70 protein-coding genes (1 of these 70 cut by a window edge) are annotated in these 53,470 nt (G+C 58.7%); 20 read left to right on the top strand and 50 right to left on the bottom strand.

Annotated features, from left to right (window positions below):
- Positions 1-259 carry the start of a TVP38/TMEM64 family protein gene (locus NNA36_RS18785; protein WP_255109966.1) on the bottom strand. 476 nt of this gene lie to the left of the window's left edge, so 259 of the gene's 735 nt are visible here — the first part of the coding sequence; its start codon is at positions 257-259; its stop codon lies beyond the left edge, outside the window.
- 277 nt (positions 260-536) lie between these two features.
- Between NNA36_RS18785 and rpmH the strand changes: the two genes are divergently transcribed.
- The 4 genes from rpmH to yidD all read left to right on the top strand — a co-directional run bounded on the left by rpmH (position 537) and on the right by yidD (position 2,019).
- On the top strand, positions 537-671 hold the full coding sequence (rpmH, locus tag NNA36_RS18780) for a 50S ribosomal protein L34 (RefSeq protein WP_035260992.1): 135 nt from the start codon (positions 537-539) through the stop codon (positions 669-671).
- Between the two features lie 23 nt (positions 672-694).
- Positions 695-1,117, top strand: a complete 423-nt coding sequence (gene rnpA, locus NNA36_RS18775) for a ribonuclease P protein component (protein WP_255109964.1) — start codon at positions 695-697, stop codon at positions 1,115-1,117.
- 95 nt (positions 1,118-1,212) lie between these two features.
- The gene (locus NNA36_RS18770) at positions 1,213-1,620 is read left to right on the top strand and encodes a GFA family protein (RefSeq protein ID WP_255109962.1); all 408 of its coding nucleotides are present in this window, start codon (positions 1,213-1,215) and stop codon (positions 1,618-1,620) included.
- A gap of 162 nt (positions 1,621-1,782) precedes the next feature.
- Entirely contained in the window at positions 1,783-2,019 is a 237-nt protein-coding gene (gene yidD / locus NNA36_RS18765) for a membrane protein insertion efficiency factor YidD (RefSeq protein ID WP_255109960.1), read from the top strand.
- Here the strand turns inward: yidD and NNA36_RS18760 are convergent.
- Complete coding sequence (locus NNA36_RS18760; protein ID WP_255109958.1) at positions 2,016-2,546, bottom strand: DUF3833 domain-containing protein; 531 nt, start codon at positions 2,544-2,546, stop codon at positions 2,016-2,018. The two genes, yidD and NNA36_RS18760, sit on opposite strands and share 4 nt — an antisense overlap.
- A gap of 114 nt (positions 2,547-2,660) precedes the next feature.
- Between NNA36_RS18760 and ttcA the strand changes: the two genes are divergently transcribed.
- From ttcA to NNA36_RS18725, 7 genes are all read left to right on the top strand, one after another.
- Positions 2,661-3,530: a tRNA 2-thiocytidine(32) synthetase TtcA gene (gene ttcA / locus NNA36_RS18755; RefSeq protein ID WP_255109957.1), complete on the top strand. Its 870-nt coding sequence runs from the start codon at positions 2,661-2,663 to the stop codon at positions 3,528-3,530.
- Between the two features lie 55 nt (positions 3,531-3,585).
- Complete coding sequence (locus NNA36_RS18750; protein WP_255109955.1) at positions 3,586-5,094, top strand: bifunctional diguanylate cyclase/phosphodiesterase; 1,509 nt, start codon at positions 3,586-3,588, stop codon at positions 5,092-5,094.
- A 120-nt stretch (positions 5,095-5,214) separates the two neighbouring features.
- The gene (yidC, locus tag NNA36_RS18745) at positions 5,215-7,020 is read left to right on the top strand and encodes a membrane protein insertase YidC (protein WP_255109953.1); all 1,806 of its coding nucleotides are present in this window, start codon (positions 5,215-5,217) and stop codon (positions 7,018-7,020) included.
- Positions 7,020-7,763, top strand: coding sequence for an MOSC domain-containing protein (locus NNA36_RS18740; protein ID WP_255109951.1), 744 nt, complete (start codon positions 7,020-7,022; stop codon positions 7,761-7,763). Before yidC ends, NNA36_RS18740 begins: the two co-directional genes overlap by 1 nt.
- The gene (gene yihA, locus NNA36_RS18735) at positions 7,763-8,416 is read left to right on the top strand and encodes a ribosome biogenesis GTP-binding protein YihA/YsxC (RefSeq protein ID WP_255109949.1); all 654 of its coding nucleotides are present in this window, start codon (positions 7,763-7,765) and stop codon (positions 8,414-8,416) included. Before NNA36_RS18740 ends, yihA begins: the two co-directional genes overlap by 1 nt.
- A 4-nt stretch (positions 8,417-8,420) precedes the next feature.
- Positions 8,421-8,789 carry a DUF2946 family protein gene (locus NNA36_RS18730; RefSeq protein WP_255109947.1) on the top strand — a complete coding sequence of 123 codons (369 nt, stop codon included), beginning with the start codon at positions 8,421-8,423 and terminating at the stop codon, positions 8,787-8,789.
- A 68-nt stretch (positions 8,790-8,857) separates the two neighbouring features.
- Entirely contained in the window at positions 8,858-10,246 is a 1,389-nt protein-coding gene (locus tag NNA36_RS18725; RefSeq protein WP_255109945.1) for a PepSY domain-containing protein, read from the top strand.
- A gap of 191 nt (positions 10,247-10,437) precedes the next feature.
- Here NNA36_RS18725 and NNA36_RS18720 read toward each other — a convergent pair whose 3' ends face one another.
- Positions 10,438-11,169, bottom strand: coding sequence for an SDR family NAD(P)-dependent oxidoreductase (locus NNA36_RS18720; protein WP_255109943.1), 732 nt, complete (start codon positions 11,167-11,169; stop codon positions 10,438-10,440).
- A 115-nt stretch (positions 11,170-11,284) separates the two neighbouring features.
- Here NNA36_RS18720 and argB point away from each other — a divergent pair, with 115 nt between their 5' ends.
- The 3 genes from argB (at position 11,285) to NNA36_RS18705 (ending at position 14,148) form a co-directional block, all read left to right on the top strand.
- Positions 11,285-12,148, top strand: coding sequence for an acetylglutamate kinase (gene argB / locus NNA36_RS18715; RefSeq protein WP_255109942.1), 864 nt, complete (start codon positions 11,285-11,287; stop codon positions 12,146-12,148).
- A gap of 68 nt (positions 12,149-12,216) precedes the next feature.
- Positions 12,217-13,011, top strand: a complete 795-nt coding sequence (locus NNA36_RS18710; protein ID WP_255109940.1) for a sterol desaturase family protein — start codon at positions 12,217-12,219, stop codon at positions 13,009-13,011.
- 645 nt (positions 13,012-13,656) lie between these two features.
- Positions 13,657-14,148 carry a histidine phosphatase family protein gene (locus NNA36_RS18705; protein WP_255109937.1) on the top strand — a complete coding sequence of 164 codons (492 nt, stop codon included), beginning with the start codon at positions 13,657-13,659 and terminating at the stop codon, positions 14,146-14,148.
- 66 nt (positions 14,149-14,214) lie between these two features.
- On the opposite strand, the gene NNA36_RS18700 is transcribed toward NNA36_RS18705, so the two are convergent.
- The 10 genes from NNA36_RS18700 to NNA36_RS18655 all read right to left on the bottom strand — a co-directional run bounded on the left by NNA36_RS18700 (position 14,215) and on the right by NNA36_RS18655 (position 24,466).
- On the bottom strand, positions 14,215-15,006 hold the full coding sequence (locus NNA36_RS18700; RefSeq protein ID WP_303623808.1) for an amino acid ABC transporter ATP-binding protein: 792 nt from the start codon (positions 15,004-15,006) through the stop codon (positions 14,215-14,217).
- Between the two features lie 12 nt (positions 15,007-15,018).
- The gene (locus tag NNA36_RS18695; protein ID WP_255109935.1) at positions 15,019-16,317 is read right to left on the bottom strand and encodes an amino acid ABC transporter permease; all 1,299 of its coding nucleotides are present in this window, start codon (positions 16,315-16,317) and stop codon (positions 15,019-15,021) included.
- A 3-nt stretch (positions 16,318-16,320) separates the two neighbouring features.
- Entirely contained in the window at positions 16,321-17,553 is a 1,233-nt protein-coding gene (locus NNA36_RS18690; protein ID WP_255109933.1) for an amino acid ABC transporter permease, read from the bottom strand.
- Positions 17,554-17,675: 122 nt separating this feature from the next.
- The gene (locus tag NNA36_RS18685; protein WP_255109931.1) at positions 17,676-18,692 is read right to left on the bottom strand and encodes an amino acid ABC transporter substrate-binding protein; all 1,017 of its coding nucleotides are present in this window, start codon (positions 18,690-18,692) and stop codon (positions 17,676-17,678) included.
- Positions 18,693-18,898: 206 nt separating this feature from the next.
- Positions 18,899-19,606, bottom strand: coding sequence for an ATP12 family chaperone protein (locus NNA36_RS18680; protein ID WP_255109987.1), 708 nt, complete (start codon positions 19,604-19,606; stop codon positions 18,899-18,901).
- Positions 19,603-20,283, bottom strand: coding sequence for an HAD-IA family hydrolase (locus tag NNA36_RS18675; RefSeq protein ID WP_255109929.1), 681 nt, complete (start codon positions 20,281-20,283; stop codon positions 19,603-19,605). Before NNA36_RS18675 ends, NNA36_RS18680 begins: the two co-directional genes overlap by 4 nt.
- Complete coding sequence (locus NNA36_RS18670; protein ID WP_255109927.1) at positions 20,280-21,323, bottom strand: RluA family pseudouridine synthase; 1,044 nt, start codon at positions 21,321-21,323, stop codon at positions 20,280-20,282. Before NNA36_RS18670 ends, NNA36_RS18675 begins: the two co-directional genes overlap by 4 nt.
- Positions 21,320-21,697, bottom strand: a complete 378-nt coding sequence (gene crcB / locus NNA36_RS18665; RefSeq protein ID WP_255109924.1) for a fluoride efflux transporter CrcB — start codon at positions 21,695-21,697, stop codon at positions 21,320-21,322. Before crcB ends, NNA36_RS18670 begins: the two co-directional genes overlap by 4 nt.
- Before the next feature lie 78 nt (positions 21,698-21,775).
- Positions 21,776-23,086 carry a replication-associated recombination protein A gene (locus NNA36_RS18660; RefSeq protein WP_255109921.1) on the bottom strand — a complete coding sequence of 437 codons (1,311 nt, stop codon included), beginning with the start codon at positions 23,084-23,086 and terminating at the stop codon, positions 21,776-21,778.
- A gap of 3 nt (positions 23,087-23,089) precedes the next feature.
- The gene (locus tag NNA36_RS18655) at positions 23,090-24,466 is read right to left on the bottom strand and encodes a trypsin-like peptidase domain-containing protein (protein WP_255109919.1); all 1,377 of its coding nucleotides are present in this window, start codon (positions 24,464-24,466) and stop codon (positions 23,090-23,092) included.
- A 273-nt stretch (positions 24,467-24,739) separates the two neighbouring features.
- On the opposite strand from NNA36_RS18655, the gene NNA36_RS18650 reads away from it, so the two are divergent.
- A complete protein-coding gene (locus tag NNA36_RS18650; protein WP_255109917.1) occupies positions 24,740-25,696 on the top strand; it encodes a TAXI family TRAP transporter solute-binding subunit in 957 nt (318 codons plus the stop codon).
- 9 nt (positions 25,697-25,705) lie between these two features.
- Here NNA36_RS18650 and NNA36_RS18645 read toward each other — a convergent pair whose 3' ends face one another.
- The 10 genes from NNA36_RS18645 to rplO form a co-directional block, all read right to left on the bottom strand.
- Positions 25,706-26,761, bottom strand: coding sequence for a TauD/TfdA family dioxygenase (locus NNA36_RS18645; RefSeq protein ID WP_255109914.1), 1,056 nt, complete (start codon positions 26,759-26,761; stop codon positions 25,706-25,708).
- An 83-nt stretch (positions 26,762-26,844) separates the two neighbouring features.
- On the bottom strand, positions 26,845-28,164 hold the full coding sequence (locus NNA36_RS18640) for a ferric reductase-like transmembrane domain-containing protein (RefSeq protein WP_255109911.1): 1,320 nt from the start codon (positions 28,162-28,164) through the stop codon (positions 26,845-26,847).
- 175 nt (positions 28,165-28,339) lie between these two features.
- Positions 28,340-28,765 (bottom strand): 50S ribosomal protein L17, encoded by a 426-nt coding sequence (gene rplQ, locus NNA36_RS18635; protein WP_255109909.1) that lies wholly within the window; start codon positions 28,763-28,765, stop codon positions 28,340-28,342.
- A gap of 137 nt (positions 28,766-28,902) precedes the next feature.
- Positions 28,903-29,919: a DNA-directed RNA polymerase subunit alpha gene (locus tag NNA36_RS18630; RefSeq protein ID WP_255109906.1), complete on the bottom strand. Its 1,017-nt coding sequence runs from the start codon at positions 29,917-29,919 to the stop codon at positions 28,903-28,905.
- Positions 29,920-30,033: 114 nt separating this feature from the next.
- The gene (gene rpsK, locus NNA36_RS18625) at positions 30,034-30,423 is read right to left on the bottom strand and encodes a 30S ribosomal protein S11 (RefSeq protein WP_108857342.1); all 390 of its coding nucleotides are present in this window, start codon (positions 30,421-30,423) and stop codon (positions 30,034-30,036) included.
- A gap of 14 nt (positions 30,424-30,437) precedes the next feature.
- Positions 30,438-30,806, bottom strand: coding sequence for a 30S ribosomal protein S13 (gene rpsM, locus NNA36_RS18620; protein WP_255109904.1), 369 nt, complete (start codon positions 30,804-30,806; stop codon positions 30,438-30,440).
- A gap of 221 nt (positions 30,807-31,027) precedes the next feature.
- A complete protein-coding gene (locus NNA36_RS18615) occupies positions 31,028-31,411 on the bottom strand; it encodes a hypothetical protein (RefSeq protein ID WP_255109902.1) in 384 nt (127 codons plus the stop codon).
- 72 nt (positions 31,412-31,483) lie between these two features.
- Complete coding sequence (locus tag NNA36_RS18610; RefSeq protein ID WP_255109899.1) at positions 31,484-32,062, bottom strand: adenylate kinase; 579 nt, start codon at positions 32,060-32,062, stop codon at positions 31,484-31,486.
- The gene (gene secY, locus NNA36_RS18605) at positions 32,059-33,420 is read right to left on the bottom strand and encodes a preprotein translocase subunit SecY (RefSeq protein ID WP_255109897.1); all 1,362 of its coding nucleotides are present in this window, start codon (positions 33,418-33,420) and stop codon (positions 32,059-32,061) included. Before secY ends, NNA36_RS18610 begins: the two co-directional genes overlap by 4 nt.
- A 118-nt stretch (positions 33,421-33,538) precedes the next feature.
- Positions 33,539-34,000 (bottom strand): 50S ribosomal protein L15, encoded by a 462-nt coding sequence (gene rplO / locus NNA36_RS18600; RefSeq protein ID WP_255109895.1) that lies wholly within the window; start codon positions 33,998-34,000, stop codon positions 33,539-33,541.
- 185 nt (positions 34,001-34,185) lie between these two features.
- On the opposite strand from rplO, the gene NNA36_RS18595 reads away from it, so the two are divergent.
- Entirely contained in the window at positions 34,186-35,322 is a 1,137-nt protein-coding gene (locus NNA36_RS18595; RefSeq protein WP_255109892.1) for an adenylate/guanylate cyclase domain-containing protein, read from the top strand.
- Positions 35,323-35,393: 71 nt separating this feature from the next.
- Here NNA36_RS18595 and NNA36_RS18590 read toward each other — a convergent pair whose 3' ends face one another.
- From NNA36_RS18590 to rpmC, 14 genes are all read right to left on the bottom strand, one after another.
- Positions 35,394-35,594, bottom strand: a complete 201-nt coding sequence (locus NNA36_RS18590; protein WP_255109889.1) for a DUF1127 domain-containing protein — start codon at positions 35,592-35,594, stop codon at positions 35,394-35,396.
- A gap of 179 nt (positions 35,595-35,773) precedes the next feature.
- Positions 35,774-35,971 carry a hypothetical protein gene (locus tag NNA36_RS18585; protein WP_255109887.1) on the bottom strand — a complete coding sequence of 66 codons (198 nt, stop codon included), beginning with the start codon at positions 35,969-35,971 and terminating at the stop codon, positions 35,774-35,776.
- A 96-nt stretch (positions 35,972-36,067) separates the two neighbouring features.
- Entirely contained in the window at positions 36,068-36,277 is a 210-nt protein-coding gene (locus NNA36_RS18580) for a DUF1127 domain-containing protein (protein WP_255109885.1), read from the bottom strand.
- Positions 36,278-36,492: 215 nt separating this feature from the next.
- Positions 36,493-36,681 (bottom strand): 50S ribosomal protein L30, encoded by a 189-nt coding sequence (rpmD, locus tag NNA36_RS18575; protein ID WP_255109883.1) that lies wholly within the window; start codon positions 36,679-36,681, stop codon positions 36,493-36,495.
- 12 nt (positions 36,682-36,693) lie between these two features.
- Positions 36,694-37,260 carry a 30S ribosomal protein S5 gene (gene rpsE / locus NNA36_RS18570; protein WP_255109881.1) on the bottom strand — a complete coding sequence of 189 codons (567 nt, stop codon included), beginning with the start codon at positions 37,258-37,260 and terminating at the stop codon, positions 36,694-36,696.
- Between the two features lie 116 nt (positions 37,261-37,376).
- Positions 37,377-37,739, bottom strand: coding sequence for a 50S ribosomal protein L18 (gene rplR, locus NNA36_RS18565; protein ID WP_255109879.1), 363 nt, complete (start codon positions 37,737-37,739; stop codon positions 37,377-37,379).
- 11 nt (positions 37,740-37,750) lie between these two features.
- On the bottom strand, positions 37,751-38,284 hold the full coding sequence (gene rplF / locus NNA36_RS18560; protein ID WP_255109877.1) for a 50S ribosomal protein L6: 534 nt from the start codon (positions 38,282-38,284) through the stop codon (positions 37,751-37,753).
- Positions 38,285-38,296: 12 nt separating this feature from the next.
- Positions 38,297-38,686, bottom strand: coding sequence for a 30S ribosomal protein S8 (gene rpsH, locus NNA36_RS18555; RefSeq protein ID WP_255109875.1), 390 nt, complete (start codon positions 38,684-38,686; stop codon positions 38,297-38,299).
- Positions 38,687-38,698: 12 nt separating this feature from the next.
- Positions 38,699-39,004, bottom strand: coding sequence for a 30S ribosomal protein S14 (gene rpsN, locus NNA36_RS18550; protein ID WP_255109873.1), 306 nt, complete (start codon positions 39,002-39,004; stop codon positions 38,699-38,701).
- Positions 39,005-39,021: 17 nt separating this feature from the next.
- Complete coding sequence (gene rplE / locus NNA36_RS18545) at positions 39,022-39,582, bottom strand: 50S ribosomal protein L5 (RefSeq protein ID WP_255109871.1); 561 nt, start codon at positions 39,580-39,582, stop codon at positions 39,022-39,024.
- On the bottom strand, positions 39,575-39,886 hold the full coding sequence (rplX, locus tag NNA36_RS18540; protein ID WP_255109868.1) for a 50S ribosomal protein L24: 312 nt from the start codon (positions 39,884-39,886) through the stop codon (positions 39,575-39,577). Before rplX ends, rplE begins: the two co-directional genes overlap by 8 nt.
- A gap of 1 nt (position 39,887) precedes the next feature.
- Positions 39,888-40,256 (bottom strand): 50S ribosomal protein L14, encoded by a 369-nt coding sequence (rplN, locus tag NNA36_RS18535; RefSeq protein WP_005621870.1) that lies wholly within the window; start codon positions 40,254-40,256, stop codon positions 39,888-39,890.
- 100 nt (positions 40,257-40,356) lie between these two features.
- Positions 40,357-40,587, bottom strand: a complete 231-nt coding sequence (gene rpsQ / locus NNA36_RS18530; RefSeq protein ID WP_255109866.1) for a 30S ribosomal protein S17 — start codon at positions 40,585-40,587, stop codon at positions 40,357-40,359.
- Between the two features lie 14 nt (positions 40,588-40,601).
- A complete protein-coding gene (gene rpmC / locus NNA36_RS18525) occupies positions 40,602-40,799 on the bottom strand; it encodes a 50S ribosomal protein L29 (protein ID WP_255109864.1) in 198 nt (65 codons plus the stop codon).
- Positions 40,800-41,074: 275 nt separating this feature from the next.
- On the opposite strand from rpmC, the gene NNA36_RS18520 reads away from it, so the two are divergent.
- On the top strand, positions 41,075-41,968 hold the full coding sequence (locus NNA36_RS18520) for a calcium-binding protein (RefSeq protein ID WP_255109862.1): 894 nt from the start codon (positions 41,075-41,077) through the stop codon (positions 41,966-41,968).
- 115 nt (positions 41,969-42,083) lie between these two features.
- Here the strand turns inward: NNA36_RS18520 and NNA36_RS18515 are convergent, their stop codons facing one another.
- Both NNA36_RS18515 and NNA36_RS18510 read right to left on the bottom strand, forming a co-directional pair.
- The gene (locus tag NNA36_RS18515; protein WP_255109860.1) at positions 42,084-42,452 is read right to left on the bottom strand and encodes a hypothetical protein; all 369 of its coding nucleotides are present in this window, start codon (positions 42,450-42,452) and stop codon (positions 42,084-42,086) included.
- Between the two features lie 155 nt (positions 42,453-42,607).
- Complete coding sequence (locus NNA36_RS18510) at positions 42,608-43,228, bottom strand: TIGR02466 family protein (RefSeq protein WP_255109858.1); 621 nt, start codon at positions 43,226-43,228, stop codon at positions 42,608-42,610.
- A gap of 136 nt (positions 43,229-43,364) precedes the next feature.
- Between NNA36_RS18510 and NNA36_RS18505 the strand changes: the two genes are divergently transcribed.
- Both NNA36_RS18505 and NNA36_RS18500 read left to right on the top strand, forming a co-directional pair.
- Positions 43,365-44,510 carry a calcium-binding protein gene (locus NNA36_RS18505; RefSeq protein WP_255109855.1) on the top strand — a complete coding sequence of 382 codons (1,146 nt, stop codon included), beginning with the start codon at positions 43,365-43,367 and terminating at the stop codon, positions 44,508-44,510.
- 70 nt (positions 44,511-44,580) lie between these two features.
- Positions 44,581-45,048, top strand: coding sequence for a DM13 domain-containing protein (locus tag NNA36_RS18500; protein WP_255109853.1), 468 nt, complete (start codon positions 44,581-44,583; stop codon positions 45,046-45,048).
- A 121-nt stretch (positions 45,049-45,169) separates the two neighbouring features.
- Here the strand turns inward: NNA36_RS18500 and rplP are convergent, their stop codons facing one another.
- From rplP to rpsJ, 10 genes are all read right to left on the bottom strand, one after another.
- Complete coding sequence (rplP, locus tag NNA36_RS18495; RefSeq protein ID WP_255109851.1) at positions 45,170-45,583, bottom strand: 50S ribosomal protein L16; 414 nt, start codon at positions 45,581-45,583, stop codon at positions 45,170-45,172.
- A 14-nt stretch (positions 45,584-45,597) separates the two neighbouring features.
- Positions 45,598-46,305: a 30S ribosomal protein S3 gene (gene rpsC, locus NNA36_RS18490; protein ID WP_255109848.1), complete on the bottom strand. Its 708-nt coding sequence runs from the start codon at positions 46,303-46,305 to the stop codon at positions 45,598-45,600.
- Positions 46,305-46,685, bottom strand: a complete 381-nt coding sequence (rplV, locus tag NNA36_RS18485) for a 50S ribosomal protein L22 (protein ID WP_255109846.1) — start codon at positions 46,683-46,685, stop codon at positions 46,305-46,307. The genes rpsC and rplV overlap by 1 nt, the downstream gene beginning before the upstream one ends.
- Positions 46,686-46,688: 3 nt before the next feature.
- The gene (rpsS, locus tag NNA36_RS18480; RefSeq protein ID WP_255109844.1) at positions 46,689-46,967 is read right to left on the bottom strand and encodes a 30S ribosomal protein S19; all 279 of its coding nucleotides are present in this window, start codon (positions 46,965-46,967) and stop codon (positions 46,689-46,691) included.
- Between the two features lie 3 nt (positions 46,968-46,970).
- Positions 46,971-47,813 carry a 50S ribosomal protein L2 gene (gene rplB / locus NNA36_RS18475; protein WP_255109842.1) on the bottom strand — a complete coding sequence of 281 codons (843 nt, stop codon included), beginning with the start codon at positions 47,811-47,813 and terminating at the stop codon, positions 46,971-46,973.
- A gap of 300 nt (positions 47,814-48,113) precedes the next feature.
- Positions 48,114-48,644, bottom strand: a complete 531-nt coding sequence (locus tag NNA36_RS18470) for a hypothetical protein (RefSeq protein ID WP_255109840.1) — start codon at positions 48,642-48,644, stop codon at positions 48,114-48,116.
- Between the two features lie 389 nt (positions 48,645-49,033).
- A complete protein-coding gene (locus NNA36_RS18465) occupies positions 49,034-49,330 on the bottom strand; it encodes a 50S ribosomal protein L23 (RefSeq protein WP_255109838.1) in 297 nt (98 codons plus the stop codon).
- Positions 49,327-49,944, bottom strand: a complete 618-nt coding sequence (rplD, locus tag NNA36_RS18460) for a 50S ribosomal protein L4 (RefSeq protein WP_255109836.1) — start codon at positions 49,942-49,944, stop codon at positions 49,327-49,329. The genes NNA36_RS18465 and rplD overlap by 4 nt, the downstream gene beginning before the upstream one ends.
- Positions 49,941-50,666 carry a 50S ribosomal protein L3 gene (gene rplC, locus NNA36_RS18455; protein ID WP_255109834.1) on the bottom strand — a complete coding sequence of 242 codons (726 nt, stop codon included), beginning with the start codon at positions 50,664-50,666 and terminating at the stop codon, positions 49,941-49,943. The genes rplD and rplC overlap by 4 nt, the downstream gene beginning before the upstream one ends.
- Before the next feature lie 15 nt (positions 50,667-50,681).
- Positions 50,682-50,990 carry a 30S ribosomal protein S10 gene (gene rpsJ, locus NNA36_RS18450; RefSeq protein WP_044028221.1) on the bottom strand — a complete coding sequence of 103 codons (309 nt, stop codon included), beginning with the start codon at positions 50,988-50,990 and terminating at the stop codon, positions 50,682-50,684.
- Positions 50,991-51,307: 317 nt separating this feature from the next.
- Here rpsJ and NNA36_RS18445 point away from each other — a divergent pair, with 317 nt between their 5' ends.
- A complete protein-coding gene (locus NNA36_RS18445; protein ID WP_255109832.1) occupies positions 51,308-52,288 on the top strand; it encodes a hypothetical protein in 981 nt (326 codons plus the stop codon).
- A gap of 135 nt (positions 52,289-52,423) precedes the next feature.
- Here NNA36_RS18445 and NNA36_RS18440 read toward each other — a convergent pair whose 3' ends face one another.
- Positions 52,424-53,212, bottom strand: coding sequence for a lysophospholipid acyltransferase family protein (locus NNA36_RS18440; protein WP_255109830.1), 789 nt, complete (start codon positions 53,210-53,212; stop codon positions 52,424-52,426).
- Positions 53,213-53,470: the final 258 nt, after the last annotated feature.

Below are 53,470 nucleotides of genomic sequence, written 5' to 3'. Positions count from 1 at the left end.
CGCCCGTCAGCGATGCCACCGCCGCACCGGGCAATGAAAAGGCCACGATCACGATATAGATACCCATGAACGCCAGGACCGCCGGCACATAGTTGGCATCCCGAAATGCCAGCAGCACCTCACGATTGTCACGCAGCGCCTCAAAGCTGAGGTAATCGCCAAGGGTCACCGCACCGATACCTGCCACCGTCAGAATCACCGCGATTGGCAAAAGGCGGCCCAACCCGCGTTTCCGGCCTGTTTCTGTCATGTCACTCATTGGCTTCCCATGTGCTTGCTTGCTCTAAACATGCGGTACGGCGACAAAAAACAACAGGGACCTCACAGTCGCTTGATCTCCGAGGCGAATCTCGTGATAAGCGCGACCGGAAACCGGGGGTTTTGAAACATTGCGCTGCCTGCAGTGCAGATTTTGTTGCAAAACGCCAATCCGGTGTTTGACTTATTATTCCCGCCCGCCTATAGACCGGGCTTCGAATAGCACCTGGGCCCGCGATTCCGTCGCGAGGCGCCCTGACAGATACGGAGACGGAGCGATGAAACGCACCTACCAACCCTCGAACCTGGTTCGCAAACGCCGCCACGGCTTCCGTGCGCGCATGGCTACCAAAGCTGGCCGCAAGATCCTGAACGCACGCCGCCTGCGCGGCCGCAAGTCGCTGAGCGCATAAGCGTCTCGACCGTTCTGACGGACATGACACCGCCGGAGGCCCCCGAGGATGGCTTTGCCGCCCAAGGGGACATGCCCCCGGCGGTGTCCGTTTGTCTTGAGGTTCTGAAAAACCGCAGCGATTTCCTCGCCGCCGCCCGCGCCCGCAAACAGGGCACCAAGGCGATGATGGTGCAGGGTCGCAAACGTCGCGCCGATGAAGACGTTCCAGCCGATGCCATCCGCGTCGGCTTTACCTGTTCCAAGAAGGTCGGCAACGCCGTCGCCCGCAACCGCGCCAAACGCCGGATGCGCGAAGTCGCCCGCCTTGTCCTGCCGGCACATGGCAAACCCGGCTGGGACTACGTGCTAATCGGCCGCGCCAACGAAACCGCCGCCCGCAACTTCGATGTCCTGCAAAGCGATCTGCGCTACGCCCTACGCAAGCTGCACGCGGACAGGCGCTGACGCACATCTGCGTGAACACCCCGCACTCTCCTTGATGATTGCAACGATTGGCCTACGCTCGATCAGGTCGATGGACAGGAGACAAGGGGACCCCAATGACAAAACTCACAGGCCAATGCCTCTGCGGCGCAATCTCTTTCGAAGCCGATGGCGAGGTGCCCGTCATGGCAAATTGCCACTGCACCGATTGCCGCAAGGCCACCGGAAGCGCCTATGCCGCGCTGATGTTCATGAAGGAAAGTGACGTCAAAATCACCGGCACAACCAAGACCTTTCAGCACAATTCCGACGCCGGCTCGTTGATGACCAAGCATTTCTGCGAAAACTGCGGCTCTCCGATGTTTACCCAGAATTCAAACCGTCCAGGCATGATCGGCCTGCGCGCGGGCACGATCAACGAACAACAGGAATTCACGCCCAAGGCCAATGTCTACACATCAAGCGTAATGGCCGCGACGATCCTGGATGAAAACCTGCCGGCCTTCGCGAAAATGCCCGGATAACCTTCATCCGAAAATGGTGGTGGCTTCCTCTCGCTACGAAGCGAGGGCAGGCACCGCCGCAAAAATTCTCTGCGCCGCCGCCAGTCACAAAAATGCGCGTGGGGTGCGTCAAAACCCGCCACCCCACTTCCCTATGCCCCCTGCCGCGCCTATCTTCGCGCCATGTCACCGCTTGCCCATATCGTCGCCCTGCCGATCCGCGCCTACCGCCTGATCTTTTCGCCCTGGGTCGGCTTCAACTGTCGCTATCAGCCCACCTGCTCGGCCTACGCGCTCGAGGCATTGGAAAAGCATGGGCCCATTCGCGGCACCCTCCTGACCATCCGCCGCCTTGGCCGCTGCCATCCGCTGGGCGGCGACGGCTATGATCCGGTGCCGGAACCGAAAAAGAAGCCCTAAAGCTTCTCGAAGAAAATCGTGACCTCGCCAAGGCGCACCCCGGCCTTCGACATATAGGCACGGTTCAACAACCGCCCGTCCTCCATCAGCCACATCCAGTCATCAAACGTCACACGGATCGTGCTCTCGCCATCGGCGCGCGGCAGATCGATGGTATAGCGCCAGTTGAAGGCATCGCCGCGCTCTTCGCCCCGCGCCACGCCCTGAACGCCATTCGCCGTGCCTTCCCAACTGTCCTCGCCGGTCTTGCGCAGGGTCCAGACACGGCGCTCGGCACCCCCGTCATCATACTTGAACCGTTCATCCAGTGTCAGGGTCGTGCCATCCCATGTCCCGTCAATCGTGACCTTAAAGCGCCGCTGCACGTTCCCCAAGATATCCTGAAACTGCCCATAGGCCACGGTTGGCCCGTCAAAGTACCGTTCAAGATCAAGCTTGCGATCACTCAGGTTCGGATCATCAAGCGACGGCTTGCCACAACCAACCAAAGTGACAAGGGCAAGGCTAAAGACAATGAAAAGACGCATGGCAGGCTCCTGTGTTCCCTTCGGATACGCCCCGCGCCTTCCATCGGATGACTCTTGCCTGCCTCACGGCGGGAATCCTTGCCCACAAGGCCCGTTTCCCCTAAAGGGCAGCCCATGCTTGATGATCTCGACGATATCCACCCGCTGTTCCACGGCGCCCCCTCTTCGGCCAGTTTCAAGAAACTGCGCAAACGCATCGTGCGCCAGACGCGCGAGGCGATCGAGCAGTATGGCATGATCGAACGCGGCGCCCGCTGGCTGGTCTGCCTCTCCGGCGGCAAGGACAGCTACACGCTGCTGGCCGTGCTGCACGAGCTCAAGTGGCGCGGGCTTTTGCCGGTCGACCTTCTGGCCTGCAACCTTGATCAGGGCCAACCCAATTTCCCGGCTACCGTCCTGCCCGAATTCCTTGAGAAAATGGGCGTCGAACACCGCATCGAGTATCAGGACACCTATTCCGTCGTGAAGGACAAGGTCCCCGCAGGGCGCACCTATTGCGCCCTCTGCTCGCGCCTGCGTCGTGGCAACCTCTACCGCATCGCCCGCGAAGAGGGCTGCTCGGCGGTTGTTCTGGGCCACCACCGCGACGACATTCTCGAAACCTTCTTCATGAACCTCTTCCACGGTGGCCGGCTCGCGACCATGCCCCCCAAGCTGGTCAACGAAGAAGGCGATCTCTTCGTCTACCGTCCCCTGGCCCATGTTGCCGAGGAAGACTGCGAGAAATTCGCCAAATCCATGAACTACCCGATCATCCCCTGTGATCTCTGCGGTTCTCAAGACGGGTTGCAGCGTCAGCAGGTCAAGCAGATCCTCGACCAATGGGAAAAGAACAGCCCCGGTCGGCGGCAGGTCATGTTCCGCGCCCTGACCAACATCCGCCCCTCGCACATGCTTGATCCCAAACTGTTCGATTTCGCCGGCCTGATGCGCGGAACGGAACAATTTGAGGAAATTGGCAACGACATTCCCAAGCTACGTTAACCGCACGGGAAATCCCGCCCCCTAATCTGCCCCTGATCCAAACAAGGGGCAGACCATGCTGGGGCACTACGACATCCGGGCCGCATCGCGGTATTTTCAGATTCTCTCGCCGATCCTGATCCTGTCCGCCTATCTTCTTGTGGGCGAGGTCTGGGTCTTCGCCATTCTGGCTCTGCTGCCCGCTGCGGCCTATGTCTCGACACTGCCGTCACCCCCTCCCCCCGCGCGGGACAAGGGGCGCGATGGGCTTACCGGTCTTCTGAACTCCGAAGGGTTCCAGATCGCGACCGAAATGACCCTCACGCAGGCAAACAGGGACGATCAATCCACCGCCTGTTTCCATATCGAACTTGATGATTTCATCGACCTGCGGGCGCGCCACGGACAGGCAAGCACCGATACGGTTCTGCGCCAGTCCGCCCTGCGCATCAGCCAGGCCATGCGCGATATCGATCACGTCGCCCGCATTGGCGAGGCGCGCTTTGCCGCGACACTGGCCGCGGGGCCCTCGCTGGACCGTGACGCCTGCCTGCGTCTCTCGGCACGCCTTCAAACCGCCCTCGAAGAGCCCGTGACCCTCCCCAATGCAACGCTGCTGCCGACCTGCTCCATCGGCTTTGCGCTCGCCACACCGCAACAAGAGACCAACGCCTTCCTGGATTGCGCCGCACAGGCACTGGAAGAAGCGCGCCGCAAGGGCACCTCCTGCATCCGCGCCCATTCTCCAGAACTCGGACGGCGGGCGCTTCGACATCGCCAGATCGAAACCGACGCGGCCTTTGCCCTTGAACGCAACGAGATCAAGGCATGGTTTCAACCGCAGCTTTCCACCGACACAGGCCGCGTGTCCGGGTTCGAGGCCCTCGCGCGCTGGGATCACCCGAAATTCGGCGTGATTCCCCCCATCGAATTCCTGCCCCTCCTGCACCGCTATGGCCTGTCGGAAACCCTGACCGACAGGATGCTCGCCCACGCCTTCAAGGCCCTGCGTAAATGGGACAGGCTGGGGCTTGATATCCCGCAGGTTGGCGTCAACTTCGCCGACGAGGAACTGCACAATCCCAATCTGCCCGACAAGGTCGCCTGGGCGCTCGACCGTTTCGGCATCCTGCCCGAACGCCTGACCATCGAAATCCTCGAAAGCGTCGCTACCGGCCCCAAGGAAACCGTGGTGATCCGCAACATCACCCGGCTGGCTGATCTCGGGTGCGGCATTGACCTTGATGATTTCGGCACCGGTCAGACCTCGATCGGCGCCCTGCGCCAGTTGCCGGTGTCCCGCCTCAAGATCTCGCGCATGTTTGTGTCTCAGGTCGATCGCGACGGGGATCAGCAGCGGATGATCACCGCCATCCTCACCATGTGCGAACGCCTCGGCATCGAAACCCTTGCCGAAGGCGTGGAAACCGCCGGAGAACACACCATGCTCGCGCAGTTGGGCTGTGCCCACGTTCAGGGCTTTGGCATCGCCCATCCCATGCCCTTTGCAGAAACAATTGCGTGGACACGCGCACACCGCGCCCGCCTCGCTGCGCCCCCGCAAATCGGGCGCAGGACCGGCTAAGGGCCGCCAGATCCCCGTTTGGCGGGGTCAAAGCCGCTCATATCCCAATAACCGCTTGACCTTTGGGTCTCACCTCTGTTGAACCACCACAAAGTTTCAAGAGACAGGTGGCTTCCGGCAATGGACGATCAGAACAAGAACCTCATTCTCGCGACCGCACTCAGCTTCGTCGTGATTTTGGTCTGGTTTATCATGTTTCCCCCGCCCGATCCGGTGGAAGATCCCAACGCACCCGCGATCACCGCTGAGGCAACCCAGCCCGCGGCGGCAACCCCGAACGCCGCAGCTGATGCCGGCGCGGCCACAAACACGGCCGACGTCGTGGAAACCAAGGATGCCCCGCGCGTCGACATCGCCACGGCTCGCCTGAGCGGTTCGATCTCGCTTCTGGGCGGCCGTCTCGACGACCTGCACCTGAACGACTACCGCGAAACCCTAGACGAAAATTCGCCGACGGTGACCTTCCTTGCCAAACGTGGCGAGCCGAACGCCTTCTACGCCCTCTACGGCTGGGCCCCCGGCGCAGGCCTCTCGCTCGACCAGGTTCCCGGTGCCAACACCGAATGGTCGCTCGAAAGCGGTTCGACCCTGTCGACCACCTCGCCCATCACCCTCAAGTGGGACAACGGCAACGGCCTGACCTTCCGCCGCACCTTCAGCATCGACGAGAACTACATGTTCTCGGTGAATCAAAGCGTTCAGAACAGCGGTTCGGAAACCGTCTCTCTCGCCCCCTACGGCACCCTGACCCGCCATGGCGAGCCGCAGGACCTCAAGAACTTCTTCATCCTGCACGAAGGCGCAATGCGCCAACTCTCGGAAGAGCGTGAAGACATCGACTATTCCGACATGCAGGACTTTGGCGTTGATCCGGTCTGGGGACCGGGCGCAGACGTCGAACAGGTCTCCGGCAACGGCTGGACCGGCTTTACCGATCACTACTGGATGGCGATGCTGATCCCCAACAGCGATCAGCCCTTCACCTCGGTTCTGCGCTACTCGCCGCAGGTCGATACCTACGAGGCCATCGCCCGCTTCCCCACCATGACCCTTGCCGCAGGCGAAACCAAGAACATGGAATCGCGCCTGTTTGCCGGTGCCAAGGAATGGGAAGCCATCCGCAACTATCAGAACGACTCCGGCATCTACCGCTTCCTCGACACCATCGACTGGGGCTGGTTCTTCTTCCTGACCAAACCGATCTTCGCGGTTCTGCACTGGCTGAACGCCCTGATCGGCAACATGGGCTGGGCGATTATCGGCCTGACCGTCCTGATCAAGATCGTGGTCTTCCCGCTGGCATATAAATCCTATGCTTCGATGGCCAAGATGAAGGAACTCCAGCCGCAGATGGAAAAGCTGAAAGAGGCCGCTGGCGACGATCGCCAGAAGCTGCAGCAATCCATGATGGAGCTTTATAAGAAGGAAAAGGTGAACCCCGCCTCGGGCTGTCTGCCGATCCTGATCCAGATCCCGATCTTCTTCTCGCTCTACAAGGTGATCTTCGTAACCCTCGAACTGCGCCACGCCCCTTGGGTTGGCTGGATCACCGACATGTCGGCCCCCGATCCGTCGTCGATCATCAACCTCTTCGGCCTCCTGCCTTTCGCGGTTCCGGAACTGGGCTTCTTCGAAATCTTCAGCCTCGGCATCCTGCCGATCCTGTTGGGTATCTCGATGTGGCTGCAACAGAAGCTGAACCCGGCCCCCACCGACCCCACCCAGCAGATGATCTTTGCCTGGATGCCCTGGGTCTTCATGTTCATGCTGGGTAGTTTTGCAAGCGGCCTCGTGCTGTACTGGATCACCAACAACGTGATCACCTTTACGCAGCAATACCTCATCATGCGCAGCCACGGCTACAAACCCGACGTCTTCGGCAACATCAAGAGCAGCTTTGCCCGCAAGGCAAAGTCGGGCGACTGATGAGCATCCGCGTCGCTGCCCTCTGGCGTCACCCGATCAAATCCCACGGACGCGAGTCCGTGGACCGGGTGACTCTGACCAAAGGCGAAACCATGCCATGGGATCGCCGCTGGGCCGTGGCGCATGAGGTGTCCAAGGCGGACGGCTCCAAATGGGTGTCCTGCGTGAACTTCTCGCGCGGGGCCAAGGCCCCCGGCCTGATGGCCGTGACCGCCAAAAGCAACGAGGACGAAGGCACCGTCACCCTGACGCACCCGCGCCACGGCGAGATCACCTTCAACCCCGACACACAGTTGCGCGGCTTCCTGGACTGGGTGCGCCCGATCATGCCAGCCGACCGCGCGCAGTCGGCCCGCATCCTGCGTGTCGAGAATCGCGGCATGACCGATACCGATTTCCCGTCGATCAGTCTCCTCAACATCGCGTCGAACGACGACCTGTCCGAGCAGATGAAGATGCCCCTGTCCATGGAGCGCTGGCGCGGCAACATCCTGTTGTCCGGCCTCGAGCCATGGGAAGAAAAAACCTGGATCGGGAAAACTCTGCGCATCGGCGGGGCCACCCTGGAAGTGCGCGAAGAGATCACCCGCTGCCTCGCAACCACCGCCAACCCGGAAACCGGCGCGCGCGATGCGGATACGCTGGATGCCCTGAACAAGCGTGGCCACCAGGAATTTGGCGTCTATGCCGTTGTCACCGGCACAGGTGACGTCGCCGTGGGCGACACCGTAGAGGTTTCGTGATGCAACTGCCCTTCCCCGTCGTCGAAGAACCCGAAGAATTCGCACGCGAGCAAGGTCGCAAGCTCTTTGCCGGCAGCAACAGCGATTTCCTCAAGGGTGTCGTCGCCATGAACGGCCTGCCCCCGGCAGACCGGATCGAAGTCTGCTTTGCGGGCCGCTCGAATGTCGGCAAGTCCTCCCTGATCAACGCCCTGACCGGTCGCACCCGCCTTGCGCGTGCCTCCAACACGCCGGGCCGCACGCAGGAAATCAACTTCTTTACCCTCGCCGAGAGCCACTATCTCGTCGACCTTCCCGGCTACGGCTATGCAAACGCCCCCCTGCCGGTGGTCGAAAAGTGGCAAAAGCTTCTCAAGCAATACCTCTCGGGCCGTGTGAACCTGCGCCGCGCCTTTGTCCTGATCGACTCGCGCCATGGCGTTAAGGCCGTGGACGAGGAAATCATGTCCCTGCTGGACAGCTCTGCCGTCACCTTTCAGGTCGTCATGACCAAGACCGACAAGGTGAAAGAGAAAGACCGCGAGAAGATCCTCGATCAGGTCCGCGGAAAACTGTCGAAACACCCTGCCGCCTTCCCCGAGCTCGTTCTGACCAGTTCGGAAAAAGGCTTCGGCATCCCCACCCTGCGGGCCCTCATCGCCAGCCTCGACTAACCTCATGCTGCGCCGCCTGCCCCTGTCAGCACTGCTTTTGCTCGCTCTCGCAGTGACAAGCCTGATCCCCCAGGGCTGGATGCCTGTCATGGATGACAGCGGCAAGGTGGTTATGGTGATCTGTACCGCATACGGCGTTGAAGAACGCGTCGTCGATCTTGACGATGCCGCCCCACATGACGACAGCGATCCCCGCGCCAGTTCGACCTGCCCCTTCGCGGCGGTTCAAACCGCCGACCTGTCGCACTTTTCCCCCGTTGCCATGAATGTGGTCGCCCCGGTGATCAACCGCTGGCAACACCGCGACTTCACCCATCGCAGCGCCGGTTTCCACTGGCGCTATGATGCCCGTGGTCCGCCACGTCTCTCCTGACACTCACTAACAATCTGAAATCAACAGGGCGCCTCTGGCCTGCCCTTTCGTGTCTATTGGAGACCCTCATGACCACCGAAACCAACGGCGGCGCGAACGCGCTGTCGCAAAAATTCTACATGTCTGCCTGGCGCTGGCACTTCTATGCCGGGCTCTATGTCATCCCCTTCATGATCACGCTCGCCGTCACCGGCCTGATGATGATGTACATCAATCTCTTCGACGGCCGCGACGGCGAGAAGATCACCGTCACCCCAACTGGCGAAGCCATGGCCGCCAGCAAGCTGTCGGATGCGGTCCTCACGGCCCAGCCCGGAACAATTGCCGAATGGATCGGCCCCAAATCCCCCGATCTGGCTACCGTTTTCCGCGTCAAAACCGAAACCGGAAATCGCATGGTCGCCATTGACCAATACTCCGGCGAAATCATCGAGACCTGGGATCGCCGCGCCGGATGGTATGACTTTGCCGACAACATCCATTCTGACCTGTTGATCGGAACCACCGGCGACCGCCTGATCGAAATCGCGGCAGGTCTGGGTCTCGTTCTGGTCACGACCGGCCTTTACATGTGGTGGCCACGGGGCGGTGACACCAGCATTCTGATCCCCAACCTGAGGGCAAGGGGCCGCAGCCTCTGGAAATCACTGCATGGGTCGATCGGCTTCTGGATGTCCATCCTGATGGTTGTGTTTCTGCTTTCCGGCCTGTCCTGGGCCGGTGTCTGGGGCGGTAAATTCGTTCAACCCTGGAGCAGTTTCCCCGCCGCCAAATGGGACAACGTGCCCCTGTCCGACGCCACCCACGCCAGCATGAATCACGGCCACACCAACGATGTGCCCTGGGCGCTGGAACAAACGCCTATGCCCGCCTCCGGATCAGACGCCGGTCAGTTCGGCATCCCCGAAGGCACACCCGTCAACATCGACAGCCTGATTGCCCTTGGCCAAAGCCTCGGCCTTCCGGGGCGTTTCCGCGTCGCCTATCCGGGCGGCGAAACCGGTGTCTGGACCATCAACCGCGATTCGATGAGCAGCGACAGCACAGATCCCTTCAGCGATACGACGATCCATGTCGACCAATACACCGGCAAGATCCTCGCCGATGTGCGCTTTGCCGATTATTCGGCCATGGGCAAAACCATGGCAGTCAGCGTGCCCTTCCACATGGGCCTCATGGGGCTTTGGAACCTCGCGCTGAACACGCTGTTCTGCCTGAGCGTGATCTTCATCAGCCTGTCAGGTGTCGTCATTTGGGTCAAACGCCGCCCCGCGCGTGCCGCGCGCCTTGCAGCGCCACCACCCCCGGCCCAGATGCCGCATTGGAAGGGCGCCGTTCTGGTTGGTCTCTTCCTGTCTCTCGCGTTCCCGCTGGCAGGCCTCACCTTCCTCGGTGTCTTTGCGTTTGATCTTCTGATCCTGAACAACATCGCACCGCTGCGCCGCGCGTTGTCGTGATAAAATGGCACGTTCCGCTCTGGTTGGCGGGGCGTGCTTCTTAAGCTTTCAGTTACCCTTTGCCTCGGCGCTCGCTCGGTTAACCATGCGTTTTACGAAAGCAATACCGACGTAATACCGACGTTGCACCGACGCGATACCGCAGCCGGTTTTCCCGATTAACCAATAGAATTCAGGCTGATTCGATGGCGTCAGACGTGCTGCGCCCCGTTCACCTCGATCTCTGATCCAGAGATGTAGGAACTCTCCTGCGAGCACAGGAAATAGATCGCTGCGGCGACCTCGTCAGGCTGGCCAAGTCTTTGAAGTGGAAGCTTTTCTACGATCTTGTCGGTGCCCGGCGAAAGGATTGCCGTCTCCACCTCACCGGGAGCAATCGCGTTCACCCGCACCCCCAAAGGCCCGAAATCATGCGCCATCTCCCGCGTCAAAGCCGCCAGCGCCGCCTTCGACGTCGCATAAGCCGCCCCCGCAAACGGATGCACCCGGCTCCCCGCAATAGAAGTGATGTTCACAACCGACCCTTTCGCCGCCGCCAACTCTTCCTTCAAACCCCGCGCAAGTACCACTGAGGCAAAGAAATTTACGTGAAAGACCTGCCCCCAGGTCATGAGGTCGGTGTTCAGCGTATTGAGCCGCTCGCCCTCGGGGCCTTTCGGGGAAACACCGGCATTGTTAACCAATGCATCCAGACGCCCATCGAGCATTTCCTGCAGCTGACCTACGGCATTGATCGTATTCGCCGCGTCCGACAGGTCGAGCATCAGGTGGTTTTCCGGTTTCGCAAAGGGGCATTCCGGTGCGCAGGGCGTGCGCGACACCGTGACAACCCGCCAGCCTTCGCGGTGAAAACGTCGCACCGTGGCATGCCCAATGCCCCGGCTAGCGCCTGTAATCAAAAGGGTTTTCCGCGAATCCGCCATGACACACCTATCCTCTCGCTCAGGATAACACCTACCGCATTCCCACCAAGAGGCAATGCCCCTTGGCACCGAAGGCCCAAAGGTCTAACAACAACGGCCAAGAGGACTCCGATAGATGAAGAAGCAGAACATGAACCGCGACTGGATCGCCACCGCCCGGACCCTGTCCCAGGCTCTTCCCTACCTTCAGCGCTACACTGGCGCGATTGTCGTTATCAAGCTCGGCGGCCACGCCATGGGCAGCGACGAGGCGATGGATGACTTTGCCCGAGACGTGGTTCTGATGCGCCAGGTTGGGGTCAATCCGGTGATCGTTCACGGCGGCGGACCGATGATTAACGCTATGTTGAAGAAACTCGAGATACAGTCCGAGTTCGTCAACGGAAAACGCGTCACCGATGCTGCGACTGTCGAAGTTGTCGAAATGGTTCTGTCCGGTGTGGTCAACAAACGCATCGTTCAGGCAATCAACCGTCAGGGCGGCAAGGCTGTTGGCTTGTCGGGTAAGGATGCAAACCTCATGGTTTGTGATCAGACCAATCCGGATCTCGGTTTCGTCGGCACCCCCGCCGACATGAACCCCGCGCTCCTGCACGAGTTGTTTGCAAATGATACCATTCCGGTGATCGCGCCTCTTGGCGCGGGCCGCAACGGTGAGACATTCAACGTGAATGGCGACACCGCCGCCGGTGCCATCGCGGGCGCACTCAACGCGGACCGCCTGCTGCTTCTGACCGACGTCTCCGGCGTGAAGAACGCCGAGGGCGATGTCATGACCGAACTCAAGGCGCAACAGATCCGCGACCTTACGGCTGAGGGTGTGATCGCGGGCGGCATGATTCCCAAGACGGAAACAGCGCTGAACGCCATCGAAGACGGTGTCCGTGCCGTGGTCATTCTGGATGGCCGCGCTCCGAACGCCTGTCTGCTCGAACTGTTCACGGAACACGGCGCCGGATCACTTATTCGAGGGGACTAGGTGCTAGGGGTTTCAATATTCCACGAACGGAATACATATAGATCATCGAATTCCCCGAGGTGACCTGTATGGAAAACGAAGTCCTGATCCGCCTAAGCGTCTTTGCGGGCCTCTTCGCCCTCTTCGCCACCATCGAAGCCCTTGCGCCACGACGCGCCCGAACGCAACCACGCAGCAAGCGTTGGGTAACCAACTGGGCAATGACCATCACCAATACGCTCACCCTGCGTCTCATGGCCTTTGCCTTGCCTCTCCTTGCCGTTGGCGCGGCGGTGGACGCGGGTCAAAACGGTTGGGGACTGTTCAACCGCATTGATCTGGGCACCGTCCCCGAGACGATATTGGCCATTTTGATTTTCGACTTCGCGATCTGGCTGCAACATCTCATCACGCACAAAGTCCCTATCCTCTGGCGCCTGCACCGTGTCCACCATGCCGACCGCGACATCGACGTAACAACCGCCATCCGCTTTCACCCCGTCGAAATCGCGTTCTCGATGTTGCTCAAGATCGGCCTCGTCTACCTCCTTGGCCCGTCCGCCTTGGCCATTATCCTGTTCGAAGTCATCCTGAACGGCACCGCTATGTTCAATCACGCCAACATGCGTCTGCCAATCTGGCTGGACCGCATCGTTCGCCTGGTCCTCGTGACACCGGACATGCACAGGGTTCATCACTCGGTTCATCGCCACGAACACGACAGCAACTATGGCTTTGCCCTTTCAATCTGGGACAGACTCTTTGGGACCTATATTGCCCAACCCGAAAAGGGGCATGAGGGCATGACGATCGGCCTGCAATGGCAAGATGATCGTCCCTCTCGACTCGGCTGGAGCCTCGCTCTACCGTTTCGCAGGAAATGACCTACGACTCTGTTCTCAAAGCCGCACAGGCCCTGCACCTAGACATCCTCGGCGGGTTCCATCCGTCCGATGAGGATGGAGAGATTGCAGATGCCGGCACCCTCTTGATGCTGTCCCCAAAGGAACCGCGGTTCTGGGCGCATTTCATATCGCAAGCCGAGTATCTCGACGGCAAACCCGATCCTGTTGATCGGTGGTCAACTCGTGTAGTCACGGACCTCGCCAAGGAACTGGGCGCACGCGCCTTTTTTCCCTTCACTGGGCCACCCTACAATCCTTTCTACAGCTGGGCGCTTAAGACGGGGCGCTGCCACTCGTCTCCGATCAACCTTCTGGTTCATGATCGTGCTGGGCTTTTCGTGTCATTCCGCGGCGCAATCGCGCTGAGAGAAAAACTTGACCTCCCGCCTGCACCTACGTCCCCCTGCGAAAAATGCGTTGATAAACCGTGCCTTACGACCTGCCCGGTGAATGCTTTTGCAACCGGCACCTACGATGTCCAAGGGTGTCGCAACGTCATGCGATCAATAGATGAACATCCGTGCCTAACACGCGGATGCGAGGTGCGCCGCGCTTGTCCCGCGAATGCAGACTATGGCAGAATGGAGGAACAATCCTCCTACCATATGCGAGTCTTTCTCGAGAATGACACTTAGATTGATCCTCGTTCGTCATGCGAAATCCAGCTGGAAGGAACCAGCTCTTTCGGATCACGAGCGCCCGCTGAACAAACGTGGTCGGGCTTCCGCCAAGGCGGTGGGTGACTGGCTGCGACGCAAAGGCTACGCCCCTGACACCGTTCTGAGCTCCACATCCGAACGCACCCGTGAAACCCACGCGCTGATGGAAACCAAGGCACCGGCAGAGTTTGACAGAACGCTTTATTTGTCGAGCGCGCAGAACATGCTGAAGGCCTTGCAAGGCGCTTCGGGCGATACCGTGATGATGCTGGGCCATAACCCCGGGACCGGCGAATTTGCCGAACGTCTTGCCACGAAACTGCCTTCGCACGAACGTTTTCTGGACTATCCCACCTGCGCCACCACGGTGCTGGAGTTCGAAGCAGATAGCTGGAACGAGGTGTCTTTCGGAACCGGCAAAGTAAAGGCCTTCGTCATACCAAGAGAACTAACCTAGGCCCCATGCCTAAAACGGAGAAAGCCCCGCCAATGGCGGGGCTTTCTCTTTGTTTGCATGCCGTTATCAGTGGCCGAGAATCTGGCTGAGGAACAGTTGGGTCCGCTCGCTCTTCGGATTGTTGAAGAACTCTTCAGGCTCGTTCTGCTCAACGATCTGACCCTGGTCCATAAAGATCACGCGGTTCGCGACCTGACGGGCAAAGCCCATCTCGTGGGTCACGCAAAGCATGGTCATGCCCTCTTCCGCAAGCTCGATCATGGTGTCGAGCACCTCTTTGATCATCTCGGGGTCAAGCGCCGAAGTCGGTTCATCGAACAGCATGATACGCGGACGCATGCAAAGCGAACGCGCAATCGCCACACGCTGCTGCTGACCACCCGAAAGCTGACCGGGGTACTTTTGCGCCTGATCCGGGATTTTCACCTTCTCAAGGAAGTGCATCGCCGTTTCCTCGGCCTCTTTCTTGGGCGTCTTACGCACCCAGATCGGAGCCAGTGTACAGTTCTCGAGGATCGTCAGGTGCGGGAACAGGTTGAAGTGCTGGAAACACATCCCCACTTCCGAACGGATCTTGTCGATGTTCTTGAGATCGCTCGTCAGTTCGGTGCCATCCACCACGATGCTGCCCGACTGGTGTTCTTCCAGACGGTTGATGCAACGGATCAGGGTGGATTTACCCGAGCCCGAAGGCCCGGCGATAACGATACGCTCGCCTTCATGAACCGTGAGGTTGATGTCACGCAGCACGTGGAACGTCCCGTACCACTTGTTCATGTTGGAGATTTCAATCGCAACCTCGCTGCCCACATGCATTTTGGAGCGGTCGATTGCGCGGTCGGACATAAGTTCAGACATAGTGTGAACTCCTTAGCGATGATCGGTTGCGAGACGACGCTCCAACCATTGTGAGTATTGTGAGATTCCGTAGCAGACGACGAAGAACAACAGGGCGGCAAAGCCCAGGAGTTCCCAGTAGACGCCGTTCCATTCCGTCGACGCCAAGATCGGGCCGCGGATCATGCCCACGAGGTCGAACATCGAGATGACCGAAACCAGGGTGGTATCCTTGAACAGACCAACGGCGACGTTAACGATGCCGGGAATCGAGATTTTGAGCGCTTGCGGCAGGATGATCAGACGCATCGCCTGTGCGTAGTCCAAGCCGAGACTGTCAGCAGCTTCGTACTGTCCCTTTGGAAGAGCCGCGAGACCACCACGGATAACCTCGGCGATATAGGCCGCCGAGAACATCGTGATCATGATCACCACGCGCAGGAAAAGGTCCACTGTGCTGTCCGGCGGGAAGAAGTAGGACAGCATGACAGACGCCACGAACAAGAGGGTGATAAGCGGCACGCCACGCACAAACTCGATAAAGATCACGCAGATGCCCTTAATCAGCGGCATGTTCGATTGACGACCCAGCGCCAGCGCAATGCCCAAAGGCACCGACAGCGAGACACAGGTGACACCCAACATCATATTGAGCATGAAGCCACCAAGATCACGCGACGGCACGGCGGAAAGCATGGCATTCTCCGATGCGCCCTCGGGAATGAGAGCCCCTCCGAGCCACCACACCACAAAGGCCGCGATGATGCCGCCAAAGAAGCCAACAGCGAAACTGTTCTTGCCATAAAGCTGGAAGACGACGCCACCTGCAACAACCCCAAGCAAAGCCACAATGGGCGCCAGGATGGTTCCACCCCAGATCAGCCAGAAGGCCAGGAAGGGATAGATAGCTGTGAAGATCAGCAGCTTGCGCGGCAGATCGAAGAACAGCACAGGTGCAATCGCAATCAGCAACAACAGCAGCGCGAGGTTCGGACGCCAGTATGCTTCGGCCGGGTATTTGAACCCGTAAAGCAACTGGTTCCAACGCTCGGTCAGTACCGAGAAACAGGCGGCGGACTTACCGTTCAGGACTTCACGACATTCCGCAAGCGAAGACGTCGTCCAGATACCGCCTGTGATCCAAGGTAGGGTGCTCGAAAGCACGAGATAGATGAAATACAGCGCCAGAACCGTCAAGATTCCGTTGGGAATGCTCGAGAACAGGTTCTCCCGCATCCATTTGACGGCCCCCGTTTCGCGCGCCGGCGGCGGCAATTCGGGAAGGGTTTCGGTTCTGACGAAAGCATAAGGGTTCGCATTTTGATCAGACATGACTCAGCGCTCCTTCAGCTTCACGGAAGCGTTGTACAGGTTCATCGCCATCGAGATCAGCAGCGACGCGGTCAGATAGAACAGCATCAGCAAGAGAACGCATTCGATCGCACGACCGGTCTGGTTCAGCGTGATCCCACCCAGCGTTGCAGTGATGTCGGCATAGCCAACTGCGATCGCCAGCGAAGAGTTTTTCGTGATGTTCAGGTACTGCGAGATCAGTGGCGGGATGATGACACGCAGTGCCTGCGGCAGCACCACCAGGTTCATCACGCGACCAGAGCGCAGGCCAAGTGCAGATGCCGCTTCGGTCTGTCCTTTCGAGACAGCCTGAATACCGGCACGTACGTTTTCCGCGATGAATGCGCCAGTGTAGATCGACAGCGCGAACCACAGGGCGATCAGCGGGCCACCGATCTTGATGCCGCCTTTGAAGTTAAAGCCCTTGAGGGCGGGAACTTCCCAGGTCAGCCCCATTATCATGAGAAGAAGCGCCACCGGAACGAACCAGATAGCAAGGTTGATCCAAATCGTTTTGGGGCGTACGCCGGTATCTTCCTGCTTGTGCGTCGCCCAAGCGGAAACCCGACGTGTGGCGAACCACGAACCAGCCAGTACAGCCAGAACAAGAACCCAGTTCATCGTCGGCGAGGCAAACAACCCGCTTTCGAACCAAGGCATCGGGATGTAGATCCCGCGGTTGGTGAACGCGAACAGGTCCAACACCATGCTCGACGTCGCATTGTCGCCGCGGAAGGCCCTTGGGCCCGGCAGAACCGCCGTCATGATGGTGAAGATGATGATGATCCAGATCAGCACCGGAATGTTGCGGAAGATCTCGACATAGATCGCCATCAGCTTCGAGACGATCCAGTTGTTCGAAAGGCGCAGAACGCCGGCAATCACGCCGAAGATCGTCGCGGTCACACAGGCCAAAAAGGCAACCAGAAGCGTGTTCAGCAGGCCGACGAGGGCGGCTTTGGCGTGTGTTGACTGACTGTCGTAGTCGACGAGTCGCTGGTTGATGTCATAGCCAGCAGGTTCGCCAAGGAAACTGTAGGAAATGTTCAGTCCGGCGGCGCGAAGGTTCTGGATCAGGTTGTTGCCCAGATACCAGATCGCCAGCGCCAGAAGCGCGGCCGCTATCGCCTGGAACGTCAGTGAGCGATACCGGGTATCATGGATAAGCATAGATATCCGGAACGACTCCTTGGGAGGGTCGGTCAATGTGGTCATTTGGGATGTTCCCCGTTGCTCGGCCTTGTTTTTTTGATGGCTTTTGCGCCGGTGGCCGATTCATTGCTTGGTAAAGTGCGAAGGGCGCGAGGATGATCTCGCGCCCTTCGACTTAGTCGTTCTTAGCGGAAGGGCGGCGAGTAGATCAGACCGCCGTCGGTCCACTGTGCGTTCAGACCACGCGCCAGACCAATCGGGGTGTTCTCACCGATGTTCTTCTCGAACAGTTCACCATAGTTGCCGCCCGCCATGATAGCGTTCTTGGCCCAGTCGGCCGACAGACCGAGCATTTCGCCCAGCGAGCCTTCGGTACCGAGCAGACGGTTCACTTCCGGGTTGTTGGTGCCTGCAGACATCTCGGCGATGTTTGCCGAGGTCACACCCAGTTCCTCTGCGGTGATCAGAGCGTTCAGCGACCAGCGAACCACGTCACCCCAGTTGTTGTCGCCGTGGCGAACAAGCGGGCCGAGCGGCTCTTTCGAGATGATTTCAGGCAGCAGCACGTGCGCGCCCGGGTCTTCGAAAGTCGCGCGGGTTGCAGCAAGGCCCGACGCGTCGGTGGTGTAAACGTCACACGCACCTGCGAGGTACTGTTGCTGCGCTTCGGCGTTGGTTTCGATCGGAACCGGCTCGTAGCTGATGTTGTTGGCGCGGAAGAAATCCGCGAGGTTCAGTTCGGTGGTGGTACCGGTCTGGATACAAACGGTTGCACCGTCCAGTTCCTTGGCCGACGAAACACCCAGTTCAGCCGGAACCATGAAGCCTTGGCCATCATAGTAGTTGACGCCAACGAAGGTGAACTTCAGGTCCACGTCACGCGAGAAGGTCCAGGTGGTGTTACGCGCCAGCATGTCGATTTCACCCGATGCCAGAGCAGTGAAGCGGGTCTTACCGGTGGTCGGAACGAATTCGACCGCGTTTGCGTCACCCAGAACGGCAGCAGCAACGGCGCGGCAGACGCCTACGTCAAAGCCGTCCCAGTTGCCGTTTGCGTCAGGTGCAGCAAAGCCAACCAGACCCGTGGTCACGCCGCAGTTCAGCTTGCCGCGTGCTTTCACGTCATCCAGCGTGCCAGCAGCAGCAGCGCCAGCCGCGAGGCCAGCAACAGTCAGCGCACCAAAAATTACGGATTTTTTCATATTTACCTCTTCCTGATGGTCCGCCCTTTTTGGGCGGTTTATGATCCGGTCAGTTTTGACCAAGAGCGATACTGGAAAGGGTGCTCCCCCCTCAGCATGGACCAGTTTGGTCGCATTCATCGCGAAACGTCAAGAGCCGTATCACAGAATACAATTAATGCGAGCAGGCTCTCGGGAAGTCGGTAAGTATCGGACAAAATGGCCGGTTAATGCGACATTTTGAAAAAGCGTTCGGCGTTCAGGAAGGCCCGAAATTTCACTTCGGCTTGCTCTGCTGCCTCTTCGTCAACGCCCCACTGCTCTTCTTGCCAGGTTTCATCAATGCGCGACAAAGCCCAAATCTCTTCCGGCGCCCGGAATTCTCTTGCGGCAGCGAATCCAAGCACCAGGGAACCCGAAATGCTAACGAGATCGTGAAAGGCCGCCAGCTCGAAATTGTCGAGTGCATGAACCGCAGACCGCAGACGTTCTAGAGAGGCTTCATCCTGTGGTTGGTGCATGATTCCCGCAACAGGCACGAGCTTTGCCCCGAACTCCTGTTCCGCCCAGCGCAGAAGAGGATCCCAAGCATTGGCCTGACGCGCGACCAGCTCTTCCGGAGATGTCGCCCGATAGCATAGCAGATCGCTTCCGCCGTATTCCGCCAGCATGTCCGCGACCTCAGCATGTTGAACAGCCACCTTGTCGATTGCAGCATTGGCCGAGCGTGTCACGGGCATTGATGTTGGGTCAACTTCACCATCCTGCGCACGCCATTCTTCGGCAATGGCCTCGGCCATCTCCTGAGTGGGCACAACAAGCGATGCCTTGGCCGGTGTCTTCAACGCACGACCATCCAGGCGCACAGTAAACCCATCGCCCTCTGCCTCGACTGTCGTTTCTTTCCAGAAAACTTTCTTTGCCCAACCACTCATGTGTCCATTCCCCAAATACGTTCAATTGCGGACGGAAGCTGGTGAAAAGAATCGATCACCACATCCGCAAAGTGCAGCGCGTCGACGGGGTGATATCCCCAGCTCACGCCAATTGCTTTCATTCCGGCGGCACGCGCCATTTCCATGTCGAAACTGGTGTCGCCAACCATTACCGCCTGCGATGCCTCTACCCCTGTATCTGCCAAAGAGGCCTGCAACATCGACGGATGCGGCTTGGAGGGGTGAAAGTCGGCGACTTGTTCGGTCACAAAGGTCTTCTGCAGTCCGTGGCCTTCCAGAAGCTTGTCCAGCCCTCTGCGCGACTTCCCGGTTGCGACGCCCAGCAGCACGTCATCCTGTACTGCCAGGGTATCCAGCACATCGCGTGCTCCAGGATAAAGCGGAGAGGAATTCGACGTACCCACAGCCTCGCGCAGTTCGAAATAGGCCTGCTTATAGCCGTCCACTAGGGCAAAGTGTTGTTCACGTGCGAGATCGGGCGCTAAACGGGGCATTGCCACGTCAAGCGACAACCCGACAATCCCGAGGATGTCTTCCCGGCTTGGGGCCGTCTCACCGATTCCGTGAAAGGCCTGCGTCATTGCGGCGAGGATATCGCCCTGGCTATCCACAAGGGTGCCATCGACGTCAAACACCACAAGGCGCAGATCGGTCATCGAAGTTCCTCGAAAGGATCGTCGGCGGCAAGGTCAGGCGTCCAACCAAAGGTTTCCCAGGTCCGCGCCATATGTTCAGGAAGCTCGGCAGTGACCGTCATGACCTTGCGCGTTTCAGGGTGTTCAAAGGTCATCGAACGCGCGTGCAGATGCAGCTTGTTCGAAATGATCCCACCCATCTGGGCGCCCCATCCATCCCCAAGGTTCTCTTGCGCCGATCCACCATATTTCCCGTCACCGGCAATCGGATGCCCGATCTCGGCCATATGGGCGCGTAACTGGTGCGTACGTCCGGTAATCGGCTCCATCGCGACCCATGCGGCGCGGCTCGCCACGCGGAAAAGCGTCGCGTATTGGGTAATGGCACGTTTGGCGCCCGGCGTGTCCGCCACATCGCGCGGATGCACGCATAGCATCTTTTCGCCTTCACCTCGCCGCCCATGCCCCGGCGCCTTGACCAGGCCATACTTGATTTCGCCAAGGTACGGTGTCGGCACCCCGGCCACCACGGCCCAATAAATCTTGCGCGTTTCCTTGTGGCGCAGCGAAGCTGTCAACGCGCTTGCCGCCTGACGCGTACGCGCAAGAAGCAGAAGTCCGGATGTATCCTTGTCGAGACGGTGCACAAGACGCGGTTTTTCGTCGTAATCGAATTTCAGAGCCTCCGCCAAACCATCCACGTGTTTGGTTTGCTTGCTACCGCCCTGTGTCGCCAATCCCGGAGGTTTGTTGATCACGATGACCTGATCGTCTTTGTAGATCACGCAATCGCGGATCATCCGCGCATCCTTGTCCGACACACGGGGAGCCACCCGCTCTGGCTGTGCGCCCGGCTCCGGCAGAGGCGGAATGCGAACCTGCTGTCCGGCTTCAAGGCGCGTTGCGGGTTTTGCCCGCGCCCCATCTACGCGCAGTTCGCCTTTGCGACACATCTTTTCGATGCGGATCTGGTTCACATGGGGAAACATGCGGCGCAACCAGCGGTCCAGCCGTTGATCTGCATCGTCAGCGGCGACCTCAATGGTCTGTACTCGGCTCATGTCAAAATCCCTCTTGCCACCCAAAGGCCCAGGAACAACGCCCCGATAGACCCAACAACCGAGATCAAAACGTACAAAGCCGCAGCTCCGGTCTGACCCCGCTCAAACAGGTTCACGGCCTCCAGTGAGAATGCCGAGAACGTGGTAAACCCTCCAAGGAAACCCGTCATCACCAAAGGCGACAGATGCGTCTGGCTGCGTTGCGCGGCCCAAACGACGAATGCGCCCATCAGGAAAGACCCGATGATGTTGACGGTGATCACCCCAAGCGGAAACCCATGCCCGACAAGCCGGGTCACCCCGATGCCGGTCAAATAGCGCAAACAGGCACCGGTTGCTCCGCCAAGAGCCACATATGCAAGGGTTGTTACCATCGCCCGTCTCTCACCCGCGCTGCCCTGATTGTCAAGCAAAGCAAGGGCGCGGAGGGCTTCGCGATCTCGGAGTGAACCCTAACCGTTACGCTTGCTGCGCAGATTCGAGAAATAGTCCAGTCGCCGCTTCAACTCGCGTTCGAAGCCTCGCTCGACCGGGGTGTAGATCACCGGACGTTTCAAACCATCCGGGAAATAGTTCTGACCGGAGAACCCGTCTTCTGCGTCATGGTCGTATTGATATCCGGCACCATAGCCCTGCTCTTCCATCAACCGCGTCGGGGCATTCAGGATGTGTTTTGGCGGCGGCTCGGAACCGGTTTTCTTGGCCGTGCGCATGGCTTCCTTGTAAGCGGCATAGCCCGCGTTCGATTTGGGAGCGAGCGCCAGATAGAGCACGGCCTGCGCGAGGGCCAGCTCTCCCTCGGGGCTCCCGAGGCGTTCATAGGTCTCCCAGCTTTGAAGACAGACGGCCTGAGCCTGGGGATCAGCCAATCCAATGTCCTCCACCGCCATCCTGGTGATCCTCCGCGCAAGAAACCGCGGATCTTCGCCGCCCGCCAGCATCCTTGCAAACCAATACAGCGCCGCATCCGGATCCGAGCCACGTACGGATTTGTGCAGCGCCGAGATCAGGTTGTAGTGCTCGTCCCCACCCTTGTCATACTTTGCTGCCCGCTTCATCAGGCGGTTCGACAGGGCATCTGAATTGAGCTTGCCTTCGACTTTCCAAGCCGAGACCTGTTCGATCAGGTTCAAAAGCGCGCGCCCGTCGCCATCCGCCATCTCCAGCAAAGCTGCGCGCGCATGACCATCCAGAGGCAACGAACGATCCAGCTCTTTTTCGGCTCTTTGGGCAAGCCGTTCGAGATCAGAAAGCGAAAGCCGTTCCAGAACAAGAACTTGGGAGCGGCTGAGTACAGCCGCGTTGAGTTCGAACGACGGGTTTTCCGTCGTCGCGCCCACAAGGAGGATCGTGCCGTCTTCCATGTGCGGCAGGAACCCATCCTGCTGTGCCTTGTTGAAACGATGGATCTCGTCCACGAACAACAAGGTCCCCTGCCCGTTCTGGCGGCGCATCTTGGCCGCCTCGAACACCTTTCGCAGTTCCGGAACACCTGTGAAAATCGCGCTGATCTGTACGAAATGCAGGTTTGTTTCATCCGCAAGAAGGCGGGCAATCGTGGTTTTCCCAACCCCGGGCGGCCCCCAGAAAATCAGGCTCGACAGGCTCCCCGACGCGAGCATCACGCCCAAAGGCGCCTCTGGGCCAAGGACCTGTTCCTGTCCGATCACCTCGCCAAGCGACTTGGGGCGCAGCCTGTCGGCCAATGGCCGAGGCGCCGTGTCTGGGACGGAGGTTGGTGAATTGTCGAACAGGTCAGCCATGAATCAGATCCGGAAACGTGAGACGATCCGTTGACCGCCCCGCAGGATTTCCATCGTCACGCTGCGCGAAGCCTGACGCAAGGCCGATTTCGCATCTGCCGTGGTTTCGATTTCTGTTCCGTCAATCTGGCGCAGCACATCACCCGGGCGCAGACCAAGGCGACCACCGGCCTTACCGGGATTTGTCACAACCACCCCGACAATATTGAGCGGAAGGTTATATTCTGCGATCACCGCGGGGTTGATATTTGAAATCGTCAACTCGGGCAGCGCCGACTTGCGGGTGGTGGTCAATTCCTCACGGTCCGGCGTATCCGGCGCAGCGATCATGGGCACCCGAACGCTGGTAGGTTCGCCGCCCATAATTGCCAGAATGTCGACGTCCTTCCCAATTCCGGCGACAGACATCCGGTAGATCATTTCGGCAGGGGCGTTCACCGGCTGACCTTCAACTTCCAGAATCACGTCGCCCGCCTGCAAGCCTTTGCTTGCAAAGGGGCTTTCCTCATGCAACTCGGAGATCAGCACACCGCCAGGACGCCCCAGACCCAAGGTCTCTGCCAGATCGGAATCTACGGGCTGCCCGCCCATTCCGGCCCAAGGGCGCACGAAATTCGTACCACCAGCGCGCGCCTGTTCGACAAACTGACTCACCAGCGCGGAAGGAATGGCAAAACCGATTCCGTTAGACCCGCCCGATCGCGTGAGGATCGACGTGTTCACCCCCACCAGATCGCCATTCACATCCACCAAAGCCCCGCCCGAGTTGCCGGGGTTGATCGGAGCGTCTGTTTGCAGGAAATACCCGCGGGCGTTGCCGGTGGCGGTGCCGCTGCGGGCTAGGCCGGAGACGATTCCGGAGGTGACGGTTTGGCCGACGCCGAAAGGGTTGCCGATGGCGAGGACGAGTTCGCCGACTTCCACGCTCTCGCTGTCGCGCAAATGGAGGTAGGGCATGTCGCTGGCATCCTGCATCTGAAGGATCGCCAGATCGCTTTCCTGATCCGACAAAAGCACCTTGGCGGAATACTCACGACGGTCGTTCAACTGGACCCGGATGTCGGTCGCCAAGCCGACCACATGATAGTTCGTCACGAGGATTCCATCCTCGGAAAGGATCACGCCAGAACCAAGGGAGTTTTGCACCTTGGGCCGGACACGCCCTTGATTTCGAAAGAGATTTTGAAAAAACGGATCGCCCATGAAGGGGCTTTCACGCACCTCGACCACGCGCTTGGCATAGATGTTCACAACGGCAGGGGCGGCCTGTTTGACCAATGGGGCAAAGCCGAATGCGATCTCGGCCTGTGACTGGGGGATACGGGTCTCGGCCTGGAGCGGCAAGGCAAGCAGAACAAGGGCGGCAATCAAACGAAACATGGGGCCTCCGTGGTGTTTGCCCCAGATATGCGAAGGCCGGGAGAGGATTGCAAGCGTACGCAGCGAATCAGCGAAAAACCCCGTTCGGTATCCCGGCTGTATCATGTCGGTATTACGTCGGTACTGCAGTGCAGAAAGAACCAGATCCGGCACCGTTAACGCGCCGTGCGCCGTTAACAAAGGGTTTCGCCAAACGCAGCCAGTTTGACATCCCGCGGCAATCATCCGATCACTGAACCGTTATCCGATGTCCCAATGTCGAGAGTGCCCGTGATGCCCGCGCCCAAGTTGTTCGCCTCTGCCCTTTTCAGCGCCCTTGTCGCCATGTCTGCCCTGCCGGCGATGGCAGCTGACAAGATCACGATTGGTGCAGGCGCGCGGCAAGGGCTTTACTATCCGACCGGCGAGGCGCTGTGCGGGTTGTTCGAGAACGGCAACAAAGATGTGAAGTGTCGGGTCAAGGCGTCCAAGGGCGGCGCGGCGAACCTTCGGGGCATCAACCGCGGCAAAATCGAGTTTGGCATGGTGCCTTCCGACTGGGCGGGCTGGGCCTATGACGGGAGGTTCAGGTTCAAGGCGTCAGGCGGTGACAAGAGCCTTCGGTCGGTCGTCTCGTTGTTCGACATGCCCCTGACTTTTCTTGTGGCCGGCGAGTCCGAGGTCAAACAACTTTCGGATCTGAAAGGTAAGAAGATCAGCATCGCGGGAATCACGCCGGAAGTGTTCGACGAAATCCGGGCCGTCTATGGATGGGAGATCAGAGATTTTCCCTTCATCGACATCGGCCGCACCCGTGACCGTGCCGGAGCCCTTTGCAAAGGGGAGCTGGATGCGATCCTGTTTCATGTCGCGCATCCAACGGGGCTTGTTCAGAAAGCGGTGCAGACCTGCAAGGCCAAGGTTCTGCCGTTGCCGAGTTCGATCATCAACCGGCTTACGAAATCGTCAAAAGCTTTTGTGAAATCTTCGGTACCGGGGGGAATGTATGCCGGTAACGGCGCCCCGGTTCAGACCATTGCGACCAAGGTTGTCATCCTGTCCCGCGCGGCGGTTGCCGAGGATACGGTCTATGCCTTCGTGAAATCGACCATCGAGAACACCAAGGCGCTGCGCCGGTTGCACCCCGCGCATGACCGGATTCGCGAACGTGCCATGGCCCGCGACGGATTGGTCGCGCCGCTGCATCCCGGCGCGGCGCGGTATTATCGCGAAAGAGGGTGGATCAGGTAGGCGCGTGCCCTAGCCGTCCAACGGCGCATGAAGGCGCGTTTCGCGGGTCACGATGCCGCCGCGATTACCGATCTCGATACTGCCGTATCTTTGCTTGAAACATTCCGGCAGATCCCTGTCGCCCTCGGGTGAGAGCCAGAGGCGAAACAGGTGGCGGCGTTGATCCGGGTCTGGCCAGTCGGTAAAGCCGGTTCGGTCGTGCAGCTGTGAATGGTTGTAGACGAATTGCATGTCGCCGGGCCGAAGCCGCATCTGGATGTGCAACTCTGGATCATTGGCGAGGGTGTCAAACAGATCAAGCGCGGCGACATGGTTCGGGGTCAGGCGCATGGCCTCGGGGAACCGCTGGGCCGAATCGATATACTGGCGCTGGTAGAACACCGTGAGCTTGCCCCCGTGCCAAGTGAGGGGCGGAATGGTCATGTAGGGCTTCATCCCTTCGGGGACTTCGCCGCGGCGGTCCGTGGCGAGCGGGTCGAACAGTTTGTCCAGCAGGTCCGGACGCAGGGCGCGCATCCGGTTGTAGAGTGTTTCCACGCTGACCAAGAGGCTGTCGCCACCTTCCTTGGCTTCTTTCAGACAAAGAAGACCGACGATATCAGCGCTGTCGGTGTGAAAGGTCTGGCGGGCGCTGGTCTGGTAAATCCGGGTATTGGGATCATTGGGATCGGCCCCGACGTTGCGGACGTGGCCAAGGATGTGACCAGCGGCATTCTGGGAGCGGGCCGAGCCAAGGTGCGCCCCGACGCCACAGAAAATCGCGGCGGCCATTTCCTGCGAGTAGGTCTCGATGGGCAATCCGCGCAGGACCTCGAAACCGATGCCGTCGATCAGTTTGCTGCGCAGCCCTGCGAGGTGATCGGCGAAATGCGTGAGCGGAAAGTCCTGTGCGGTGATTTCGCCAATATCACGGCCAAGCGACAGGTAGTGATGGGCCGCCTGTTCGAGGTCATGGATGTCCTGCGGTCCAAGTTCGATGAGCCAGCGTTCGGGGTGGACCTGCATATCGCAGCCCAGCCAGGCGGCGGGGCCAGTGAATTCGACGGGGAGGGTTTCATCACTCATGACGCGTTCCTTGATGCTTCGCCCGGCATGATTGCCCAAGTTTTCTCGCAAAGCAAAAGAGAATACGCGGTGGAGACCGTTGGTTAGCGAGGCAGCCTGTCGGCAAGCCCACGTGGCAGGGTCACGCGTTCAAACAGGATCGCGGCGAACTTGCGCAGGCCGACGCCGGTTCTGATCTCGAACTCTTCGTAGCGGAAACGCTTTCCGGTGATGCCAAGGCGTTCGAAACCCTCCTTGAGGGCAAGGCGCATTTGCTTGGGGCCACAGAAGGACACGACGGTTGTCTCGGCGGCGAGGCCCGCGCGGGCCAGCATGTCTTCGGGGGTGATACGGCCGCTTTGGGTGGATTCGTGCAGGTGCAGGGTCAGGTTTGCGTAGCGTTCGGCCAGGGCGCGGATTTCGGCGAGGTGCGCGGCATCGGCCTCAGATTTTACGCAATAGAAGAGATGGATCTTGCGGCTGTCATCGGCCATGTCATTCGCCCAGGCCAGAAACGGGGTAATGCCGATACCCGCAGCGACCCAGATTTCATCATGCTTGGAGGATTGTCTTTCGAAGTGGCCAAAAGGTCCTTCTAGACGGGCGTTCGTGCCCTCGCGCAGGTCGCGGTGCAGACGGTGGGTGTAGTCCCCAAGACGCGCGACGGTCATGCGGATGCTGCCGCTGTCATCGGGGGCATTGGAAATCGTGAAGGGGTGGGGTTCGGCGCCTGCAAAGCTGACGAAGGCGAACTGCCCCGCACGGTGGCGCATGGGGCGGCTTTGGGGCTGCATGGTGATTTCAAGCGCCGTGCCTGTCTGCGCGACCGACTGAACCTTGTAGCTGCGCGAGGGGCGCATGGAGGCAGGCAGGAGCCGCCAGGCAAAGGCGAGCGTTCCGAGCAGGCAGAAGGCAGAGGCGTAGAGGCCCAGCGGATCACCGTTCTTGAAGGGTTTGAGGATGAAGAGATAGTGGAAGGCCCCGGCGAGGAAGAACCCGCCCATGAAGCGGTGGGTCCAGCGCCAGAGGTGGTAGGGAATGAAGGTGGCGACCGTGATCACCACGAGGATCAGGAGGCCATAGAGGCTCAGTTCGCCAAGGGTTTCGGCGAGTTCCTCAAGCATCGACTGGCGGCCAAGGCTGTTCATCTCGGCATCGACGGTGTCGTGGATCAACAGGAAGAGCATCGACAGGATGCCCAGCCATTTGTGCACGACATAGCTCTGGTCGAGACCGCCGAAGAGCCACTCCACGGGTGCAAGCCGCGTGGCGATCAGCTGGACGATGGCCATGCCGATGAGGGCGGCGATGCCCATGTACTGGCTGAACAGGGCGATGCTGTCGCGGTTGGCGGCGATTTCGGGGAACCAGACGAAGGGAAACAGGATGGCGACGGCCGAAAGAAGGATGCCAAGAAGTCTCATGAATGTCTGTCCCCTGTTGTCAGGATCGTGTCCGGTTGCGCGGTGACTGTGTGGGCGACGGGGGGGCGGTGTGTCAACAGGGTAGGATGCCCCAACGTCACGTGGCGGGGTATAGAAACGAAAAAGCCCCGCTCGGAGACCGAGCGGGGCCAGAACCGGGATATTCCCGACATTCTTATGCTTCTTCGGCTGCTGCTTCTTCAGCGGCAACGCGTGCCTTGTCGGCGGCGCCTTTGGCGTCGACGTCGCGGTCAACGAATTCGATGATCGCCATCGGTGCCATGTCGCCATAGCGGAAACCGGCTTTCAGGATACGGACGTAGCCGCCCTGACGCTCGGCGTAGCGCGGGCCCAGAACGTCGAACAGTTTCGAAACGTACTGGTCTTCCTTGAGGCGCGATGCGGCCTGACGGCGGGCGTGCAGGTCGCCTTTTTTCGCCAGGGTGATCAGTTTTTCAACGATCGGACGCAGTTCTTTTGCCTTGGGCAGGGTGGTTTTGATTTGCTCGTGCTCGATGAGCGAGCCAGCCATGTTTGCAAACAGGGCCTTGCGGTGCTCGTGAGTACGGTTCAGGCGGCGGTAGCCTTTTGCGTGACGCATTGTTCAGTTCCTTCTTCGCGTTTTGCTTTGTCCGGCACCCGATGCGTGTCGGGTGCTCACCTTGGGGCGGAAGTGCCCATGTATTCCCCGGCTGTCCGGGCATTTGATGGAGGGACCGAGGGGACCCTCCGTATTCTTTAGAAGCTGTCTTCGAACTTCTTGGCCAGATCTTCGATGTTGTCCGGCGGCCAGTCCTCGACGTCCATGCCCAGGTGCAGGCCCATGCCCGAGAGAACTTCTTTGATCTCGTTGAGCGACTTGCGGCCGAAGTTCGGGGTGCGGAGCATCTCGGCTTCGGTTTTCTGGATAAGATCGCCGATGTAGACGATGTTGTCGTTCTTGAGGCAGTTTGCCGAACGGACAGACAGTTCCAGCTCGTCCACTTTCTTGAGCAGAAGCGGGTTGAACTCGAGACCATCGTCTTCTTCCTGACGGCCTGCCGACTCGGGCTCTTCGAAGTTCACGAAGATGGTCAGCTGGTCCTGAAGGATGCGGGCTGCATAGGCAACTGCGTCCTCGGGGGTGATCGAACCGTCGGTTTCCACTTTCATGGTCAGTTTGTCATAGTCGAGAACCTGACCTTCGCGGGTCGGCTGCACGTCATAGGACACTTTCTTGACCGGCGAGTAGATCGCATCGATCGGGATCAGGCCGATGGGGGCATCTTCCGGCTTGTTCTTGTCAGCCGAAACGTAGCCTTTACCGGTGTTCACAGTCAGTTCCATGAACAGGTCGGCACCGTCGTCGAGGTGGCAGATCACGTGATCCTTGTTCAGGATCTCGATACCCGCGCTGTCGGAGATGTCAGCAGCAGTCACGGCACCCGGACCTTTGGCCTGGATCGAGAGGCGCTTGGGGCCTTCGACTTCCATGCGCAGGCTTACGCCCTTGAGGTTCAGGATAACGTCGGTCACGTCTTCACGCACACCGGCGACAGACGAGAACTCGTGGAGAACGTTGTCGATCTGAACCGAAGTGATGGCCGCGCCTTGCAGCGACGACATCAGAACGCGGCGCAGCGCGTTGCCGAGTGTAAGACCAAAGCCACGCTCGAGCGGCTCGGCAACAACAGTTGCCTGGCGCGCGGGATCGTTGCCCGGCTTCACATCGAGCTGGGTCGGCTTGATAAGTTCTGCCCAATTCTTGTGGATCATGCGTCCCTCCATTCCTGTCTAGCCCCCATGTCCAAAAGGGTCAGACTCCCGAGGTTTCAAAACGGCGAACTGGGGCCGTGAAAATCACGCGGCCCCAGAGATAAATAATGTCGATTAGACGCGGCGGCGCTTCGGCGGGCGGCAGCCGTTGTGCGCGATCGGGGTCACATCACGGATCGAGGTGATGTTGAAGCCGATTGCGGCCAGGGCGCGCAGTGCCGATTCACGACCCGAACCCGGACCTTGTACTTCGACCTCAAGGGTCTTCACGCCGTGTTCCTGAGCCTTCTTGCCTGCGTCTTCAGCAGCCATCTGAGCGGCATAGGGGGTCGACTTACGCGAGCCTTTGAAGCCCATGGTGCCGGCCGACGACCACGAGATCGCGTTGCCCTGTACGTCCGAGATGAGGATCTTGGTGTTGTTGAACGAAGAGTTCACGTGGGCAACGCCCGATGCGATGTTCTTACGCTCTTTACGCTTAGTGCGAGTCTTATCACGTGCCATTGATCAAGCCCCCCTTATTTCTTCTTGCCGGCGATCGGCTTCGCCGGGCCCTTACGGGTGCGGGCGTTGGTGTGGGTACGCTGACCGCGAACCGGCAGGTTACGACGGTGGCGCAGGCCACGGTAGCAGCCCAGGTCCATCAGGCGTTTGATGTTCATTTGCACTTCGCGGCGCAGGTCACCTTCTACGGTGTAGTTTGCGTCGATGTGCTCGCGGATCGAAAGAACCTCGGCGTCCGACAGTTCGTTGACGCGACGGGTTGCTTCGATGTTCACGGCTTCGCAGATGGCTTTCGCCGATGCGGGGCCGATTCCGGTGATGTAGGTGAGGGCGATAGGTACCCGCTTTGCAGTCGGGATGTTTACGCCGGCAATACGTGCCACGTGTCACTTTCCTTTTCGTTGCGGTTCCGTAGTTCCGGAACCTTTTTTCACAACGTAAGCCCGACGCGTTTTCCGCCGGGCCTCAGCTGATCCAGGTGATCTGCCTAGGGGGAGCGACCCCGTCGGCGATATGATTCTCATGAAGAGATGGTGCTGGGTATTTGGAAATTCTTCACAGGTCAACCCCATTCGGGCAAAACCCTGACGTTCCGCCCAAAGACCTAGGGACAGAGTGAAAACACATGCCCTTCGGAGGCTTCTCCTTCATGGACATATACGAGATTCGGCTCGTTGTTGTACATCCGAAAGGCAAAGATCGTTGGGGTGATATAGGGCCCAGGTTCCTCGCAGAATCCAAGGCGGACCTGGGTTGAGGCATCCTCGGTCCAATCGAACACGATGGCAGGGGCGAACTCGCAGTAATACTCGATGGAGTCCATGCCGTCGCGGGTCAGGATCATCGCGCCGTCGGCAACGGCGCTGATCACATCGTTGCCCCCTTCGCCGCTTCTCAAGGCGGTGCAGGCGACAGGGTCATCGACAAATTGAAGCGGGTTGGCCTGTGCCGTTGTCGCCAGGATGGTGAATAGAAGTGCCCTGAACATGAAAAGACCCCCGGGATTATCCTCGGGGGTCAGTCTATCTTGGTTGTGTGATTTCCCGCAGGAAATTCTGGCTCAGGCGTCGAGGATGCCTGCGATGGCGCCTTTGACCTCGTCGATGGTGCCAAGACCGTCGATCGACTTGAGGTTGCCCTTGGCGTGGTAATACCCGATCAGCGGCGAGGTCTTCTTGTAGTATTCCATCAGGCGGATCTTGAGGCTTTCCTCGTTGTCATCCGCACGGGCGGTGCCACCGGCGGCAACCGCTTCGGCGGCACGGCCAACGATACGGTCGACCAGCACGTCATCGTTGACCTGCATTTCGATCACGACGTCGAGTTTTTCGCCGAATTCCTTCAGCAGCTCTTCGAGTGCATCTGCCTGGGCCAGGGTGCGCGGGAAGCCATCAAAGATGAAGCCGCCCTTTTTGTCGCCTTCGAGCTTTTCACGGATCAGGCCGATCACGATCTCGTCGGTGACCAGTTCGCCCTTGTCCATGACCTCGGCGACGATCTTGCCCATCTCGGTGCCCGACGTCTTGGCTGCGCGCAGCATGTCACCGGTCGAGAGCTGGATCATGTCGCGGCCTTCCACGAGAAAACCGGCCTGAGTTCCTTTGCCCGCGCCGGGCGGTCCAAGCAGAATAATGTTCATCGACGTGCAGGTCCCTTACGCTTGCGCTTGCGGCCCTTGCCGGACAGCTGCGACTTTTCGATCAGCCCTTCGTACTGGTGGGCCAGTAGGTGGCTCTGAACCTGTTGGATGGTGTCCATGGTCACGGAGACCACGATCAGAACCGAGGTGCCGCCAAAATAGAAGGGGATCGCCAGCTGTCCACGAAGGATTTCAGGCAAGAGACAAACTGCCGCAAGATAGGCCGCGCCCAGAACCAGGATGCGGTTCACGACGTACTCGAGATACTCGGCGGTCTTCTTGCCCGGACGGATGCCCGGTACAAAGCCGTTCTGGTTCTTCAGGTTGTCGGCAACTTCATCCGGCTTGAACGACACGTTGAAGGTGTAGAAGTAAGCGAAGAAGACGATCATCAGGGTGAAGAACGCGAGGTAGAGCGGCTGACCGGGGCCGAAGTAGGCCAGCAGCGTCGACATGATCGGGCTGGTCTGGTTGCCCGAGAAGGTCGAGATCGTGGTCGGCAGCAGCAGCAGCGACGAGGCAAAGATCGCCGGGATAACGCCCGCCGGGTTTACCTTGACCGGCAGGTGGCTGGAGCCGCCGTCATAGACCTTCATGCCCACCTGGCGGCGGGGATACTGAATGTGAACCTTGCGCAGCGCGCGCTCCATGAAGACCACGAAGGCAATCACGGCGACGACCATCACGATCACACCGATGATCACGGCAGGCGAGATGGCGCCCGAACGGCCCTGGCTGAAGAACTGTGCGAGAGCGGCGGGAACCTCGGCGATGATGCCGACGAAGATGATCAGAGAGATACCGTTGCCGATGCCGCGCTGGGTGATCTGTTCGCCCAGCCACATCAGGAACATTGTGCCGCCTACGAGGGTGATCATGCAGGCCACACGGAAGAACATGCCCGGGTCAGTCACCAGTTCGCCGGCCTCAAGCGACACCGCGAGACCATAGGATTGCAACGTGGCAAGAGCGACGGTGCCGTAACGGGTGTACTGGTTGATCTTCTTGCGTCCCTGCTCGCCCTCTTTCTTGAGTTGCTCAAGCGCGGGCACCATCGAGGTCAGAAGCTGAACGATGATCGAGGCCGAGATATAGGGCATGATGCCCAGAGCAAAGATGCCCATGCGCCCCAGTGCGCCACCGGTGAACATGGTCAGGATGCCGCCGATGCCTTGCGCTGCGCTTTCCATGAAGTCACGCAGGGCTGCGCCGTCGATGCCGGGCACGGGAATGTAGGTGCCAAGGCGGTAGACGATCAGCAAGCCCAGTGTGAACAGGATGCGATTGCGAAGATCGGTGGCTTTACCAAGCGCGGCCCAGCTTGTGTTGGCCGCCATTTGCTCTGCTGCAGATACCATCAGGATCTCTCTGTTGAATAAGAACGCCGCCAGAACCGTTTTCCGGTTTGGCGGCGTTTGGAAAACTCAAGGATATGTAAGCGGCATGGCGGCCGCTCACAACCTGTTAATTTGCCGCTTACGCGGTTTTGACTTTCAGCGAGCCGCCAGCTTTTTCTACGGCTTCGATGGCCGATTTCGAGGCGCCGGTCACGTCCAGCTCAACCTTGGCAGTTACGTCGCCTTTGGCCAGAACGCGGATACCGTCGAGGGTGCGGCGAACCAGACCCGAAGCAACCAGTGCTTCTTCGGTGATGGTTTCCGAGGCGTTCAGCTTGCCTTCGTCGATGAATTTCTGGATCAGGCCCAGGTTAACGACTGCGAATTTCTTGCGGTTCGGCTTGTTGAAGCCACGCTTTGGCAGACGTTGGTAGAGGGGCATTTGGCCGCCTTCGTAGCCGTTGATGGCTACACCCGAACGCGACTTTTGACCTTTGATACCACGGCCACCCATTTTACCTTTGCCGGAGCCGGGACCACGGCCAACGCGCATGCGTTTCTTGGTTGCGCCGGGATTGTCGCGCAGTTCGTGCAGTTTCATATCGCTTCTCCTTTGCCGGAACTGACCCCTGAAGCGTAAGCGGGTCAAACACGGCTTTTCTTGCTTGTTGATTCTGTGACCCAGTTGGCCACCGGGGGGCTATAGACGCCTTTGTGGGTTGATGCAAGCGTCAGGGCAGCTGTCTTGCGTTTTGGAAAGGACGGCAATTCACCTACATTTGGCCAATGACATGGAATCATGAAACCGTTACCGGGTGGCTCTTACGCGAAGGCCCTGCCCTGCCGAACCTCGAAGCTGTCACATACGCCTTGGCCGACAAGTTGGTCGAGGCAGGTTTGCCTTTGTGGCGGTTTCGCCTTGCGATGCGCACCACACATCCTCTTGTCACGGCCATAAGCACAATCTGGGAGCGTGAAACCGGCCCTCAGGACGTGTTTGTCAGCCCGCATGGACTTGAGCAGCGTAGCGCATTTGCCGGTAGTCCCATGCAGCAGATAACGGCAACCCGGGCGCCTCTGCATCGTAACCTGTCAACCCTGACTTCTGACGATCACCTGGCCTTTCACGAATTGCGCGAACGCGGAGCGACCGACTACTTCGGCTTGCCGCTTGTCTACGGAGACCACATGAGCGGGATCATGATTGCCGTTACGGATGATCCAGAGGGGTTTTCCGAACATGATTGTGCTGGCTTGATCGAAGTGTCGAGAATCGTCTCTCCGCTCGTGGAAGTCAGGCGACTTACAGTTCTGTCGCGCGCCGTGGCCAGCGCCTACCTTGGCCCCTCGACCGGACAGAGAGTCTTGGGCGGAGACATAACCCGTGGACAAGTTGACCGACTGGATGCCGCAATCCTGATGAGCGATCTGCGCGGTTGGACGCGTTTGAATGCCGAACGGCCGGTCGAAGAGGCCGTGGAGATCGCCAATGCCTATTTCGAAATACTGGATACGGCGGTGCGGGAGCATGATGGGGAAATTCTGAAATTCATGGGAGACGGCGTATTGGCCGTTTTTCCGGTTAGCGAAAGTGCTGAAGCGGCAGCGCGAAGTGCGACAGAGACCGCCCGAAAGTCCCTTTCGCAGCAGACCGATGAGATCCAGTTCGGGATCGGGCTGCATATCGGGAATGTACTCTATGGAAACACCGGGTCCGAGCGACGGTTGGACTTTACCGTCATGGGCAACGCTGTAAATCTTGCGGCCCGTATCGAAGCCCTGTGTGGACAGGTCGGTCTGCCTTTGCTGATGTCACCAGAGTTTGCCGATCTTGTTGAAGGAAAGACACGGCTTGTCGGAGCCTTTGATCTCAAGGGAGTCACACAGCCGATAGACATCTTTTCCCTAGTTTTTCCCACCTAAACACAAAACGCCCCGCAGTGTCCTGCGAGGCGCTTTTATTCCGGTGCCCTGATGGGCTTGTGTCCGCGGGCTTAGCCCTTGGCGACGGCTGCGATCTCTTCGCGGCGCAGACCGATGTCTTCCAGCTCGCGGTCGCTCAGAGCCGAAAGCTCGCGGTAGGTGCGGATGGCGTCGCGGCGTTTGGCGATTGCCAGCATGAGATCTTCAACGCCATGGCTGATGCGGCCAAAAAGGTCGTAGCCTGCGTCTGCTTTGGTTGCGATGTAGAACATGTCTTTTTTCCTGTGAGTGAGACCGGTCGGCGGGCCGGCACATTGCCTTCTGGCTATGGCGGTCATTTAGGGGGCGGCCTCTGATTCAACAACTGCTGAAAAATCAACGCCGCCATGCGTTTGCTGCATATAAATCCGGCAGTTTGAAAACTTTTTGCCGGTATCGGTTTTGCAGCGTTTTACTTGCCCTGCTGGCCGTTCAAGTAGTCGGTCCAGTAGGGAACGGGTTCTGCGGCTGCCAGCGCCTTGATGCGGCGTGCCAGGGTGACGATCGGTTTCAGGATCACGGTGAAGCGGGTCGGTTGTACGGCGAGGTCGGCCATCGGGTTTTCCATGTATTGGGTGATGTTTTGTGTTGGCGCGGTCTTTAAGCCCACGCTTTCCAAAGCACCAACGCCAATCCCGCAACCCTGCCTTGCCGGAAATGCAACGCTTGTTAACGAGTTTAGGTTCCTGTCGATTCGCCGGACGTGTCAGCGCATGTCCCGGCCGGTGCAGACCTTGTCGATGTCACAACGCACGAGGCCGATGTCGGCCAGTTCCCGATCATTGAGGCGCGACAGTTGGGTAAAGGTACGGCGGTAGGCCACACGAGTTGCGATTGCGTCACGAATGTAGGCGACAAAGGCGCCAAAGCCAAAAGAGCGCCCGGCACCCGCCGAGGTGGGAGTTGCATAAGCCATTGTTGTTTCCTGTTCGTCTTTGCCGGGGAGAGCCTCGACCCGGCCGCTGTTTCACTGCCTCGCGGCGATGCAGCGGAGATAGGAATGTAACGGTTTCACGACAACGAACACCCAAGCATTGCCGTCATGCGAAAACTGCATGACTTGGGGACCACCACAAAAGAAAACGCCCCGCAGAAAACTGCGGGGCGTTTCAGTCATCAAGTGCCAGAGGCTTAGTCGCGCTCTTCGATGATTTCGACCAGGTGCGGGATCTTGCGGATCATGCCACGAACCGAAGGGGTATCTTCGAGTTCACGGGTCTTGTTCATCTTGTTCAGGCCCAGGCCGATCAGGGTGGCGCGCTGGTCCTGCGGGCGACGGATCGGCGAACCGACCTGCTTTACAACGATGGTTTTAGCCATGTCTTCGTCTCCTTACGCTTCAGCGGCTTCGGTTGCCGGTGCGTCATCCTTTTTCAGGATGTCGGCAACTTTCTTGCCACGGCGCGCCGCGATTTGACGCGGGCTTGCTTCTTTTTGCAGGCCGTCGATGGTGGCGCGGATCATGTTGTAGGGGTTCTGCGAACCAACCGACTTGGAAACCACGTCCTTGATGCCCAGCATCTCGAACACGGCACGCATCGGACCACCTGCAATGATACCGGTACCTTCCGGTGCGGTGCGCATGATCACCTTGCCTGCGCCGTGACGACCTTCGATGTCGTGGTGCAGGGTACGGCCTTCACGCAGCGGCACGCGGATCATCTGGCGTTTGGCTTGCTCGGTGGCTTTGCGGATGGCCTCGGGGACCTCTTTCGCTTTACCTTTACCGAAGCCTACACGACCTTTTTGATCGCCTACGACAACCAGAGCGGCGAAGCCGAAGCGCTTACCACCTTTAACGGTTTTCGAAACGCGGTTGATCGCGACCAGGCGGTCTGCGAATTCCGGAGTTTCTTCTTCGCGGCGGCCACGGCCACGGCGATTTTCACGTTCTGCCATTTTCGGCATTCCTTTTCAGTTCTGGCGCGTCAGGCGCCGTGAAATCCAATCCTGGTGGCGGTCCCGACTGGCACCGCCCCGGATCATCGGGGGGACGTTACCGTCCCCCTCAAGTCTTAGATCTTCAGGCCACCTTCACGCGCGGCGTCGGCTACTGCCTTCACCTTGCCGTGGAAGAGGAAGCCGCCGCGGTCGAAGTATGCTTCTTCGACACCGGCTTTTTTCGCACGCTCGGCAAGCGCTGCACCAACCTTGGTGGCTGCTGCGACGTTGTTCTTGCCAACTACGCCCAGATCCTTTTCGAGGGTCGAGGCCGAAGCGACGGTGACGCCGTTGCGATCGTCGATCAGCTGAGCGCTGATGTTCTTGTTCGAACGGTGTACCGACAGGCGCAGTTTGGTGTCGCCGTTGATCTTGCGAAGTTTGTTCCGGACGCGCAGGCGGCGCTTGAGGAACAGGGTCCGTTTGCTGTTTGCCATCTTGCTGGTCCTTACTTCTTCTTACCTTCCTTGCGGAAGATAAATTCACCTTTGTAGCGGATACCTTTGCCTTTGTAGGGCTCGGGCTTACGCCATTCGCGGATGTTCGCCGCAACCTGGCCCACCAGCTGTGCGTCGGTGCCTTCGATGATGATCTCGGTCGGCTTCGGTGCAGTGACCGTAATGCCGGCGGGAACGTCGAAGTTCACGTCGTGCGACAGACCGAGCGACAGTTTCAGGACATTGCCCTGCATCTGTGCACGGTAACCAACACCCTGGATTTCAAGCTCTTTCTTGAAACCGGTGGTGCAGCCGGTGATCATGTTAGCAACCATGGTGCGCGACATGCCCCACTGCTGACGTGCGCGCTTGGACATGCCACGCGGAGTCACGGTCACAGCGTTGTCTTCAACTGCAATGGTGACGTCGTCAGTTGCAGTGAAAGACTGGGTGTCTTTCGGACCTTTGATTTCGATGGTCTGGCCGGAGACAGAGGCAGTTACGCCGCTGGGCAGCTCGACCGGTTTTTTACCAATACGAGACATTTACAGCTCTCCTTAGAAGACCGTGCAAAGCACTTCGCCGCCAACATTGTTGGAGCGTGCGCTTGCATCCGACATCACACCTTTCGAGGTGGAGACAATCGACACACCCAGGCCCTGGCGGACGGTAGGTACGTCATTGACGCCCATGTACACGCGACGACCGGGTTTGGAGACCCGCTTCAGCTCGCGAATAACAGGGGTGCCTTCGTAGTATTTCAGGCTGATTTCGAACGCCGGGTGGCCGTTCTCTTCAGACGCTTCGTAGCCGCGGATGTAGCCTTCGTCGGCCAGTACATCCAGAACCCAGCCGCGCAGTTTCGAAGCGGGGGTCGACACGGTCGACTTGCCACGCATCTGGCCGTTGCGGATACGGGTCAGCATATCACCGATAGGATCGTTCATATCGTTCTCTCCTTACCAGCTCGATTTAACCATGCCGGGGATCTGACCAGCAGAACCCAGCTCGCGCAGCATGATACGGCTTACCTTGAGCTTACGGTAGTAAGCGTGGGGACGGCCGGTCAGCTGGCAGCGGTTGTGAAGACGGGTTGCCGACGAGTTACGCGGCAGTTTCGCCAGTTTCAGACGCGCTTTGAAGCGCTCTTCCATCGGGCGGCTCTCGTCATTCGCGATCTCTTTCAGCTCGGCGCGCTTGGCGGCGAATTTCGCTACCAGACGCTCGCGCTTTTTCTCGCGTTCGATCATAGATTTTTTAGCCATGATATCCTCTCCCGCCCTTACGCGTTGAACGGCATGTTGAAAGCTTTCAACAGGCTCTTCGCTTCCGCGTCGGTGTCAGCGGTGGTGGCAATTACGATGTCCATGCCCCAGTTCTCGTCGACCTTGTCGAAATCGATTTCCGGGAACACGATGTGTTCTTTCAGACCGGTGGCAAAGTTGCCGCGGCCATCGAACGACGGCTTCACACCACGGAAGTCGCGGATACGCGGCATCGCTACGGTGATCAGACGATCGAGGAATTCGTACATGCGGTCGCCACGCAGGGTCACCTTGGCACCCATCGGCATGCCTTCGCGAACGCGGAAGCCGGCGATGGAGTTCTTTGCCGTGGTGGTCAGGGCTTTCTGACCCGCGATTGCGGTCAGGTCGGCCTGAGCGGACTTGGCTTTCTTGCTGTCTTTGACGGCGGCACGGCCACAGCCGATGTTCAGAACGATCTTCTCCAGCTTAGGGATCTGCATATCGTTCTTGTAGCCGAACTCCTCTTTAAGGGCAGCGCGGATGGTGTCCTTGTAGAGGGTCTTCAGACGCGGGGTGTAGTTTGCATCATCAAGCATCGATCACGTCCCCAGTGGTTTTGGCGAAGCGGACCTTCTTGTCACCTTCCATGCGGAAGCCAACGCGGGTCGGTTTGCCGTTTGCGTCCAGGAGAGCCAGGTTCGACAGCTGGATCGGCATCGCTTGCGGGATGCGGCCACCTTGCGAGGTTTGGCTCTGACGGGTGTGGCGGATGGCGATGTTGATGCCTTCCACGACGGCCTTGCCGGCTTTGGGGTCAACCGAGGAAATGGTGCCCTCTTTGCCCTTGTCCTTACCGGCCAGAACGACGACCTTGTCGCCTTTTTTCAGTTTAGCAGCCATCTTACAGCACCTCCGGCGCGAGCGAGATGATCTTCATGAAGTTCTTGGCGCGCAGCTCACGAACAACCGGGCCAAAGATACGGGTACCGACCGGCTCGTTGTTGTTGTTCAGGATTACGGCTGCGTTGCGATCGAAACGGATCGCGGTGCCATCTTCACGACGGACTTCTTTTGCGGTGCGTACGACGACGGCCTTGCGGACGTCACCTTTTTTAACGCGACCACGCGGAATGGCTTCCTTAACCGAGACGACGATGATGTCGCCAACGGATGCGTATTTACGCTTGGAACCACCCAGAACCTTGATGCACTGAACTCGGCGTGCGCCGGAGTTGTCAGCAACATCCAGATTGGTTTGCATCTGGATCATGTGGTTTCTCCCGACCTATGGGGCGGCGATGCGTGCCGTGATCCCCAGGGTTTCGACTAACTGTTAAGTCTAGTCGCCAGGAGTCTCGAGAATGAGACTCTTAGGCTTCCAGAACTTCCCAGCGTTTGGTTTTCGAACGCGGTGCGCATTCGATAATGCGAACAGAGTCACCTACCTTGTAGGTGTTGTTCTCATCGTGAGCCCGGTATTTCTTGGACTTACGAATGGTCTTCTTCAGAACCGGGTGGGTGAAGCGACGTTCGACCGACACGGTTACGGTTTGGGCGTTGGCGTCCGAAGTCACGGTGCCTTGCAGGATACGTTTGGGCATCTATCTGGCTCCTCTTATTCGGCTGCTTTGGCTTTTTCGTTCAGGATGGTCTTCACGCGTGCAGCTGCACGACGTGCCGCACGGATACGCGCAGCGTTTTCCAGTTGGCCGGTGGCCTGTTGGAAACGAAGGTTGAACGATTCTTTCTTGAGGTTGGCCAGCTCTTCACGGAGCTGATCCGGCGTTTTTTCACGCAGTTCGTTGGCGTTCATCGCCTCTTCCTTTCTCATACATCAGAAGGCCCCCTGGGTTATGTGAGGGGTTACCTTTTTGCCTGATGGACAAATGACAAACACACGAATCCCTGAACGGGAATCCGCGAGATGGCGGCTTATACGGTTGGGTTGGGGGGATGGCAAGGGAAAGTTTGAGAATTTCCCTTTAGTTCAAAGGCTGGAAACAGTCTTGTGCGCTTCCCGGGCTTGTGACGCTTGTTAGCAGCAATTAACGTTATTGGCACAAGCTTTTTTCAAGTTGGGATAGATTTATGGGTTGGGCAATTTTTCTGATCGCGATGGGCGCCTTTGGCCTGATCGAATGGACCTCCTCGGATGAGGACACCAGCGAAGAACAGGTTGACGATGCGCCAGAAGAACAACCGGAGGAGCCGCAGGTCTGTGACGGTGTCGAGATTCTGGTCGAGGGTGACGCGACGCTGGTCGAGACGACGGAGTGCGATGACCTGATCCTGACCGATGTGGACAGCGCCAACAACATCACCGTTGAGGCGGGCGACGGGGCGGATACGCTGACGGGCTCAGAATACCTGAGCGACTCGGAGCTGTTCGGTGAGGATGGTGACGATGTGATCACCGACGCTGGCTATGCCAACACGCTGCATGGCGGCGCGGGTGATGACACGCTGTCGTCTGATGGCGCGCGGGCGACCCTGTTTGGCGACGAGGGCGATGACCACCTCACGCTGGAAGGCCGCATTACCAACTTTGAACGGATGCTGGCGGATGGTGGCGAGGGGGACGATACGCTCGTTTCTGGCTTCGGGCTGCCTGATCAGGTGAACCAGAGCGTGAACTCAACGCTGAGCGGCGGCGCAGGGGCCGACCGGTTCGAGCTGGACGTTCTGGCCTCGGACCTGACCCAGCACAGTTTTGATGGCACCTTCGACACCGGCATCACCATCGATGATTTCGAGTCGGGCGAAGACGTGCTGGTGATTGACCCTTACAGTACCTTTGCCAGCAACGACGCCAGCTTCTCGCGGTTTGAAGTGGTGCCGTCCGCGGACGCCTCGGGCACACATGTGGTGCTCTACTACACCCACCCCGACCTGCCGGAAGAACGCGGCATCGCCGTGGAACTGGCAGGCGCTGCGGGTGTGACTGCGTCGGATGTTCAGATTGTTGGGGGGACGACGGTCTGAGGGGCACCTTCAGAGATGACCTGAAGCGCGGACGTGTTTGCCGCCTTCTGTAGCAATTCAGTTCAACGCGAAGTGGGGACGCCGCGCAAGGCAGACCATGCGCGGCGCGGTCTTCTTATTGTTTAGGCGCGCACTTGTACCACGTCTTAATCGCTTTGCGCGAAGTACCATCAGGCAATTCCCCGGTCATGTAGGCCTTGGGTTCGCTGGAGTAGTTGGCTTTCGAGGCATTCCCCAAACGGCCGCAAAGTTTGTTCGCCCGGCGATCCACGACGGATTGGCGAACTTCATCCGGGAAGTACGCAAGTTCGAATGCCGAATTTGATACCGCGTAGGCCAAGTGAATACCCTGACGGTCTTGCGCTTCCGGGAACATGCCGACGATCAGCTTTTGGCGACGATCATATGCGGCATTCGGATCTACGGAACACGCGGCAACAGCGGCCGTAGCCAAAACCAAAACCACGTTACGAATTCTGAACATGAAAAACTCTCGCTATGTTGCTCACCTCAAAATTGAGGCACGGCGACACTAATCAGCGTCACCGCGAGTGCAACCCATAAAGGGACATGACGTTGGAAGACCGAGAGGATTTCTGAAACACCCCAGTGGAACTGGGGCCGTCATCGCCTCGTGCCTCACTCCCACTTGTAGTTGAAACTGACCGAGACGCGGTTGCTTTCGGCCATGTTCATCGGCACCTCGTGGCGCAGCCAGCTTTCCCAGAGGAAGACTTCGCCGATCTGCGGCTTCATGTAGATGAAGGCCTGCATGTCGCGGCGGGCGCCCTGTTTGCGGGCGGGAGAGGCCATCATGCGGCCAGAGCGGGGGTCTTCCAGTTTCAGGGCCCCTGCCCCGTCGGGCAGCGACACATAGGTGGTGCCTGAGATCACGGAATGCGGATGCAGGTGCGAAGTGTGCAGGCCGCCTTCGGGCAGGATGTTGATCCAGATGTCCTCGAGCACCAGCTTCTTGCCTTCGAGGTTGAACTCGAGATCCTCGGCAAAGGCGGCAACGTGTTTGTCGAGCGCCTCGACGATGTCGGCGAAGATCGGGAAACGCCAGGGCAGATCGGTGAGCGAGGCATAGGAGGTGTATCCCGGATAGCCTTCGGTCTCGCACCATTCCTGGCCGGCCTCGTCATCTTCGGCGATGGAGTAGCAGGCGTCTTCCAGCTCCTCGGAATCGACGGGTTTGCCATATTCCGACAGCTGTGCGCGGTAGAAACGGGTGACGAAGAGGGATTCGATCTGTGCCATGCCCCTCTCATAAATCCGATGTCCGGCAAACAAAAGTGCTGATCGCGTGGCGGGCAGCGCACATGCTGTGGTTGCATTGGTCTATTGGCTCTCCTAGGCTCTCTTCATTGTTTGAATGTTATCACAGGGCTTTGACATGGAACTGTTTCTTCTGCTGGGGGCGACACTGCTTGGGGCCGGGTTGTTTTTTCTGGATGACGGCGATCCGGCAACGGAAAGTGGCAGGGACGAAAGCGTGGAGGACTCGGTTGAAGAACCCCCTGTCGTGGATGAGCCCGACACCCCGGAACCGCCGCAGACAATCGAGGTGTCGGATGGCACCCCTGCGATCGGGACGGATGGAGACGACATCTTTTCCCTACTGCGGCCGGAAAATGTGGACCCGTTTGATCCCTATTCGCATGTCACGGTCGAGGGAGGCGCGGGGAACGACATGATCGACCTGTTCGACAACGAGGCCGATCGGGCTTGGGACGGAACAGTGGAAAACGATCCGGGCAATACGATCCGGGGCACCGTGGATGGGGGCGCGGGCAATGACACCATCGAAGCACAGGGCGGCGTGATCCTTGGCGGCGATGGTGATGATGTCCTGACCGTGTTTGACGATGGCGGGGTCGTCGATGGCGGAGACGGCAATGACACGATCACCGGCGATGTTCTGGGGCGGACGATCCTGGGCGGGAACGGAGACGACGATATCAGCGTTAGGGCCAGTTCTTCCGTTGTCACGATCGAAGGCGGCCAGGGCAACGACACCCTGTACGGCGCGGGCAATGGCGGGTTGGTGAGCGGCGGCGCCGGCGACGATGTGCTTCTATCCAGCGACGGTATGGTTCTGGATGGCGGTGAAGGAGACGACACGTTGCGGGCCGCGTCGCTGCCGATCTACACGGGCTCGAGCGGGTTCAACCTGGCCGGCGGCGCGGGCAACGATGTGGCCGAAGTGTTGATTTCGGATCATGGCGAAGACAGTTCAGGCTGGACAGGGGCCCTGGTGGCGCGGCCGGATACAGACACCGTGCGCGTTCGCATCGGGACCATCAAGGATTTTGCGCCGGGCGAAGACACGCTGCTTCTGGTGCCTGAAATCGACGATCCCGACTTTACGCTAAGCGACATTACGGTGCAGGAACTGGCGGATGACACCAAGGTCACGGCCTATTTTGTGGCGGGCGACGAGACGCGCGAGATGGTGATCTCGCTTGCGAATGCGAAGAACGTCACGGCCGGGGACATCGTCGTGCAGGATAGCCCCGGCATAGTGCCCCGTTTCCTTTAACCATTCGCGTCCACCCGGCGGTTTCAAATCTATCGCCCCGCGCCTAGACTGATCGAAAAAGGAGTTCGAGATGCGGCGTATTTTGTTGTTGGTTAGCCATACCATTGTCCTTGCGATCGGGTTTGCGCTGGGGGTGTATTTCCTGCCGATCCTGACCGCCCCCAAGGGGCCGGATCAGGCGGTGCTTGAGGCAGAGGCGCAGGGCGCGACCTATTCCGCCGAATTCACCCGCGATCTCAAGGGCAGCGATTTCCTGCATTGGGGCGAAGGCACGGTGAGCGTGTCCCCCAAACAGATCGTGCACATGGGCAAGCTGGCGCCGGGGCCGGATTACAAGCTCTACCTCGTGCCAGAGTTCGTGGAGGACGAGGCTTCGTTCGAAGCGGTGAAGGCGCGTTCTGTGCAGGTTGGCGATGTGAAGACGTTCGACGGCCTGATCCTCGAAGTGCCGGAGGGCGTTGATATCGAGGCCTATGATACGGTGCTGATCTGGTGTGAGGCCTTTGGCGAGTTCATCACGGCGGCGAAGTACCGTTAGGCGCCGATTGAGAGAATAAAGGAAAACCCCCGCTGATCTCTCAGCGGGGGTTTCTTGTTTTTCGAACCGGTGCGCGTTTCTCGCGCTGGTCAGAAAACGCCCGAAGGCGTTTTCGACGTTCTTACCAGTCTTCGCGGACGACGACGCGGGTTTTCACCGGCAGTTTCATCGCTGCGAGGCGCAGGGCTTCGCGAGCAACATCGTCGTTAACGCCGTCGATTTCGAACATCACGCGGCCGGGCTTAACTTTGCAAACCCAACGGTCGACGGAGCCTTTACCTTTACCCATACGAACTTCGATCGGCTTTGCAGTGACCGGAGTGTCGGGGAAGATACGGATCCAAACACGACCTTGACGTTTCATGTGACGGGTCATGGCACGACGCGCTGCCTCGATTTGGCGGGCGGTCACACGCTCGGGCGTGGTTGCCTTCAGACCGTACGAGCCGAAGTTCAGGGTCGAACCACCCTTGGCTTCGCCTTTGATACGGCCCTTCTGGACCTTGCGGAATTTAGTACGCTTTGGTTGAAGCATCTGTCAGTTCTCCCTTAGCGACGGCCACCGGCACCGCGAGGTGCAGGACCATCCTGGAGTTCTTGTGCCTTACGGTCACGCGCCGACGGATCGTGCTCCATGATCTCACCTTTGAAGATCCAGACCTTGATCCCGATGATCCCGTAGGGGGTCATCGCTTCGGAGTGTGCGTAATCGATGTCAGCACGCAGGGTGTGAAGCGGAACGCGACCTTCGCGGTACCATTCGGTACGTGCGATTTCGGCACCACCCAGACGACCGGCAACGTTTACACGGATGCCCAGGGCACCCATGCGCATTGCGTTCTGAACGGCACGTTTCATTGCGCGGCGGAACGAAACACGGCGTTCCAGCTGTTGAGCGATCGACTCGCCTACCAGCTGAGCGTCGAGCTCGGGCTTGCGCACTTCAACGATGTTCAGGTGCAGTTCGCTGTCGGTCATCGAAGCAAGTTTCTTGCGCAGAACTTCGATGTCTGCACCTTTCTTGCCGATGATGACACCCGGACGTGCGGTGTGGATCGTAACGCGGCACTTTTTGTGCGGACGTTCGATGATCACACGAGCAACACCGGCTTGCTTGCACTCGGTCTTGATGAACTCACGGATTTTCAGGTCTTCCAGAAGAAGATCGCCGTAGTCCTTGGTATCTGCGTACCAGCGGCTGTCCCAGGTGCGGTTGACCTGAAGACGCATGCCAATCGGATTAACCTTCTGACCCATTAGGCTTGCTCCTCAACTTGACGCACCTTGATGGTGAGTTCCGAGAACGGTTTGATGATCTTGCCGAAACGACCACGGGCGCGCGGACGACCGCGTTTCATGGTCAGGTTCTTGCCCACATACGCTTCTGCGACGATCAGCTCGTCAACGTCCAGGTTGTGGTTGTTTTCGGCGTTGGCGATTGCGGACTGAAGGCACTTCTTCACGTCCTGCGCGATACGCTTGTTCGAGAAAGTCAGGTCGGTCAGGGCCTTCTCAACTTTCTTGCCGCGGATCATGCCAGCAACCAGGTTCAGTTTTTGCGGGCTGGTACGGAGCATGCGAGTTTTCGCCATTGCTTCGTTTTCAGCCACGCGACGGGGGTTCTTTGCCTTGCCCATGACTTACTTCCGTTTCGCTTTTTTGTCGGCAGCATGCCCGTAGTAGGTACGGGTCGGCGAATATTCACCGAATTTCTGACCGATCATGTCTTCAGTTACCAGCACGGGAACGTGCTTCTGGCCGTTGTACACACCAAAAGTCAGACCGACGAATTGCGGCAGGATGGTGGAACGACGCGACCAGATCTTGATCACTTCATTACGGCCCGATTCACGCGTTGCTTCGGCCTTTTTCAGGACATAAGCATCAACGAAGGGGCCTTTCCATACAGAACGTGCCATGGATTAACGGCCTTTCTTCTTGGCGTGACGCGAGCGGATGATGAGCTTCTGCGACGCCTTGTTCTTGTTGCGGGTGCGCTTACCCTTGGTCGGCTTACCCCAGGGGGTTACCGGGTGACGACCACCCGAAGTCCGGCCTTCACCACCACCGTGCGGGTGGTCGATCGGGTTCATGACAACACCACGGACCGACGGACGCTTGCCCTTGTGGCGCATACGACCGGCTTTACCGTAGTTCTGGTTCGAGTTGTCGGGGTTCGACACGGCACCAACAGTGGCCATGCATTCCTGACGGACCATGCGCAGTTCGCCCGACGAGAGGCGGATCTGAGCGTAGCCACCGTCACGACCAACGAACTGAGCATAGGTGCCTGCGGCACGTGCGATCTGACCGCCCTTGCCCGGCTTCAGTTCGATGTTGTGTACGATGGTACCGATCGGCAGGCCCGAGAACGGCATTGCGTTGCCCGGCTTGATGTCGGCTTTGGCCGAGGCCAGGACCTGATCGCCAACTGCAAGACGCTGGGGAGCGAGGATATAGGCCTGCTCGCCGTCTTCGTATTTGATCAGAGCGATGAAGGCGGTCCGGTTCGGGTCGTATTCGATCCGTTCAACGGTTGCCGCAACATCGAATTTGTTACGTTTGAAGTCAACAATACGGTAAAGGCGTTTTGCGCCACCGCCGCGACGACGCGAGGTGATCCGTCCGGTGTTGTTCCGGCCGCCCGACTTGGTCAAACCCTCGGTGAGAGATTTGACCGGACGCCCTTTCCAAAGCTCCGAACGGTCGATCAGAACCAGCCCACGCTGGCCCGGCGTCGTCGGTTTATACGACTTGAGTGCCATGCTTTCTGTCTTCCGTTTAGCAGTGCGAAGCACCGGGTTCGCCCGGTATCCCCGCTATGTTTAGCCCCCCGAAGGTGGCCCGTGGTATAGGCCCCCGAAGGTGCCCGAATTCAAAAATCACCGGCCCCGGAACGAATCCGAGGCCGTAAGATTGGGCGTCTTTAGCAGGGGTTTGTGAGGGAGTCTATAGGGAGATGGGTGTAGGGTGGGTTTTCACCCCACCAGAGGTAGTGTGCAGCTGGATGGTGGGTTGGGAACCAGCCAATATGGCCTCAAGCCCTCTCAACATGTCCTAGATCTTCATATCTTGGAAAAAACCATCTCAGCTTCCTCTACAAATTTCTCTCGCTTCTCAGCAATGGCGAGAGAAATTGAATTTGCTATATCAATCGCATCTTTGGTGTGGTCAGGCATATTCCACTCATCATGCATTGACGGATCAAAGATACACTGCAAATTGACATTTGCTTTCAAAGGGCCTGAGGTCGCGCCAAGATGCAGATTCAGGTGTTTTAGCTCCGCCAAAATCTCGTCAATCAGAGATGAAAGATCATCATGAAGAAAACGATGCTCTGGAGTCGACCACTTGTTGCAAAAATCATCCAACCTTTGAGATTGCTCGTAGTTCCAAGTAGTCCCGAAGTGATGGTTCTTTATGAAGTCTGCCAAGAAAGTGTTGCTTCCAAATTCTTTCTTCCAGTCATCATAAAGCGCTTTGTCCCTCTCAAGCTGCTTTTTGGATGACGAAAGATTGTCCATCTCCACCTGCTTGATGCTCCATTGCTCCAAAGCAAAAGTTAAAAAGCTGTAGAGCAGCGCTAGCCCAATCAAGATGACCCCTAGCACCTCATTGGTCTCAACTTCTGAAAAAATCCGGCGAAGCCCCTCCCGTAATCTTCACCAATAAGACCTGAAGCCCCCACCTGACCAAGCCTTGAAGAAAATACCCGTCCAGCAAGATTGCGGAACCAATCCCTAAGACGGTAATAACAACCTTCTTATGGAATGGAGGGAAATAGTAGTTCTTTAACCACGATAGTATCGCCGTGATGTAGCTTCCGAGTTTCGACCACATATGCATCGCCCCTAAACGACAAGAACGCCCCTAAATTAGAATGACGCGTCAATACCATGCATCCGATATCGACGCGACACCAACCCAAAAGCCCCCCGGCTCACGCCGAGGGGCTTTTCATTTTCTTCACCTAGAAGGCAGTCTCTCAGAGACCGGTGGTCACGTCGATCGTGTTGCCTTCTTCCAGGGTCACGTAGGCTTTTTTAACGTCTTTGCGCTTGCCGATCTGGCCGCGGAAACGTTTGACCTTACCCTTGGTGATGGTGGTGTTCACCGCTTTGACCTTCACACCAAAGAGAGCTTCAACAGCTTCCTTGATCTGCGGTTTGTTGGCGTCGATTGCCACTTCGAAAACAACCGCACCGTTTTCCGATGCCATGGTCGATTTCTCGGTGATAACCGGCTTGCGGATCACGTCGTAATGTTCTGCCTTAGCGGTCATTTCAAACGAGCCTCCAGAGCTTCGATACCTGCTTTGGTGATCACCAGGGTGTCACGCTTGAGGATATCATAAACGTTTGCACCCATCGTCGGCAGGATATCCAGACCTTCGATGTTGCGCGATGCCTTCAGGAAGCCTTCGTTAACCGATGCGCCGTCGATGACCAGAGCGCGTTTCCAGCCCAGGTTTTTCACCTGCTTGGCCAGAGCTGCGGTCTTGCCTTCGGTTTCGGCGTTCTCGATCACCACCAGCTCGCCTGCTTTCGCTTTGGCGGACAGTGCGTGCTTGAGGCCCAGCTTGCGGAATTTCTTCGGCAGGTCGTGGCCGTGCGAACGCGGGGTCGGGCCCTTGTAGATACCACCTTTACGGAAGATCGGCGCGTTACGGTCACCGTGGCGTGCGCCGCCGGTGCCTTTTTGGCGATAGATCTTCTTGGTCGAGTAGGAGGTTTCCGAACGGGTCTTCACCTTGTGAGTGCCGGCCTGCGCGTTGTTGCGCTGCCAACGGACCACGCGGTGCAGGATGTCCGCACGCGGCTCCAGGCCGAACAGGTCTTCCGACAGTTCGATGTTGCCTGCTTTGCCGCCGTCGAGATTGATCACGTCAAGTTTCATGCTTCACCACCTTCCGCGGGGGCTTCTTCAGCCGGTGCTTCGGTTGCAGCCGCTTTCAGGGCAGCCGGGAACGGCAGACCTTCGGGGGCTTTTTTCTTAACGGCGTCCTTGACGGTAACCCAGCCGGCTTTCGGGCCGGGCACAGCGCCCTTGATGAAGACGAGACCACGCTCGGCGTCGGTTTTCACGACTTCGAGGTTCTGAGTGGTCACGCGGACGGCACCCATGTGGCCGGCCATCTTCTTGCCTTTGAAAACCTTGCCCGGGTCCTGACACTGACCGGTCGAACCGTGCGAACGGTGCGAGATCGAAACACCGTGCGAGGCGCGCAGACCGCCGAAGTTGTGGCGTTTCATGGCACCGGCAAAACCTTTACCGATCGAGGTGCCCGAAACGTCAACCTTCTGACCCGTCAGGAAGTGCTCGGCCGAGATCTCGGCGCCAACTTCGATCAGGGCGTCTTCCGAAACGCGGAACTCGGCAACCTTGCGCTTGGGCTCTACGCCAGCTTTGGCAAAGTGACCGCGCATTGCTTGCGAGGTGCGTTTTGCCTTGGCCGAACCAGCGCCCAGCTGCACTGCGGTGTAGCCGTCGGTGTCGGTGGTGCGTTGTGCAACGACCTGCAGGCCGTCAAGCGAAAGAACGGTTACAGGGATCTGCTTGCCGTCTTCCATGAACAAGCGGGTCATGCCCACTTTTTTCGCGATGATACCAGAGCGCATATTCCTATACCCTCCTTAAACCGAGATCTGGACGTCCACGCCAGCCGCCAGGTCGAGCTTCATCAACGCGTCCACGGTCTGGGGGGTCGGATCAACGATGTCGAGAAGACGCTTGTGCGTACGGATCTCGAACTGATCGCGGGATTTCTTGTCAACGTGGGGACCACGCAGAACGGTGAACTTCTCAATCTTGTTGGGAAGCGGGATCGGGCCACGAACCTGCGCGCCGGTGCGCTTTGCAGTGTTCACGATTTCCTGGGTGCTTGCATCCAGCACGCGGTAATCGAAAGCCTTCAGCCGAATGCGAATGTTTTGACTTTGCATTTCGTCAGCCTTTTTTAGGCGTTGGAGTTGAGAGGAGGACCCGCGACCACCGCAAACCCTCATCGAACCCGAAAAGGCGGGAATCACCCCGCCTTCGTGTTCCTTATGAGAACTCGCGCGATATATAGCGGGAATAACCATCTGGCAAGCGTGAATCGGCAGATTTCACAAAGGCCGCCTGCCCCCGGTAGGTTCAAGTACCGTGCCGCAGGACCGTGGAAAACAAGGGATATTCGACTCTTGCCCCCCAACCTGCTAGCATCCCACTCTACGGCTTACATATTTTGCCAAAGACCGTACTGAGTGGAGGGGCTCGAATGGCATTTGAAACCTATGAATTTTCCGCGTTCCGGGAAAGCGATCTCACGACCGGTGGCAAGTCGAAGTTCTTTGTTGGCAACACGATTGTCGTGCCCACGGCACCAACCCTCTCTATTCGCGTGACCGACGACGACGGCGCCCTGTCCGGAGACAATATCGTCAGCGAGAGTGCCGATGATGCGAGCGGTCAGACGGCTTCAATTCTGGATGCCTCGGGCAACGAGATCGGCAATGGCGGCAAGATCTATGGCGAGGTGTTTTTCTGGGTCAGTGACGCCGAAGGCAACCGCTATGCCCTGGTCGAGATCGAACAGGAAGGCGGCGGTGATGACTATTTTGCCTTCGTGACCGACTATGGCCTCCCCAAGGCTGGCACCGCGCTCACCGTGGACACCAAGGTCAACATCAAGAACAAGACCCTGATCCCCGAGTACAGCTCGCTTACCGCTGATGTCCCCGCCCCGGACCCCGCCCCGGCTGACGAGTTCGAGTTCACGGCTTTTAACGAGTTCGACCTCCTTACCGTGAGCGGCAAGAAGAACCTTTTTGTTGGCGACACGATTGTCCTGCCCGAACTGCCCACGCTTCTGATTACTGTCACGGATGACGAGGGGAACCTGTCAGGCGACAACCTGGTCAACGAACAGGCCGATGACGAAACCTTTCAAACGGCGACGGTCATCAACATGGATGGCGAGGAAGTCGGCAACGGAGGCCAGATTTTCGGCGAGGTCTACTATTGGGTGAAGGACAGCGCCGGCAAACGTTACAGGCTGGTTGAGATCGAGCAGGAAGGCTCGAAGGATGACTATTTTGCCTTCCTGACAAGCCACGGTGTGCCCGCCGCCGGCGAGGAACTTTATGTGGCTGCCAAGCGCAACATCAAGGACAGCAAGATCCTTGTGGATTACGAAGACCTGACAACGGGTGATCCGGCAGAGCACCTGTTTCCTGACCTAGGCGATCTCATTCTCTGACAATCAGCCCCTTCGAAGGCGCTACCCAGTTTTCGAACAAGCAACGATAGGCCAAAGGGCGCCCTGCGGGACGCCCTTTCCTAATTCCTGAAGCCCTGTTGCCACCCTCTTTGGCAGGGTGCCGGCAGAACCTTTCTAGCCGCGCTCAAACACCGCCATCATCTGCCCCCGCAGACGCGCGACATCTTCTTCGACGCTGGCCTGCGGATCACAGTGAAAGGGATCAAGCGCGCGAATGCGGATGGTTCCGCTCAAGGGAGAGAAACGCCCACGCGGCAACAGCCGATCACTGTCGAGGATGACGATGGGCCGGATGGTGCGGCCGCTTTCGCGGGCAACGACGACGGCACCTGCCTTGAATTGGCCAAGGCTTTCCGACTTGGTCCGGGTGCCTTCCGGAAACAGGACAACCGAGCGGCGGTCAGGCATGGATCGCACCGCGTCACTCAGGGTTTCCATCGCGACCTTACCGCTCTTGCGGTCGATCTCGACAAGCCCCGCAGCCTTGAAACCGGTGCGCAGCAAACGGGCGTCGAAGAGTTCCTTCTTGGCGGCAAAGGTGAACCATTTGCGGTCCGGCACCGCGTCCATCAGGGTGAAGCCATCAAGATGGCTGCGGTGGTTGATAACGATGACGCTGCCGGTGTCCTCGGCAAGTGCCGCGCGTTCCTGCTCGGAGATCTCGACCCGGATACTCAGCAGCCAGAGAAGCCGCGAGCAGGCGCGTTTCACCAATCGCCAATACCATCCCCGAAACCCCGGGCGATGGGCACAGAGCAGGGGCACGAAGGCGATGAAGAGAAACTGGAACGGGCCGAACAGGACAAGCAGACACCGCTTGAGGATGCGCAGGACGGGGCCGGGTGTCGAGGGGGCCAAGGGCCTGGCATTGGGATCCGTCACCATCGCAGGAAAACGCCTCATGATTGCCCCGAAACGGGGAGGATCATGAGGGACTGCGTCATGACCGGCGCACGGCAGGCTGGCGTCTCCAGCGGGCCAGAGCCTCTATGCGGCATTCAGACCCCGTGTTCAACGAGAAGATGACGTTAAGGAAGCGACTGCAAAGCAAAAGGGCGCCCCGTGGGGCGCCCTTTCATCATTCCTGACGAGGTCAGAAATTATTCTACGATTTTCGAAACAACGCCCGAACCAACGGTGCGGCCGCCTTCGCGGATCGCG

Origin of the sequence: Shimia sp. CNT1-13L.2 (genome assembly GCF_024331145.1) — a bacterium.
Lineage (GTDB): Bacteria > Pseudomonadota > Alphaproteobacteria > Rhodobacterales > Rhodobacteraceae > Shimia.
This window is presented reverse-complemented; position numbering and strand designations above follow the sequence as displayed.

Coding starts and splice junctions, on each gene's coding strand:
- NNA36_RS18730 (WP_255109947.1), top strand. CDS start 8,421: ATGCTGCGCCGCCTGCCCCTGTCAGCACTGCTTTTGCTCGCTCTCGCA.
- NNA36_RS18700 (WP_303623808.1), bottom strand. CDS start 15,006: ATGTCTGAACTTATGTCCGACCGCGCAATCGACCGCTCCAAAATGCAT.
- rplX (WP_255109868.1), bottom strand. CDS start 39,886: ATGGCTGCTAAACTGAAAAAAGGCGACAAGGTCGTCGTTCTGGCCGGT.
- yidC (WP_255109953.1), top strand. CDS start 5,215: ATGGACGATCAGAACAAGAACCTCATTCTCGCGACCGCACTCAGCTTC.
- NNA36_RS18660 (WP_255109921.1), bottom strand. CDS start 23,086: ATGGCTGACCTGTTCGACAATTCACCAACCTCCGTCCCAGACACGGCG.
- rpmC (WP_255109864.1), bottom strand. CDS start 40,799: ATGAACGCCAACGAACTGCGTGAAAAAACGCCGGATCAGCTCCGTGAA.
- NNA36_RS18615 (WP_255109902.1), bottom strand. CDS start 31,411: ATGTTCAGGGCACTTCTATTCACCATCCTGGCGACAACGGCACAGGCC.
- rpsE (WP_255109881.1), bottom strand. CDS start 37,260: ATGGCAGAACGTGAAAATCGCCGTGGCCGTGGCCGCCGCGAAGAAGAA.
- rpsK (WP_108857342.1), bottom strand. CDS start 30,423: ATGGCACGTGATAAGACTCGCACTAAGCGTAAAGAGCGTAAGAACATC.
- rplB (WP_255109842.1), bottom strand. CDS start 47,813: ATGGCACTCAAGTCGTATAAACCGACGACGCCGGGCCAGCGTGGGCTG.
- NNA36_RS18710 (WP_255109940.1), top strand. CDS start 12,217: ATGGAAAACGAAGTCCTGATCCGCCTAAGCGTCTTTGCGGGCCTCTTC.
- NNA36_RS18500 (WP_255109853.1), top strand. CDS start 44,581: ATGCGGCGTATTTTGTTGTTGGTTAGCCATACCATTGTCCTTGCGATC.
- NNA36_RS18695 (WP_255109935.1), bottom strand. CDS start 16,317: ATGTCTGATCAAAATGCGAACCCTTATGCTTTCGTCAGAACCGAAACC.
- rpsS (WP_255109844.1), bottom strand. CDS start 46,967: ATGGCACGTTCTGTATGGAAAGGCCCCTTCGTTGATGCTTATGTCCTG.
- rpsC (WP_255109848.1), bottom strand. CDS start 46,305: ATGGGTCAGAAGGTTAATCCGATTGGCATGCGTCTTCAGGTCAACCGC.
- rplO (WP_255109895.1), bottom strand. CDS start 34,000: ATGAAACTGCACGAACTGCGCGACAATCCCGGCGCAACCAAGAAACGC.
- NNA36_RS18675 (WP_255109929.1), bottom strand. CDS start 20,283: ATGACCGATCTGCGCCTTGTGGTGTTTGACGTCGATGGCACCCTTGTG.
- NNA36_RS18595 (WP_255109892.1), top strand. CDS start 34,186: ATGACATGGAATCATGAAACCGTTACCGGGTGGCTCTTACGCGAAGGC.
- rplC (WP_255109834.1), bottom strand. CDS start 50,666: ATGCGCTCTGGTATCATCGCGAAAAAAGTGGGCATGACCCGCTTGTTC.
- NNA36_RS18445 (WP_255109832.1), top strand. CDS start 51,308: ATGGCATTTGAAACCTATGAATTTTCCGCGTTCCGGGAAAGCGATCTC.
- NNA36_RS18705 (WP_255109937.1), top strand. CDS start 13,657: ATGACACTTAGATTGATCCTCGTTCGTCATGCGAAATCCAGCTGGAAG.
- NNA36_RS18505 (WP_255109855.1), top strand. CDS start 43,365: ATGGAACTGTTTCTTCTGCTGGGGGCGACACTGCTTGGGGCCGGGTTG.
- yidD (WP_255109960.1), top strand. CDS start 1,783: ATGTCACCGCTTGCCCATATCGTCGCCCTGCCGATCCGCGCCTACCGC.
- NNA36_RS18725 (WP_255109945.1), top strand. CDS start 8,858: ATGACCACCGAAACCAACGGCGGCGCGAACGCGCTGTCGCAAAAATTC.
- rplD (WP_255109836.1), bottom strand. CDS start 49,944: ATGAAACTTGACGTGATCAATCTCGACGGCGGCAAAGCAGGCAACATC.
- NNA36_RS18510 (WP_255109858.1), bottom strand. CDS start 43,228: ATGGCACAGATCGAATCCCTCTTCGTCACCCGTTTCTACCGCGCACAG.
- crcB (WP_255109924.1), bottom strand. CDS start 21,697: ATGGTAACAACCCTTGCATATGTGGCTCTTGGCGGAGCAACCGGTGCC.
- NNA36_RS18440 (WP_255109830.1), bottom strand. CDS start 53,212: ATGAGGCGTTTTCCTGCGATGGTGACGGATCCCAATGCCAGGCCCTTG.
- NNA36_RS18465 (WP_255109838.1), bottom strand. CDS start 49,330: ATGACCGCTAAGGCAGAACATTACGACGTGATCCGCAAGCCGGTTATC.
- ttcA (WP_255109957.1), top strand. CDS start 2,661: ATGCTTGATGATCTCGACGATATCCACCCGCTGTTCCACGGCGCCCCC.
- rplF (WP_255109877.1), bottom strand. CDS start 38,284: ATGTCTCGTATTGGTAAAAAACCGGTCGAGCTGCCCAGCGGCGTAACT.
- rplV (WP_255109846.1), bottom strand. CDS start 46,685: ATGGGCAAGGCAAAGAACCCCCGTCGCGTGGCTGAAAACGAAGCAATG.
- NNA36_RS18720 (WP_255109943.1), bottom strand. CDS start 11,169: ATGGCGGATTCGCGGAAAACCCTTTTGATTACAGGCGCTAGCCGGGGC.
- NNA36_RS18590 (WP_255109889.1), bottom strand. CDS start 35,594: ATGTTCTACATCGCAACCAAAGCAGACGCAGGCTACGACCTTTTTGGC.
- NNA36_RS18770 (WP_255109962.1), top strand. CDS start 1,213: ATGACAAAACTCACAGGCCAATGCCTCTGCGGCGCAATCTCTTTCGAA.
- rpsJ (WP_044028221.1), bottom strand. CDS start 50,990: ATGCAAAGTCAAAACATTCGCATTCGGCTGAAGGCTTTCGATTACCGC.
- NNA36_RS18760 (WP_255109958.1), bottom strand. CDS start 2,546: ATGCGTCTTTTCATTGTCTTTAGCCTTGCCCTTGTCACTTTGGTTGGT.
- rpsQ (WP_255109866.1), bottom strand. CDS start 40,587: ATGCCCAAACGTATCCTGCAAGGCACCGTGACTTCGGACGCCAACGCC.
- NNA36_RS18610 (WP_255109899.1), bottom strand. CDS start 32,062: ATGAACATTATTCTGCTTGGACCGCCCGGCGCGGGCAAAGGAACTCAG.
- rplE (WP_255109871.1), bottom strand. CDS start 39,582: ATGCTTGATGATGCAAACTACACCCCGCGTCTGAAGACCCTCTACAAG.
- NNA36_RS18515 (WP_255109860.1), bottom strand. CDS start 42,452: ATGTTCAGAATTCGTAACGTGGTTTTGGTTTTGGCTACGGCCGCTGTT.
- NNA36_RS18520 (WP_255109862.1), top strand. CDS start 41,075: ATGGGTTGGGCAATTTTTCTGATCGCGATGGGCGCCTTTGGCCTGATC.
- rpmH (WP_035260992.1), top strand. CDS start 537: ATGAAACGCACCTACCAACCCTCGAACCTGGTTCGCAAACGCCGCCAC.
- NNA36_RS18685 (WP_255109931.1), bottom strand. CDS start 18,692: ATGAAAAAATCCGTAATTTTTGGTGCGCTGACTGTTGCTGGCCTCGCG.
- rplR (WP_255109879.1), bottom strand. CDS start 37,739: ATGGCAAACAGCAAACGGACCCTGTTCCTCAAGCGCCGCCTGCGCGTC.
- NNA36_RS18580 (WP_255109885.1), bottom strand. CDS start 36,277: ATGGCTTATGCAACTCCCACCTCGGCGGGTGCCGGGCGCTCTTTTGGC.
- secY (WP_255109897.1), bottom strand. CDS start 33,420: ATGGTATCTGCAGCAGAGCAAATGGCGGCCAACACAAGCTGGGCCGCG.
- NNA36_RS18670 (WP_255109927.1), bottom strand. CDS start 21,323: ATGAGCCGAGTACAGACCATTGAGGTCGCCGCTGACGATGCAGATCAA.
- rplN (WP_005621870.1), bottom strand. CDS start 40,256: ATGATCCAGATGCAAACCAATCTGGATGTTGCTGACAACTCCGGCGCA.
- NNA36_RS18740 (WP_255109951.1), top strand. CDS start 7,020: ATGAGCATCCGCGTCGCTGCCCTCTGGCGTCACCCGATCAAATCCCAC.
- rpsH (WP_255109875.1), bottom strand. CDS start 38,686: ATGAACGATCCTATCGGTGATATGCTGACCCGTATCCGCAACGGCCAG.
- NNA36_RS18680 (WP_255109987.1), bottom strand. CDS start 19,606: ATGAGTGGTTGGGCAAAGAAAGTTTTCTGGAAAGAAACGACAGTCGAG.
- rplP (WP_255109851.1), bottom strand. CDS start 45,583: ATGCTTCAACCAAAGCGTACTAAATTCCGCAAGGTCCAGAAGGGCCGT.
- NNA36_RS18645 (WP_255109914.1), bottom strand. CDS start 26,761: ATGAGTGATGAAACCCTCCCCGTCGAATTCACTGGCCCCGCCGCCTGG.
- NNA36_RS18690 (WP_255109933.1), bottom strand. CDS start 17,553: ATGACCACATTGACCGACCCTCCCAAGGAGTCGTTCCGGATATCTATG.
- NNA36_RS18655 (WP_255109919.1), bottom strand. CDS start 24,466: ATGTTTCGTTTGATTGCCGCCCTTGTTCTGCTTGCCTTGCCGCTCCAG.
- NNA36_RS18650 (WP_255109917.1), top strand. CDS start 24,740: ATGCCCGCGCCCAAGTTGTTCGCCTCTGCCCTTTTCAGCGCCCTTGTC.
- rnpA (WP_255109964.1), top strand. CDS start 695: ATGACACCGCCGGAGGCCCCCGAGGATGGCTTTGCCGCCCAAGGGGAC.
- NNA36_RS18750 (WP_255109955.1), top strand. CDS start 3,586: ATGCTGGGGCACTACGACATCCGGGCCGCATCGCGGTATTTTCAGATT.
- rpsN (WP_255109873.1), bottom strand. CDS start 39,004: ATGGCTAAAAAATCTATGATCGAACGCGAGAAAAAGCGCGAGCGTCTG.
- yihA (WP_255109949.1), top strand. CDS start 7,763: ATGCAACTGCCCTTCCCCGTCGTCGAAGAACCCGAAGAATTCGCACGC.
- rpmD (WP_255109883.1), bottom strand. CDS start 36,681: ATGGCTAAAACCATCGTTGTAAAGCAGGTCGGTTCGCCGATCCGTCGC.
- rplQ (WP_255109909.1), bottom strand. CDS start 28,765: ATGCGTCACGCAAAAGGCTACCGCCGCCTGAACCGTACTCACGAGCAC.
- NNA36_RS18630 (WP_255109906.1), bottom strand. CDS start 29,919: ATGATCCACAAGAATTGGGCAGAACTTATCAAGCCGACCCAGCTCGAT.
- argB (WP_255109942.1), top strand. CDS start 11,285: ATGAAGAAGCAGAACATGAACCGCGACTGGATCGCCACCGCCCGGACC.
- NNA36_RS18640 (WP_255109911.1), bottom strand. CDS start 28,164: ATGAGACTTCTTGGCATCCTTCTTTCGGCCGTCGCCATCCTGTTTCCC.